This window comes from Nocardia sp. NPDC003963, assembly GCF_053605105.1.
Window position 1 is genome coordinate 57672 of sequence record NZ_JBSGIP010000007.1, and the last position, 56540, is coordinate 114211.

Annotated in this window: 53 protein-coding genes, 1 pseudogene and 1 CRISPR repeat array (2 of these 55 cut by a window edge); of the genes and pseudogenes, 23 read left to right on the plus strand and 31 right to left on the minus strand. The window is 66.9% G+C overall.

Annotated elements, in window-relative coordinates:
- Together ACWEWT_RS15915 and ACWEWT_RS15920 are read right to left on the minus strand one after the other, a co-directional pair.
- Positions 1 to 1965: the 5' portion of an SDR family NAD(P)-dependent oxidoreductase gene (locus ACWEWT_RS15915; protein ID WP_452559564.1), read on the minus strand. Its footprint begins 5415 nt before the window's first position; only the first 1965 of its 7380 coding nucleotides appear in the window; its start codon is at positions 1963 to 1965; the stop codon falls past the left edge of the window.
- Entirely contained in the window at positions 1962 to 2903 is a 942-nt protein-coding gene (locus tag ACWEWT_RS15920) for a prenyltransferase/squalene oxidase repeat-containing protein (RefSeq protein WP_452559565.1), read from the minus strand. The genes ACWEWT_RS15915 and ACWEWT_RS15920 overlap by 4 nt, the downstream gene beginning before the upstream one ends.
- Before the next feature lie 398 nt (positions 2904 to 3301).
- Here ACWEWT_RS15920 and ACWEWT_RS15925 point away from each other — a divergent pair, with 398 nt between their 5' ends.
- The 3 genes from ACWEWT_RS15925 (at position 3302) to ACWEWT_RS15935 (ending at position 7394) form a co-directional block, all read left to right on the plus strand.
- On the plus strand, positions 3302 to 4942 hold the full coding sequence (locus ACWEWT_RS15925) for a class I adenylate-forming enzyme family protein (protein WP_452559567.1): 1641 nt from the start codon (positions 3302 to 3304) through the stop codon (positions 4940 to 4942).
- The gene (locus ACWEWT_RS15930; RefSeq protein WP_452559569.1) at positions 4939 to 6234 is read left to right on the plus strand and encodes a cytochrome P450; all 1296 of its coding nucleotides are present in this window, start codon (positions 4939 to 4941) and stop codon (positions 6232 to 6234) included. Before ACWEWT_RS15925 ends, ACWEWT_RS15930 begins: the two co-directional genes overlap by 4 nt.
- 74 nt (positions 6235 to 6308) lie before the next feature.
- Positions 6309 to 7394 carry a hypothetical protein gene (locus ACWEWT_RS15935; protein ID WP_452559571.1) on the plus strand — a complete coding sequence of 362 codons (1086 nt, stop codon included), beginning with the start codon at positions 6309 to 6311 and terminating at the stop codon, positions 7392 to 7394.
- A gap of 136 nt (positions 7395 to 7530) precedes the next feature.
- On the opposite strand, the gene ACWEWT_RS15940 is transcribed toward ACWEWT_RS15935, so the two are convergent.
- The 12 genes from ACWEWT_RS15940 to ACWEWT_RS15995 form a co-directional block, all read right to left on the minus strand.
- A complete protein-coding gene (locus ACWEWT_RS15940; protein ID WP_452559573.1) occupies positions 7531 to 9102 on the minus strand; it encodes an alpha/beta hydrolase in 1572 nt (523 codons plus the stop codon).
- A 199-nt stretch (positions 9103 to 9301) separates the two neighbouring features.
- A complete protein-coding gene (locus ACWEWT_RS15945; RefSeq protein ID WP_452559575.1) occupies positions 9302 to 10771 on the minus strand; it encodes a PH domain-containing protein in 1470 nt (489 codons plus the stop codon).
- Positions 10764 to 11225, minus strand: a complete 462-nt coding sequence (locus ACWEWT_RS15950; protein ID WP_452559576.1) for a PH domain-containing protein — start codon at positions 11223 to 11225, stop codon at positions 10764 to 10766. The genes ACWEWT_RS15945 and ACWEWT_RS15950 overlap by 8 nt, the downstream gene beginning before the upstream one ends.
- Positions 11222 to 11773: a hypothetical protein gene (locus ACWEWT_RS15955; protein WP_452559578.1), complete on the minus strand. Its 552-nt coding sequence runs from the start codon at positions 11771 to 11773 to the stop codon at positions 11222 to 11224. The genes ACWEWT_RS15950 and ACWEWT_RS15955 overlap by 4 nt, the downstream gene beginning before the upstream one ends.
- A 10-nt stretch (positions 11774 to 11783) precedes the next feature.
- Positions 11784 to 12356: a hypothetical protein gene (locus ACWEWT_RS15960; RefSeq protein WP_452559580.1), complete on the minus strand. Its 573-nt coding sequence runs from the start codon at positions 12354 to 12356 to the stop codon at positions 11784 to 11786.
- A 5-nt stretch (positions 12357 to 12361) separates the two neighbouring features.
- The gene (locus tag ACWEWT_RS15965; protein ID WP_452559582.1) at positions 12362 to 12925 is read right to left on the minus strand and encodes a hypothetical protein; all 564 of its coding nucleotides are present in this window, start codon (positions 12923 to 12925) and stop codon (positions 12362 to 12364) included.
- On the minus strand, positions 12922 to 14115 hold the full coding sequence (locus ACWEWT_RS15970; RefSeq protein ID WP_452559584.1) for a hypothetical protein: 1194 nt from the start codon (positions 14113 to 14115) through the stop codon (positions 12922 to 12924). Before ACWEWT_RS15970 ends, ACWEWT_RS15965 begins: the two co-directional genes overlap by 4 nt.
- Complete coding sequence (locus tag ACWEWT_RS15975; protein WP_452559586.1) at positions 14115 to 15113, minus strand: T3SS effector HopA1 family protein; 999 nt, start codon at positions 15111 to 15113, stop codon at positions 14115 to 14117. The genes ACWEWT_RS15970 and ACWEWT_RS15975 overlap by 1 nt, the downstream gene beginning before the upstream one ends.
- A complete protein-coding gene (locus tag ACWEWT_RS15980) occupies positions 15110 to 16216 on the minus strand; it encodes a phosphotransferase (RefSeq protein ID WP_452559588.1) in 1107 nt (368 codons plus the stop codon). The genes ACWEWT_RS15975 and ACWEWT_RS15980 overlap by 4 nt, the downstream gene beginning before the upstream one ends.
- Positions 16195 to 17031, minus strand: coding sequence for a hypothetical protein (locus ACWEWT_RS15985; RefSeq protein ID WP_452559590.1), 837 nt, complete (start codon positions 17029 to 17031; stop codon positions 16195 to 16197). Before ACWEWT_RS15985 ends, ACWEWT_RS15980 begins: the two co-directional genes overlap by 22 nt.
- Positions 17028 to 17573 (minus strand): flavoprotein, encoded by a 546-nt coding sequence (locus ACWEWT_RS15990; RefSeq protein ID WP_452559591.1) that lies wholly within the window; start codon positions 17571 to 17573, stop codon positions 17028 to 17030. The genes ACWEWT_RS15985 and ACWEWT_RS15990 overlap by 4 nt, the downstream gene beginning before the upstream one ends.
- 55 nt (positions 17574 to 17628) lie before the next feature.
- A complete protein-coding gene (locus ACWEWT_RS15995) occupies positions 17629 to 17841 on the minus strand; it encodes a hypothetical protein (RefSeq protein ID WP_452559593.1) in 213 nt (70 codons plus the stop codon).
- A gap of 269 nt (positions 17842 to 18110) precedes the next feature.
- Between ACWEWT_RS15995 and ACWEWT_RS16000 the strand changes: the two genes are divergently transcribed.
- The 4 genes from ACWEWT_RS16000 to ACWEWT_RS16015 all read left to right on the plus strand — a co-directional run bounded on the left by ACWEWT_RS16000 (position 18111) and on the right by ACWEWT_RS16015 (position 22741).
- Entirely contained in the window at positions 18111 to 18539 is a 429-nt protein-coding gene (locus tag ACWEWT_RS16000) for a hypothetical protein (protein WP_452559595.1), read from the plus strand.
- Positions 18540 to 18793: 254 nt separating this feature from the next.
- The gene (gene abc-f, locus ACWEWT_RS16005) at positions 18794 to 20434 is read left to right on the plus strand and encodes a ribosomal protection-like ABC-F family protein (protein WP_452559597.1); all 1641 of its coding nucleotides are present in this window, start codon (positions 18794 to 18796) and stop codon (positions 20432 to 20434) included.
- Between the two features lie 211 nt (positions 20435 to 20645).
- Complete coding sequence (locus tag ACWEWT_RS16010) at positions 20646 to 22112, plus strand: hypothetical protein (RefSeq protein ID WP_452559599.1); 1467 nt, start codon at positions 20646 to 20648, stop codon at positions 22110 to 22112.
- A 38-nt stretch (positions 22113 to 22150) separates the two neighbouring features.
- Positions 22151 to 22741, plus strand: coding sequence for a TetR/AcrR family transcriptional regulator (locus tag ACWEWT_RS16015; protein ID WP_452559600.1), 591 nt, complete (start codon positions 22151 to 22153; stop codon positions 22739 to 22741).
- An 8-nt stretch (positions 22742 to 22749) separates the two neighbouring features.
- Here the strand turns inward: ACWEWT_RS16015 and yidC are convergent, their stop codons facing one another.
- From yidC to ACWEWT_RS16035, 4 genes are all read right to left on the minus strand, one after another.
- Entirely contained in the window at positions 22750 to 23706 is a 957-nt protein-coding gene (gene yidC, locus ACWEWT_RS16020) for a membrane protein insertase YidC (RefSeq protein ID WP_452559602.1), read from the minus strand.
- 115 nt (positions 23707 to 23821) lie between these two features.
- The gene (locus ACWEWT_RS16025) at positions 23822 to 24145 is read right to left on the minus strand and encodes a DUF6412 domain-containing protein (RefSeq protein WP_452559604.1); all 324 of its coding nucleotides are present in this window, start codon (positions 24143 to 24145) and stop codon (positions 23822 to 23824) included.
- A 77-nt stretch (positions 24146 to 24222) separates the two neighbouring features.
- Positions 24223 to 25059 carry a Vgb family protein gene (locus ACWEWT_RS16030; RefSeq protein WP_452559606.1) on the minus strand — a complete coding sequence of 279 codons (837 nt, stop codon included), beginning with the start codon at positions 25057 to 25059 and terminating at the stop codon, positions 24223 to 24225.
- A 99-nt stretch (positions 25060 to 25158) separates the two neighbouring features.
- The gene (locus ACWEWT_RS16035; protein ID WP_452559607.1) at positions 25159 to 25638 is read right to left on the minus strand and encodes a Dps family protein; all 480 of its coding nucleotides are present in this window, start codon (positions 25636 to 25638) and stop codon (positions 25159 to 25161) included.
- Between the two features lie 182 nt (positions 25639 to 25820).
- Here ACWEWT_RS16035 and ACWEWT_RS16040 point away from each other — a divergent pair, with 182 nt between their 5' ends.
- Positions 25821 to 26411, plus strand: a complete 591-nt coding sequence (locus ACWEWT_RS16040; protein ID WP_452559609.1) for a type 1 glutamine amidotransferase domain-containing protein — start codon at positions 25821 to 25823, stop codon at positions 26409 to 26411.
- Between the two features lie 150 nt (positions 26412 to 26561).
- Here the strand turns inward: ACWEWT_RS16040 and ACWEWT_RS16045 are convergent, their stop codons facing one another.
- The 3 genes from ACWEWT_RS16045 to ACWEWT_RS16055 form a co-directional block, all read right to left on the minus strand.
- Positions 26562 to 27776, minus strand: a complete 1215-nt coding sequence (locus tag ACWEWT_RS16045; RefSeq protein ID WP_452559611.1) for an SfnB family sulfur acquisition oxidoreductase — start codon at positions 27774 to 27776, stop codon at positions 26562 to 26564.
- Positions 27773 to 28891 (minus strand): dimethylsulfone monooxygenase SfnG, encoded by a 1119-nt coding sequence (sfnG, locus tag ACWEWT_RS16050; RefSeq protein ID WP_452559612.1) that lies wholly within the window; start codon positions 28889 to 28891, stop codon positions 27773 to 27775. The genes ACWEWT_RS16045 and sfnG overlap by 4 nt, the downstream gene beginning before the upstream one ends.
- A gap of 307 nt (positions 28892 to 29198) precedes the next feature.
- Positions 29199 to 30575, minus strand: coding sequence for a styrene monooxygenase/indole monooxygenase family protein (locus ACWEWT_RS16055; protein ID WP_452559614.1), 1377 nt, complete (start codon positions 30573 to 30575; stop codon positions 29199 to 29201).
- 149 nt (positions 30576 to 30724) lie between these two features.
- On the opposite strand from ACWEWT_RS16055, the gene ACWEWT_RS16060 reads away from it, so the two are divergent.
- Positions 30725 to 31210: a GAF domain-containing protein gene (locus ACWEWT_RS16060; RefSeq protein WP_452559616.1), complete on the plus strand. Its 486-nt coding sequence runs from the start codon at positions 30725 to 30727 to the stop codon at positions 31208 to 31210.
- 36 nt (positions 31211 to 31246) lie between these two features.
- Here ACWEWT_RS16060 and ACWEWT_RS16065 read toward each other — a convergent pair whose 3' ends face one another.
- The gene (locus tag ACWEWT_RS16065; RefSeq protein ID WP_452559618.1) at positions 31247 to 31597 is read right to left on the minus strand and encodes a LuxR C-terminal-related transcriptional regulator; all 351 of its coding nucleotides are present in this window, start codon (positions 31595 to 31597) and stop codon (positions 31247 to 31249) included.
- On the minus strand, positions 31594 to 32025 hold the full coding sequence (locus ACWEWT_RS16070; protein ID WP_452559619.1) for a VOC family protein: 432 nt from the start codon (positions 32023 to 32025) through the stop codon (positions 31594 to 31596). Before ACWEWT_RS16070 ends, ACWEWT_RS16065 begins: the two co-directional genes overlap by 4 nt.
- A 145-nt stretch (positions 32026 to 32170) precedes the next feature.
- On the opposite strand from ACWEWT_RS16070, the gene ACWEWT_RS16075 reads away from it, so the two are divergent.
- Entirely contained in the window at positions 32171 to 33145 is a 975-nt protein-coding gene (locus ACWEWT_RS16075; protein ID WP_452559621.1) for a GlxA family transcriptional regulator, read from the plus strand.
- A gap of 47 nt (positions 33146 to 33192) precedes the next feature.
- Here the strand turns inward: ACWEWT_RS16075 and ACWEWT_RS16080 are convergent, their stop codons facing one another.
- Positions 33193 to 34410: an acyl-CoA dehydrogenase family protein gene (locus ACWEWT_RS16080; RefSeq protein WP_452559623.1), complete on the minus strand. Its 1218-nt coding sequence runs from the start codon at positions 34408 to 34410 to the stop codon at positions 33193 to 33195.
- A 192-nt stretch (positions 34411 to 34602) separates the two neighbouring features.
- Between ACWEWT_RS16080 and ACWEWT_RS16085 the strand changes: the two genes are divergently transcribed.
- From ACWEWT_RS16085 to ACWEWT_RS16095, 3 genes and pseudogenes are all read left to right on the plus strand, one after another.
- Positions 34603 to 35748: an LLM class flavin-dependent oxidoreductase gene (locus ACWEWT_RS16085; RefSeq protein WP_452559624.1), complete on the plus strand. Its 1146-nt coding sequence runs from the start codon at positions 34603 to 34605 to the stop codon at positions 35746 to 35748.
- A gap of 171 nt (positions 35749 to 35919) precedes the next feature.
- A pseudogene (locus ACWEWT_RS16090) lies at positions 35920 to 36636 on the plus strand (class I SAM-dependent methyltransferase); the annotation flags it as partial.
- A gap of 193 nt (positions 36637 to 36829) precedes the next feature.
- On the plus strand, positions 36830 to 38818 hold the full coding sequence (locus ACWEWT_RS16095) for an alpha/beta fold hydrolase (RefSeq protein WP_452559625.1): 1989 nt from the start codon (positions 36830 to 36832) through the stop codon (positions 38816 to 38818).
- Between the two features lie 96 nt (positions 38819 to 38914).
- Here the strand turns inward: ACWEWT_RS16095 and ACWEWT_RS16100 are convergent, their stop codons facing one another.
- The 5 genes from ACWEWT_RS16100 to ACWEWT_RS16120 all read right to left on the minus strand — a co-directional run bounded on the left by ACWEWT_RS16100 (position 38915) and on the right by ACWEWT_RS16120 (position 42597).
- A complete protein-coding gene (locus ACWEWT_RS16100) occupies positions 38915 to 39682 on the minus strand; it encodes a MerR family transcriptional regulator (protein ID WP_452559627.1) in 768 nt (255 codons plus the stop codon).
- Between the two features lie 109 nt (positions 39683 to 39791).
- On the minus strand, positions 39792 to 40253 hold the full coding sequence (locus ACWEWT_RS16105) for a nucleoside triphosphate hydrolase (RefSeq protein ID WP_452559629.1): 462 nt from the start codon (positions 40251 to 40253) through the stop codon (positions 39792 to 39794).
- Entirely contained in the window at positions 40250 to 40822 is a 573-nt protein-coding gene (locus ACWEWT_RS16110) for a hypothetical protein (RefSeq protein ID WP_452559631.1), read from the minus strand. The genes ACWEWT_RS16105 and ACWEWT_RS16110 overlap by 4 nt, the downstream gene beginning before the upstream one ends.
- An 88-nt stretch (positions 40823 to 40910) precedes the next feature.
- Positions 40911 to 42164 carry a helix-turn-helix domain-containing protein gene (locus tag ACWEWT_RS16115; protein ID WP_452559633.1) on the minus strand — a complete coding sequence of 418 codons (1254 nt, stop codon included), beginning with the start codon at positions 42162 to 42164 and terminating at the stop codon, positions 40911 to 40913.
- 10 nt (positions 42165 to 42174) lie between these two features.
- Positions 42175 to 42597 (minus strand): NUDIX hydrolase, encoded by a 423-nt coding sequence (locus ACWEWT_RS16120; protein WP_280421956.1) that lies wholly within the window; start codon positions 42595 to 42597, stop codon positions 42175 to 42177.
- A 98-nt stretch (positions 42598 to 42695) separates the two neighbouring features.
- On the opposite strand from ACWEWT_RS16120, the gene ACWEWT_RS16125 reads away from it, so the two are divergent.
- The 4 genes from ACWEWT_RS16125 to ACWEWT_RS16140 all read left to right on the plus strand — a co-directional run bounded on the left by ACWEWT_RS16125 (position 42696) and on the right by ACWEWT_RS16140 (position 46111).
- The gene (locus ACWEWT_RS16125; protein WP_452559635.1) at positions 42696 to 43439 is read left to right on the plus strand and encodes a TauD/TfdA family dioxygenase; all 744 of its coding nucleotides are present in this window, start codon (positions 42696 to 42698) and stop codon (positions 43437 to 43439) included.
- Positions 43436 to 43594: a hypothetical protein gene (locus ACWEWT_RS16130; RefSeq protein WP_452559636.1), complete on the plus strand. Its 159-nt coding sequence runs from the start codon at positions 43436 to 43438 to the stop codon at positions 43592 to 43594. The genes ACWEWT_RS16125 and ACWEWT_RS16130 overlap by 4 nt, the downstream gene beginning before the upstream one ends.
- Before the next feature lie 349 nt (positions 43595 to 43943).
- Positions 43944 to 44465, plus strand: a complete 522-nt coding sequence (locus ACWEWT_RS16135) for an SAM-dependent methyltransferase (RefSeq protein WP_452559637.1) — start codon at positions 43944 to 43946, stop codon at positions 44463 to 44465.
- 410 nt (positions 44466 to 44875) lie between these two features.
- On the plus strand, positions 44876 to 46111 hold the full coding sequence (locus tag ACWEWT_RS16140) for a hypothetical protein (RefSeq protein ID WP_452559639.1): 1236 nt from the start codon (positions 44876 to 44878) through the stop codon (positions 46109 to 46111).
- Here ACWEWT_RS16140 and ACWEWT_RS16145 read toward each other — a convergent pair.
- Positions 46108 to 47010, minus strand: coding sequence for a phosphotransferase enzyme family protein (locus ACWEWT_RS16145; protein WP_452559640.1), 903 nt, complete (start codon positions 47008 to 47010; stop codon positions 46108 to 46110). The two genes, ACWEWT_RS16140 and ACWEWT_RS16145, sit on opposite strands and share 4 nt — an antisense overlap.
- A 287-nt stretch (positions 47011 to 47297) precedes the next feature.
- On the opposite strand from ACWEWT_RS16145, the gene ACWEWT_RS16150 reads away from it, so the two are divergent.
- The 6 genes from ACWEWT_RS16150 to ACWEWT_RS16175 all read left to right on the plus strand — a co-directional run bounded on the left by ACWEWT_RS16150 (position 47298) and on the right by ACWEWT_RS16175 (position 55977).
- On the plus strand, positions 47298 to 48119 hold the full coding sequence (locus tag ACWEWT_RS16150; protein WP_452559642.1) for an SAM-dependent methyltransferase: 822 nt from the start codon (positions 47298 to 47300) through the stop codon (positions 48117 to 48119).
- 82 nt (positions 48120 to 48201) lie between these two features.
- Positions 48202 to 49806, plus strand: coding sequence for an FAD-dependent monooxygenase (locus tag ACWEWT_RS16155; protein WP_452559644.1), 1605 nt, complete (start codon positions 48202 to 48204; stop codon positions 49804 to 49806).
- 112 nt (positions 49807 to 49918) lie between these two features.
- The gene (locus tag ACWEWT_RS16160) at positions 49919 to 51214 is read left to right on the plus strand and encodes a cytochrome P450 (protein ID WP_452559645.1); all 1296 of its coding nucleotides are present in this window, start codon (positions 49919 to 49921) and stop codon (positions 51212 to 51214) included.
- A gap of 1152 nt (positions 51215 to 52366) precedes the next feature.
- Positions 52367 to 52957: a hypothetical protein gene (locus ACWEWT_RS16165; RefSeq protein ID WP_452559647.1), complete on the plus strand. Its 591-nt coding sequence runs from the start codon at positions 52367 to 52369 to the stop codon at positions 52955 to 52957.
- 16 nt (positions 52958 to 52973) lie between these two features.
- On the plus strand, positions 52974 to 53855 hold the full coding sequence (locus ACWEWT_RS16170; protein WP_452559649.1) for a hypothetical protein: 882 nt from the start codon (positions 52974 to 52976) through the stop codon (positions 53853 to 53855).
- A 111-nt stretch (positions 53856 to 53966) separates the two neighbouring features.
- Positions 53967 to 54299: a CRISPR direct-repeat array (repeat unit 28 nt; unit sequence GGATCATCCCCGCGTGCGCGGGGAGCAC).
- Between the two features lie 421 nt (positions 54300 to 54720).
- Complete coding sequence (locus ACWEWT_RS16175) at positions 54721 to 55977, plus strand: glutaminase (RefSeq protein ID WP_452559651.1); 1257 nt, start codon at positions 54721 to 54723, stop codon at positions 55975 to 55977.
- Between the two features lie 87 nt (positions 55978 to 56064).
- On the opposite strand, the gene ACWEWT_RS16180 is transcribed toward ACWEWT_RS16175, so the two are convergent.
- A protein-coding gene (locus ACWEWT_RS16180) for a suppressor of fused domain protein (RefSeq protein ID WP_452559653.1) crosses the window boundary here: on the minus strand, positions 56065 to 56540 show its 3' portion. Its footprint extends 115 nt past the window's final position; the window shows 476 of its 591 coding nt (coding positions 116–591); the start codon falls outside the window, past its right edge — the gene reads right to left on this strand; its stop codon occupies positions 56065 to 56067.

Sequence of the window (56540 nt, forward strand, 5' to 3'; positions counted from 1 at the left end):
CTCGTCCTGGATCCGGGCCCGGTGGCAGATCACCTTCAGTGCCTCGGACAGGCCGAGCGCGCCCGAGACATGCGCGGCGGCGATCTCACCCATACTGTGCCCGACCACCGCGTCCGGTTCGATACCCCGGGACCGCCAGAGTTCGACCAGCGCCACCTGGAGCGCGAACATGGTCGGTTGCAGGTAGCGGGTCTCCCCGATCCGCGACGATTCCTCGTCGGCGGTGAGGGCTTCGTGGATGGACCAGTCGATGTACTGCCGGGCGACCCGGTCGCATTCCAGGATCTTGTCCCGGTACACCGGGGAGGTCCGCAACAGCGTGCGTCCCATGGCGTACCACTGCGGACCCTGCCCGTTGAAGACGAACGCGATCTTCCCGCTGCCGCCACGGCGGACCTGTCCGGTGACCACTTCGTCCGCGCGCAGTTTCGCCACTGCCTCCGCTGCGTCGGCGGCGACGACCGCGCGACGGAACTCGTGGTGCCCGCGCCGCAACGCGGTGGCCGCGCTGTGGGCGACCAGATCGGCCCCGGGCCGTTCGAGGAATGCCGCGTGTCGTTCGGTCAGCAGGTCGAGCGCCGCCGCACTGCGGGCGCTGAAGGTGAGCACGGCCGGGCCGGATTCCGGTCCGATCGGCTCGGCGGTCAGCCCGGTCTCCGCGGTCGCCTCGCCCAGTACGACATTCGCGTTGGTGCCACCGAATCCGAACGAGTTCACACTGGCATAGGCCACGGAATGTCCGGCTGGCCACGGCTGTCCGCTGGCAGCCACCGCGATGGGCAGTGTCTCGAAATCGATATCCGGGTTGCCGTCGCGGAAGTGCAGGCTCGCGGGCACCCGCCTGTTCCGTACGCAGAGCACCGCCTTGATCAGTCCGGCGATCCCCGCGGCCGCTTCGAGATGCCCGATATTGGTCTTGATGGAGCCGAGCAGCGCGGCCCGGCCTTGTTCCCGTCCGTCGCCCAGGACCCGACCGAGTGCGTTCGCCTCGATCGGATCACCCACCGGTGTGCCGGTTCCGTGCGCCTCGACGTAGCCGATATCCGCGGCCGCGACCCCCGCCGCCGCCAGTGCGGCCCGGAAGTTGGCCTCCTGCGATTCCCCGCTGGGGACCGTGATGCCCTGGGTGCGGCCGTCCTGGTTGACCGCGCTGCCGTGGACCAGCGCGTAGATCCGGTCACCGTCGGCACGGGCGGCGCTCAGCGGTTTCAGCAGTACCAGCCCGACCCCCTCGCCGCGCACGTAGCCGTTGGCCGAGGCATCGAACGCCCGGGACCGGCCGTCGGGTGAGAGCATCGCGGCCTGGCTGAGCGCGATCCCGAACTGCGGCGTCAGCATGAGGTTCACCCCGCCGGCCAGAGCGAGTTCGCTCTCCCCCCGGCGCAGGCTCTCCACGGCCAGGTGCACGGCCACCAGCGAGGACGAGCACGCTGTATCGATGGTCATACTCGGCCCGCGCAGATCGAAGGTATAGGAGAGCCGATTGGAGACGATGCTCATGAAGGTGCCGGTGGCCGAATGCGGCCCCAGCCCTTCCACTTCGCTCGGTGCCGATTGCAGCGCGCCGTAGTCCTGGCTGCACGCACCGATGAACACACCGGTCCGGCTGCCGGCGCAGGCGCCCGGCACCGTGCCCGCGTCCTCGAAGGTCTCCCAGGCGACCTCCAGCAGCTGCCGCTGCTGCGGATCCATCTGCTCGGCGATACGCCCCGAGATACCGAAGAACGCCGCGTCGAAGGTGTCCACCTGGTCCAGGTAGCCACCGCGCCGGGCACTGATCCGGCCCGGTTGCTGCGGTTTCGGCGAATAGAACCGGTCGACGTCCCAGCGTTCCGCCGGGGTCGGGGTGATCGCGTCCACGCCCTGTTCGAGCAGTTCCCACAGGTCCGCGGGACCGGATACGCCGCCCGGAAGCCGGCATCCGATCCCGATGACGGCCACCGGCTCACTGTCGCTGTAGTTCATTGCTGCTCCAGATATTTGAAGGCGGCGAGCACCTGTGCCGTGGTGTAGACGTCCTGGGTCGCCCGGAAGGCGCTGTAACTCTCGGTTTCCGGGTAGGGGTAGCGCCCGCCGTACCAGGACCCGTCCGTGCGCCGCCGGTCCAGCAGCCAGTCCACCGCGCGCCGTACGGGCGGTTCGCCGATATCCATCCCGGTGTGGGCGAGGGCCATCAGGGCGAGCGCGGTCTGTAGTTCGGGTACCGACGGCTCACCGCGGAATCCGGCGACCTCGGAGAACCAACTGCCGTCCGGGCGCTGCTGTTCCAGTACGAAATCGCGGGCGCGTGCCGCGGCGGCGTAGTTGCCGAATTGCACGAGGGCGGCAACCGCGGGGCGCATCAGGTAGTAGTGCGTGCAGTAGTAGTACCAGTTGATTCCGAAATGACCTTCGCGGTCCTGCTTTCCGGCGAGAAAGTCGAGAGCTTCGTCGAGATGGATCGGATCGACACCGGCCTCGTCCAGCGCGCACAGGGCAAATCCGGTTACCGAGGGCTCCAATTGAAATGCTCTGGGGATATGACTGTGCACTTCTTCCCAGGGGCCGTCCGCGCGCTGTCTGCTGCGCAGGAATTCCGCTTTGCGCCCGGCCCTCTCGTCGAATCCGAGGAGGGCGAGCGACGAGATGTACTCGCTACTGGTCTCCGTGCAGTACTCGGCGGGACCGATCTCCGTCGCGCCCCAGCTGAGCATGCCGGTCGGCTTCTCCCGTTCCACGAGGAAAGCGAGTATCCGCTCCGTCACCGGACCGAAATCCGCAGGTAGCTCCTTCTGCCACAGTGCTATCGCCTTCAGCGCGTTGACGGAGTCCCACTCCTGGAACACCACGATCGAGGGATCCTCGGCGATCGATCCGTCCGGTTGCTGGGCCGCGCGGAAGTACTCGCAGGCCTCGCCGACCACTCGGCCGACCGACAGTGCACGTTTTTCGAAATGATCGGAAAGCACGGCCGACTAACGCGGAGTGTTTTCCGGGAAATTACAGCAGCCAGAAGTATTCCGATCGTTCACATTTCACTCCGCGTACCGCCGGGGACAATCGCACGGCGAACAGAACGCCGACACAGGCGAAGCTAACACAACGCAATCACCCGCGCGATCCCCACATATGGGAAGCGGGAACTTGCGCAAATACGCGAAATCGGGCACAGGGTAATCCTTTTGCCGGGCGCCGGGATCTCCTTCGGCAAACCTTGCGAGCGATCTTCCCGGCTATCGAGCTACCGTTTGCGACACCGCAATCGGTGCGGTACGTTCCCGCCTGCCGGAGGGCGCTGTTCCGGTGGATTTGGAGTCACGAAATGAACCGTGGAGATCTCACGCCGCTTCGCTGGGTCGATGTCACGACACTGGGCGATCTACTGGAACGGCGGGCCCACGAACATCCCGAACGCATCGCCCTCGCCTTCCCGGATATCGAAGTCGGCTACGCGCAATTGGCGGATCGGGCCGATCTGCTGGCCCGCGGACTGCTCGCCGCCGGGGTGGCACCCGGCGAAACGGTCGGCATCCTGCTGCCGAACTGCCCCGATTCCATCGCCGCGCTCTTCGCGGTGACCCGGATCGGCGCCCTCCCGGTGCCGATCAACAGCCGGTTCAAAGAACACGAACTCGCCCAGGTGGTGAACCACTCGCGAATGCGACTGCTGTTCGTCCATTCCACCACCCCGGTTCCGCACGCCGTCCGGCAACAGGCCGCACGACTGCGCGAGGTGATCCAGCTCGGCCCGGGCGATACCCCCGCGGGCGTACGCCCCGAATCCGAATTCCTACGGGCCGCGGCCGGGATCGACCCCGGACTGTCCCGGGACCGGAGCCGCTACGTCCGCGTCCGCGATACCGCGGTCGTCATGTACACATCCGGCACCTCCGCCAGCCCCAAAGGCGCCATGATCAGCCACGAGGCGCTGATCCGGTTCGCGACGGGCGCCGCCCACAGCCGGCTCGGGCTCGACGCGGACGACCGCGTCTGGACACCGCTGCCCCTGTTCCACATCGGGGCGGTGGCCTTCGCCGTCGCCAGCATCTACGCGGGTTGCACCTACTGTCATGTCGGGTTCTTCCGCCCCGATACCGCGCTGGAGCAGCTCGAGACCCAACGCGCCACGGTCGCACTGCCCGGGTTCGAGACGGTCTGGCTGCCCGTGCTGAACCATCCCGATTTCGCCACCCGGGACCTTTCGGCGTTACGCCTGGTGATGACCGTCGGCGTCCCGGAACGCGTCCGCGATATGGCCGACCGCCTGCCGCACGCGGTCCAGGTCTCGTGTTTCGGGATGACCGAGGCCTCCTCGTTCCTCTCCCTGAGTGAGCAGACCGATACGCGGGAGCAGCGGACCACCACCGGTGGCCGGCCGTTGCCCGGAATGGAATGCCGGGTGGTCGATCCCGAGACCGGGCTCGACCTGGCACCCGGCACCGAGGGTGAACTGCTCTTCCGCGGAACCAACTGTTTCGACGGCTACCTGCACGATCCGGAACTCACCGCACGATGTTTCGACGAGCAGGGCTGGTTCCACACCGGAGATGTCGCGGTCATGGACGACGAGGGCCGGGTGACGTTCGTGAGCCGCCTCAAGGACATGCTGAAGGTGGGCGGCGAGAACGTCTCCGCGGTCGAAGTGGAGGATTTCCTGCTCCGGCATCCCGCGGTACACATCGTGCAGGTGGTCGCGGCGCCGGATTCCTATTATGTCGAGGTCCCGGCGGCTTTCATCGAACTCGTCCCGGGCGCGGTCGTTACCGAACAGGAGATCATCGACTACTGTCTCGGCGCCATCGCGACCTATCGCGCGCCGCGCTACGTGCGGTTCGTCGACGAATGGCCGATGTCCGGCACCAAGATCAAGAAATACGTCCTGCGGGAACGTATCCGCGACGAACTGGCCGAACGCGGAATCGACCGCGCCCCGAAGCTACGGGCGCCGCAGGATGCCCGATGAGCGGCGAACTACGCACCGTCGCCCGGCTGTACCGGAACTCACTGCGCCTGCGCACCTCCACCGCGCTGGGCGATCCGGTGGCCTCGATACTCGACCTGCCCCGCGGCGCGGACGGCCATACCCACTACGAGCGGATCCGGGCGCGCGGGGATCTGGTCCGCGGGCGCAGCGGTTTGTGCATGACCGCCTCGCACGCCGTATCCAACGAAGTACTGCGTGACAACCGGTTCCGGGTGGCGCCCACGTCCGCGGTCCGGCTGAGATTACGTCCGCTGCCCGGCCAGCGGACGGATTTCCTGGTCCACCCGCTCGACGATTCCCTCGCCTCGGCCAATCCGCCGGAGCACACCCGGCTCCGCAAACTCGTCGCACCGCTGTTCGGTGCCGCCCAGATGCGCGCCCGCCGCGACTTCGTCGAGGAGCTGGTCGAGCGGCAACTCGATGCACTCGACACGACCGAACCGGTGGATCTGATCGACACCTTCGCGCTGCGGATCCCGAGTCTGGTGATCGCCGAACTGCTGGGTCTTCCGGCCACCGATCACGATCATTTCGCGCGCTGGGGAATCGAATTCGGCGCGACGGTGGACGGGGCGCGCGGCGCGCGCGAACGTCGGCGCACCCAGATACTGCTGGCCGAACTCACCGACTATTTCGCGGCGGCCGTGGCCGCCCGCCGCGCCGAACCCGGCCCCGATCTGATCACGGCGCTCACCGCCGCGGTCGACGAGGGCGCGATGACCGAAGCCGGCCTGGTGTCCACCTGCCAGGCACTGCTGATCGGCGGTTTCGTCACCACCGCAAATATCATCGGTAATGCGATGATCGCACTGTCGGCGAGTCCCGATCAGCACGAGATGTTCGCCGCCGAGCCCGATCTGGCCGCCGCCGTGGTCGAGGAGACGCTGCGCTGGGAGGCACCGGCCCAGTACAGCGTGCGGGTGGTGGGCGAGCCGCTCGAACTGGCCGGTCGAGAGCTGACCAAGGGCACCCCCGTGGTCGCGCTGCTGGCCGCCGCCAACCGGGATCCGGCGGTGTTCACCGATCCCGGCCGGTTCGATATCGCCCGGCCGAACGCCCGCGACCATCTCTCGTTCGCGGCCGGCGCCCACTATTGCCTGGGGGCGGGGCTGGCCCGGATGGAAGGCGAGATCGCACTGCGCGGGCTGTTCCGCCGCTTCCCCCGGATACATGCCGTGGGTGAACCCGCGTACTGCCCGTCACGGGTCATCCGCGGACCCCAGCGCCTGCTGGTACGAACCAGCGACCGAGCCCGTTCGCTGCCCGGCTGACCGAGCCCACCGCCGACCCTTTCCGAATCCGACCCCGGCCCGCCTCCGGCGACCGGGCCCGCCCGAGGTGAATCATGCGCGACCCCGCCCCATCCGTACCCGCGCACCGACGTACCACTTCCGCGCGACGCGCACTGCTGTTGTCGGTGGCCCTGCTCGCGACGCTCACCGCCGGCGCCGGACCCGCCGCCGCGGCGTACGACAAACCCGGTTCGTGCCAGGAGGTGTCGATACCGGTATCGGTCACCGAGGGCGCACCGGCGGACAACACCGTCGCCGCGACCTTCTGCACCCCGCGGCAGTGGGCCGACGGCCCCCGGCAGGCGGACGTGCTGGTGGCGGGCGCGACCTACAACCGCGAGTACTGGGACTCCGCGTACGAACCGGAAACCTATTCCTACGTCGACGACACGCTGGCCGCCGGCCGCGCGACCTTCGGTTTCGACCGGCTCGGTACGGGGGCCAGTTCACGCCCCGCCAGCAGTGCGCTGACCGTGTCCAGCGACGCCTTCGTCCTGCACCAGCTGATCGGCTGGGTGCACGACCGGGGGTACACCGAAGTCAATGCCGTCGGGCATTCGCTCGGCTCGGCCACCCTCACCCACGAGGCGTCCCGCTGGCACGATCTGGAGCGGGTGATCCTCACCGGTGTGATCCATCTGCCGGGGGTCGGACTGAATTCGACCGGCTTCTTCACCAGCCTCTACCCGGCGGCGCTCGATCCGATCGCGGCGGGGCGGCAGACCGACTCCGGTTATCTGACGACTCTGCCGGGCCGCCGGGGTGCCGCCTTCTACAACCCGCGTACCGCCGACCCCGCGGTGATCGCGCACGACGAACGCACGAAGGACCTGACCACCGTCGGTGAGGTCGCCGAGTCGTCGACCACACTGTTGAGTCCCGCAGCAGGGAACGTGAGCCGGGGCATCACCGCCCGGGTTCTGGTGGTGATGGGTGCGGAGGACGATATCTTCTGCAATTTCACGGTCAGCTGCCGCGACGCCGGCGCCGTCGCCGCCAACGAAGCTCCCTACTACAGCGATGCCGCCGATTTCGACACGCTCGTCGCCCCGGGGGTCGCTCATAACCTCACCCTGCACCCCAGTGCACCGCAGACCTTCGCGGCGATGAACCATTGGATCACCACCGGCGACGTCTGACCCACTGCGGAATACCGCTCTCAGGCGGGATGTCCCGGTGTCATGGTGGCGACATGACGCAGCCGTAGCACCGCCGGGGCATCCGCCTGCGCGTCGCCGAGCCGAACCCGGCGGCAGGGCGAAGAGACCGGCAACGCTATTCGGGTGAGTGATAGTGATCGTCTCGCACACCCGTCCGGTCCGCTTCGGGATCGTCGTCGGGCCAGAACGGTCGCTCATCGATCTGTTCGGCCTCCATTCCCTCCGGTTCCAGACGGCCGGCGTTACCGGAGGTGATGAGGGCGGTGGAATACAGGGATTCGCTACCCGCGGCGAAATAGTGCAGATGAGCCTGTCCGCTGTAACCGATCGGCGAGGAGTACTGCTCGGTGTCCGGGGCTTCGGCTCTGATACGAGTCGCTCCGAAATCCGGGTCGAGAGGATCGGAGCCGCCCGACACGACATTCGAAATCGCCTGTCCTCCGTGCGCGTTCAGGTCATTGGATGCCGAGCCGACATACACGTTTCCACGATCGCCCAGGTGGAAATCGGACGCATCGCGCGCCTGGTCGGCGTTGATCGGACCGAGCAGCACGACATCGTCGGCCCGCAATCGACTCGCTGCCGCGGCGTCGGATACGACCATGGCGCCGGCGGAGTAGCCCACCGCGGTCAGGTGCGAACTCGGGCCCTGATGTGTCGCCCGTAGCCCGTCCACGTCCTCCGCCAGGAGATGCCCGCCTTTACGCACAGCGGTGGGGTCGCCGTCCAGCACCGCCTTCAATCCGTCTTCCGGGTCGTCGTAGCCCATCCAGGCGACGACCGCCGTGGGGTTGTCCGGGTCGGCCCTGTTCGACTGGGTGTACAGATTCAGTGCCTGGTGGCGTTGCACATCGAAATAGCCCTTGTCCGAAGCATCGCTGGCTCGAACGCTCTGGCTCGCTCCCGGCACGACCACAGCGGTGTTGGGTGCGGCGTCCGGATCGCCGATACTGATCGCGGCCCTTCCTTTTCCGCCGAAGGCGAGCGGCTGGTACGCGTAGAGATAGGTCTCGAACGGGGCGGATGGATACGTGCCGTCGTCGTCCTGGTTCGGGCCTTCGTATGCCAGCAGGCCGGCCCGGACGTTCTTCGCGTTGTGGTACCGGGTGATATCTTCGGCGCTCAGGCCGTACTTCTCCGGATCCTTGTCGATCGCCGCGGCCGATACGCCCGCTGCGGCGGCTATTCGTTCGACCCGCTGGATATCGGCTTCCAGAACGCGTTTGTTCGCTTCGCTGCGGACCGCTACCGGGATGCCGTTGAGGTTGCCGATCCGCTCGGGTTCGGTGTCCAGAAGCTTCTTCTGTTCGGCGGGAGAGAGCGAGTTCCACCACTGGTGGACCCGTTTCGCATCCTCGGCGGTGCCCTCGCGAGGAGGTACCTCGTACTCCTCTTTCTCATCGCCGTGCAGGACTACGAGCCCTGTCCCGGCCGCGGTGGCCACGGCACCGATCTTCAGCGCCGATCGGGTATCGATACGACGTAGCCGACCGGTCGCGGTCCGCAATTCTGTCCCGGTCGAGCGATATGTCGTCCGAGTCTTCTGTGCGGCCGTGTGGAGCGCGTTGTCGAGTGCGTGGCGTGCGCCCCGAAGCGACGCGGAAACCGAACCCGACATCTTCGACCCACCGCTGAACCGGGACCGGCTCAGCGACTGCGATTTCGTCGTCGATCGATCGTCGCTCATACGGGTGACAGCGGCAATCGTTTCCCATCGGACGTGTCGTTGTCGTCCACGCGGCAACTGTATCCGATTCTTGTACAAGGCTCTTGAACAGGCTCTCATCAGAAGGCGCCGCAGCGGCCCAGGGAGAAGACGGCGCACCCGAGGTCGACAGAGCATCGTCTGGTTCCGCGCGGGCGAGGCCGGTCCGCGCGGAACTCGCTCACCGGGAAACCGGCGCGGCGGCGATATCGACCGCCCTATCCGATACCCGGGCCGCCGCCCAGTCGGCCACCAGCACGTCCAGCGCGGTCCGCGCCACGAGCGGACCGTCGTACCAGAACCTCCCACCGCCGAAGTAGAGACGCAACGCGGCGAACCCGAGCCGGTCCTGCAACGCGTTGGCGCGGATCTCGATCAGCTCGACCCGGGAGAGGTCGAGCACATCGATCTGACGGGATATCGTCCTGCCGCGGATCGCCACCCCACCCGGTACCCGCTGTTGCCGGAACATGAACCTCTTGACGAACGCCACGCTCAGATAGGCGCCGGATACCGCTACCCAACCCCATACCGGCATCGAGACCCCGAATACCCACGACGCCGCCCCGGACAACGCCAGGAGCACCGCCGCCGTCCACAGATCCGCCAGCGCGGCCACCGCGAACCGCAGCCCGGAGGGCCGCGGGAAACGCCCCAGCGCCGAGGCCCGGGGCGCCAGCCATTCCGCCACGGCCAGGGCGCGCCGGGTGGGCACCAGCGGCAGCACCATCGACGCCTGCCCGTGCCGGGTGCCGCCGATACCGCTGACCACGGCGTCGACCCGGGTGAACCGGCCCGACAGCCAGAAGGGTGTCCGCCATTCCATTCCGAGGACCTGGGCCTCGGCGAAACGCACCTCCTTCAGCGCGTACATACCTCTGGTCGAGGAGAACTCCCCGTTCGTGAACTGCGCATGGAGTCGGTAGTACTGGGTGAACGCCGAGGCGACGCTCAGCCAGACGACTGTCACCAGGACGACCCCGATCAGCACCGACCAGTGGTATGCCGAGCCGGCCGAGCGCACCGTATCCGCGAGCAGCCGGCCGACCAGAGCGTCGCCGAACAGCTCGGTCGCGGTGAAATACGCGCCGATCAGCAGCGCGACGCCGGATACGTTGACCAGATCCACCATCGACCACCGACTGCGGTACCGGAAGGATCTGTCCGGGTGAGCGTTCTCAGCGCTCGTGGGCGCCGCGTTCTGCACCAGCTCGGACAGCCGTGCCGCCGCGTCCCGGTCCAGACCCACGAGCCGGACGGCACTGGGGGCGCCGCCGGAACCTCGTCCGCAGACATAGAGTTCGCACAGCCCGAAGATGCGTTGAACGACCGATATCTCGGTGCGCAGCGTCGTCACCGAGGCGAGATCGAGCGAAGCGCGCCGCCGCCGGAGCCCTCCGGTATGACACACCAGCGTCTCGTCCCGGACTGCCCAGCGCACGAAGACCCAACGCCAGGTGCACCAGATCCCGACCGCGAGACCGGGCAGCAGCGAGGTGAGCGCGCTCCCCTGGAGCACGCCGAAGACGAGCAGGCCGATCAGGATCGGCGAAGTCATCATCGCCCCGTGCAGGCACATCGCCCCCAGCGCCCGGACCGGTAGCCGCCCGAGTCCGGCGGTGGATTCGATCGTCGCCTCCCGCTCATCCATTCGGCACCCCCAGCAGGATCCCGCGCAGTGATTCTGCCTCGTCCGCCGAGAAGCCCGGTAGCGAGAGCGAACCCATCGACGATCCGGTGCGCACGGAGAGATGGGCCAGACCGAAGGACATCTCGATCGGTCCCTGTACGACCTCGACAGCCTGCACCTGCCGGATCGGCAGAATCTGGTGCTTCCGGAACAGCACACCGCTGACGTACTGCACGGTGTGGGGATCGTGGAACCAGAGGATGGACGCGAGCCGGCGTTCGAGATACAGCAGCCCGCCGGCGAAGAATCCGATACCCAGCGCCACGATCCAGAGGAAGGCCACTGGCCCCGAGAAGAGCAGGCAACTCACCACCACGGTCGCCGGGATCCACAGCAGGACACCGGTCGCGAAGAGCCGGATCCGCCAGATGTCGTAGACCTTCCCGTCGATACGGGACCACGTCGAGGACTTCATTCGTTTTCCATTTCGGTGTGGGCGATGTGAAAAGCGGATCCGACGTACAGTTCGCGGATCACCGCCGTCACTTCGTCGGCCCGCGCGGACTCGATCGCATTCCGGAACTCGTCCAGCACATGCACACTGCCGAAACCGGCCAGGAACCCGCACACCGCGTCGACGTACTCGGACATGCCCGATACGCTCAGCTCCAGTAGTCCCAGCGCGCTGTCCTTCGCCCGTCTCAACTCGGCCGCGCCGAAATCGGATCGGCCGGTTTCGTCGATGGCCCGGGCCGTGCGGCGGGCGATATCCGCCGGATCCCGGGGCACCGTGGAGTCGTACTCGATCAGCATGATGTTCCGGTCGCCGACCGTTTCCGTCGACGTGACACAGCGGGTGGCGTCGAGCCCCGCGTCGTGCAGATGCTGTTCCAGCCGTGACCCGCTGGGGTTGTTCATCAGTAGCGCGGCGACCCGGCTGATCACGAATCTCGCGTCCGCGCGGCCGTACAGGGGGCGCGCCGCCAGCACCACACACGGCCGGGCCGCCTCGTTCAGCGCCATAACGGTTCACTCATCCCGGCAGCACCGATCCCACCGCACCCATCAGAATCGTGGTCAACGACAGCGCGGAGGTGCCGAAGGCGGCGGCGAGCACGTAACCGATGAGGAGGTCCTCGGCGGTCGGTACCGGCGGCTCCACCGTCTTGTTCAGGATCTTCACGGTTTTGGGCAGCGCCCAGGTGACTTCGATCGTGCCGTCGGTACGCGCGGACAGCTCGCCGAACTCCTTCTCGATCTCGTGCGGCTTTCCGTCCAGGAAATAGCACGACTCGATATCGTTGGGCCGCATACTCAGGAACCGGCCGTCGGTCTCGACCACGACGCGGTACGTCCGCTTGAGCAGCCGGCCGGAGCCGAGGGTCAGGCCCAGTTCGCGTGCGCCCACCCGGAGCGAGAGCGATCCCGCGTCCCGGCTGCCGATCGGGACGTTCTTACGGGTGCGCGGCCCGGTCCGCTCGATCGTCGCCTTCGTGGCGTCGTCCGATTCGAACCAGGTCGACACCGAGTTCTCGGTTCGCTCGACGACGAGATCGCCGAAGAGCCCCGTGTCGACGACTACTTGTTCCTTGTTGGAAGTGGTCACGTTTCCTACTCCTTGATATCTCCACCGATTACGACGAATTGCGTGATGCGACTGTGTGTCCGCGGGCCCGGGGCAGAGGCCGGAAAGGTGCCCGAATCGAGAGCCTGGGCGATGACCGCGCGCCGGGTCCGGGCATAGCCGTCCGCGGCACCGGGAATGTCCAGCGCACAGCGGATTTCACCCGGGTCTGCCGATTCCGGCGCGGTGCCGGTGCGGCTCCGGTCACCGGCGGCGCCGAAACCGCGCACCCGATCGAAAACCCGCGCGGCCGCATCGAGTACCGATCCGGTGCTGTCCGGGATACAGGTGGCGCTCACGATCAACAGTTCGCCGTCGCACGATGTGGACAGCGACGCGCCGCGGGCGCCGGAGGAGGCCGTCCAGTCACCGGGCGGCGAGAAGTCCGCGATCATCGCCACCGCCGCGTCGTACGCGGTATCGGCGCATATCGGCGGCCATTCCCCGACGGCCACCACGAATCTGGCTTCGAGCAGCGGATTGCCGGGCGCACGCACGACTACGACGGGAATATCCGGCGGCAGTGCCAGCTCACGGATACCCGGACTCACGACGACCCCCCATCGGCGGCCAACCGGACCGGATCGACCGTGAGCAGGCTAGCAATGATCGCCGACAGACGAACACACAACGCCTCGTTCTCGGCGGTGGTCCGGGCCCGGAAGGACAGGTGCGGATGACCACCCAGACCGAGCGCCTTCGCTCGATTGTGCAGAACTGTGCGCTGATTGACCGATTGGGCGGCCCGCGCGTGGTGGAGGCGACGGAACCGGTCCACCGCGGCCAGGAGTTCGTGGTCGCCGTCGCGAACCGCCCGGTCGAGCCGTTCACGCACCGCCGTCAGCAGTTCCCGCACGCGATCGCGGTGATCGGCCGGCGCGGCCGGGCGCTCGAAACGCGTGGCGATGAGCAGATATTCATCGCCACGCGAAGTGAACATCTCACCGAACTGGCCGATCCGGAGCTCGGCTCGCCACGGTTCGCGATGACGCCGCGGATCGCGACAGGCCGTGGTGCGCAGCAGTATCGCCAGATCATCGAGATCCGCCAGGTCCAGCGGGTCGGTGTAGTGAATACGCCAGCCGGCGAATGCCGTCCGATCCAGGAAGGGCGCGGGCCCGGGTGTGGGCGCCGAGCCGACCGTCAGCGAGCCACCACCGGTCCGTGCCGGTCCGGGCGGATTCCCGGGGCACCACATCGCTGGATCCCCGGAGGACGAGATATGCATCCGGGGACTTTCGCCCCAGGTCGAAGCCACCGCGTCGGTCAGGGTCGCCATAGTCCAGCCGCGGATCGTCTCCCGGTCCCCGTACCCCCAGTCGGTTCCGGTGCCGTACGCCGACAACCGCCGGGGCAACTCCCGATCGACGGCGACCGCGGTGTGCTGGGATTCGGCCATCACGATCTCGTCCACGATCACCGCTGTCTCGGCGGCCAGCTCGCGGTCGGTCCAGGGCGCTCGCTCGAGGATATCGGGAAGTGCGGCGCGATCGCTGTCGAGAAAGAGCAGGAATTCGGTCTGGAACTGCAGGGTCTTGGCAGTCGACATGGTCAGGGCAGCACCCAGGGACCGCTGGAACGAGGCCATCGTCCAGTGCTCCCGGATATGCGCGAAGCCCGCACCGTACGCAGCATCGTCGCGTGCCCCGCCCTCGACGATCACCGAGAGGACCGGCCTGCTCCGGGCCGCCCGTCGCGCCGAATCCGCGAAATCCAGGACGAGGATCTCTGCCCCGGGCATCACAGCCGGACCTGCGGCAGATTGCGCGAGAAGTCCGCGGGATCCACCGCGAATGCCGCCGCCGAAGCGTCGAGCGCGGTCTCCAGTTCACGGCCGTCCCGGATATGTTCCAGCACAGCGCCGGCGATCATCAGGCAGCGGTGCTGCCCGAAACTCATCGCACTCCGGCGCGGGTCGGGATCCACCGGTTCGTCGGCGAGCGAGATACCCCGGCTCACCGACCTCGTGAGCATGGATTTCTCGGTTAACGCGCCTGCGAAATCGGCTGCCACCCCGATCAATCCGCCGAGGAGCGAATCCGGCGTCTCGTCCAGGTACAGCACGATGGCGTCGCTGCGCGGGTAGTTCGGCGCGTCCGAGAAGACCTTGGCCTCGAAGTCGATACCCGCATCGTCGAGCACTCCGACGGTGCGGATGAACAGGTCCCGGGCAGCCGACGGATCCCCGAGGGCGAGGTAGATGCGGCGCTTCTTGAGACCGCTTCCGTCGGGGCCGGCCAGCGACCCACGACCGTAGATGTAGAAGAATCCCGGCGAAACCGAACTCGAATAGTGCGCGACCCGCGTTTCGATCTCGGAGCCGATCCAGTCCGATATTTTCTGCCGGGGCGTCCGGACCAGCAGTCCGCGGTAGTCGTAGACGACCGTCGCACCGTTATCGGCCACCACTGGTCTGCGCACTCCGAACTCCCGGTCGCCGAACCGCTCGACGAGGGCGGTGGTCATCGGCGAGCAGTGGGTGGGCTTGTCCGCGAGCACGGCGGCGAGCATCGGGTCCGCCGGCTCTCCGGCGACCCGGCGGCCGGGTCTGGCGTGCAGTGCCTCGTACAACACGGCCGCCAGGCGCTGTGTCACCAGGTCCACCGGACCGGCGATCTCGGCACCGTCGAATCTCAGCGCCACGGATTCGGCGCCGTTCGACACCGGAGTCAGACGCTCGGCCAGTACAGCGGCCAGACCGGTGCTGTTGCCGGTGGGGGCGAGGCCGGAGGAAATCACGACAGCACCTCACCGAGTTCGAATTCGTCGACGAAGATCGCCGGATCGGTGAGCAGGGCCCGACCGATACCGGCCAGCGCCCGGGACGCGGGTGTCAGGAACAGCATCCCCTCCGCTGTGGTCAGCAACCGATCGAACTGGTGCCAGCCCGCGTATCGCGCTATCTCACCCAGTACTTCACCGGTGAACCCATCGCGGCCCCAAACCGACCCGCACGATTCCCGATAACCGGCGCAGAGCGCGGCGGTACGGTCCTTCGCCTGTTCCAGGCCGGTCCGGATACGGTCCGACCGGCGAGCCGGCGCGGCGGCATCCCGATCACAGAGCGCGGCGATCACCGATGTGTTGATCACGTCTCCGATCAGCGAACCCAGATCCCGGGACAACCTGCCGATACCGAACTCCTCCCAGTCGATCAGCCAGCAGGCGCCGTCCGGCTCCACCAGCACCTGGTCCAGCCGCAGATCGCCGTGGACGGTGCCCAGTGGTGCCGCGGACTCCTGACCGGCCAGCAGGTCCAGCGCGGCCCGATACACCTCGGCATCGGTGTGGACGAGGCGAAAAGCGGACAGCTGTGCGGCGGACAGTGCCGGAAGTACGGCTTCCGCCACCGCCTCCACACCGAAACTCGACGGCATGGGATCCACCGGGGGCACACCGGAAGTGCCTGCCGCGCCGAGCGAATGGAGCGCGCCGACCGCGGCACCCATCCGGTGGAACATTCCGGTACTCGAGCTCGCCTCGATAATGCGCTGCTGTGCGGTGACCGACTGCGGGATCACGTCGTACACCTGGACACTGCCGTCCGCCGATACGGCGCGCAGACCGGGTGTGGAGATGCGGTCGTACAGCGGACTCGAACGCAGCAGCTCATGGAATATTTTCGTACGCGCGGGCCCGGCGGCGGCCTCGTACTTGACGAATACCGGCCCGCCGGAGGATCCGGTGGCGAGCCAGTTGGTATTGCGCCCGCCCAATTGGACCGCATTCGAGATATCGCCGATCCCCGACCGGTGCAGCAATTCCCGCACCATCGGGAAATCGTCCGGATCGGCAGCCTTGTAGACCAGGGCAGCGCCGGTCAATTGATGAGTAGTGTCCATTTCACTCCCCCGAGTAGGGTGATTATCGAGCCGGGTAGATCTTCGACGTTCTCGACGAACGAGTCGATATAGTCGAGCGCGTGCAGCACTCGCCGATGTTCGGCGAATACATCGATCAACCGGCCGTCCAGCCGGCTCGTGTGCCGGGAAATAATTTCCAGCGCCTCCGCGCACCGGGAAGCTATCGGAAAAGAATCGAGTTGTGCTATCTCCTGGATTTCTCCGCGGAGATATCCCCAATCCATCTCCGGAAGGCCCGCCGCACCGTCTTCGCCGAGGAGAACCGTCACCCCGTCCGACGCGATGTAGACATCGGCGAGCGACGGAGCTCCGTGCAGCAGGCCCGATCGATGCCCCACCGGGTACCACGCTCGCGGATCTCGTCCGTAGTCGTCCGGGATCTCGCGTCGTACCGCGGCACCCAGATCTCCCGGATGATTCCGTATGTGCGCGATCCGGTTCCCGAGGCGCCGGATCCACCGCGGCCCCGGCATGGCTCCGAGGACCGATGTGCCGACGGCAAGCCCGTGGACCGCGGTCAAGGCATCGCATATCTGTCCGACGGCCGACCGAACCGGGCTCGGATCGCTGATATCCAACGCCGATACCGCCGTACCCGGCAGGTCGTACTCGTAGGCGCCCCGGTTCACCGCCGGTACCACGGCGCCGGAGACGGCCGCGGTACGCCAGAATTCGAGCGAATCCGGGCCGGCACCGTCGCCACGCACCCGGACGAGCCGCGATCGGTCGCCCTCGCGGGTCCGGACCGACACCAGATTGTTGCTGCACGATACCGATTCGAGCGTCTCGTTCATCCGGAAACCTCGCGCTCCATCCGGCCGAGTACATCGATGACATCGGTGAACGCGGCGGGCGCGCCGTCGGAATCCTGCCGCAGGACGCGACTCGGCGCCGAGGTGGTGGGCAGGACGACGATCCGCTCCTGACCGGCGAGACGATCCCGCGCCCCGGTGAAGGCGACCGAGCCGACCCCGCCGGGCGGCAGCGCCGGCGCGATGATCATCCTCGCCGGTGAACACTGCGCGGCCAGCAGGAACGGCGTATCGGCCGTCCCCAGCGAAAATCTCGTGACGAAGTTGAGGGTGGCCGGATAGACCACGATGACCTCCGGCCATCGGCTCAACTCCACATGCTCGCCATGACTCAATTCATCCCAGTCGTCGGTCAGGACCGTCCGTATGCCGGCGCCACATGCGAGTGGTGTGACGAATCGACGGGCAGAACGCGACAGGACAACACGTACCTCGTCCCTCGGCCGCATCGAGTCGAGTGCGTGCAGAACGAGCGGAGTGGTCGCCGCCGTCACCGCACCGGAAACATAGAGAAGAATGTTCATGACGAACAGCGGTGAGGCGTATCGACAATCCGATACGCCACCCCCCTACCCCTTTCTAGCAAACGGTCTTGATGGTCTTTCCGACATTCGGGGTACCACCGGCCAGCCCGATCGCGCACTGCTGCGAGGACTTCTGCGCGATGAGCGTCGCGCGCAGCAGAACCACGGTCAGCGCGGGCGTCGAAGCCGGTGCGGCGGAGTTTGCGATATCGGCGGCCGAGAGTTCCTCGTCCGTGGTGTAGCGGCGGTATTCGGTCGACAGAGACATCTGAATTCCCTTGATAGTTCGATCATTCGAATGACAACAACATCCGTGGTTGTCGATAGGTTTGACAGCACGCGAGTCGAATCGGTTCCCGGAAATCTTTGTGATGCGCATCACATGTCACACAGATTCGAGTCACGGTCCCGCGAGCACCCCGCGCCGGGCCCTGCGAAAATCGGTAACCATTGCCACCCACATGGCGTAATAGCTAATATCGATCAGTCCGACCCGGGGCGGGGATACGACAACTCGACAGAACGGGTTCGTCTTCCATGAGGCCATCAGCGCGTTTCCGGCGCGTCGGCCCCCGACTTCTCGGCGCGACCGTCGGGGCCGCCGCTCTCTTCTTCGCCGCCGCTCCCGCGGTCGCACTCCCCTGGACCCAGGCGACCCCGGTCGCCGATGGGCCGAATCCACAGGTCGAGCTGCACAGCTACTGTGCGGAGCCGGGCGAGGTCGGGCACCTCGCCGACGGCACCACCGTCTACTGCTCGGCCATTCAGGACTCCGACGGATTCGCGTGGTCGTACTACTCCGAACCCCTGCCGATGGATCCCAACGATCGCAATTACACCTGCGACAGTGCCGGCTGCGCCTATGCGGACGGATCCACCGTGCCCGAAGAGCAACGCTGCGGAATCCAGTGCGGCGAACCGCCGACCAGCGGCGATACCGAGAATTATTTCGCTGCGCGCCCCTGACGTCGACGGTCCCGGCCGACCGGCCACCCGGAAGGCCGGGACCGGCACAACCGGCCGGCTGCTATCGTGAGGAGGGCACCTTCGACCACAGAGAGATCGACCATGGTTGGTGAACTCGATATCTCCGGAGCCACCCGGCTCTGACGGCCACCAGTAGGGCGCGTACGGCGCCGCTGTAGTGGCCGCTTCGTCGTTCACTTTTCCTTCTTCGGGGCAGCGCTACGCGCCCGAACGACAATCGAGGTCTCTCCTACATGTCCGAAACATTCGTCGTCTGTTCGAACCTCTCCTTCTCCTGGCCGGACGACACCCCCGTATTCGACGACTTGTCCTTCAGCGTGCCCGCCGGACGCACCGGCCTGGTCGCGCCCAACGGCGCGGGCAAGAGCACATTGCTGAGGCTGATCGCGGGTGACCTGTCCCCCCGGACCGGCACCGTATCCGTCGACGGCGTACTCGGCTACCTCCCGCAGACCCTGCCGCTGACCGGCGAGATGACGGTCGCCGAAACACTGGGTATCGCACCGATCCTGGCCGCACTGGACGCCGTGGAATCCGGCGACACCGCCGAAGAGCATTTCACGACCATCGGCACGGACTGGGATATCGAGGAACGCACCCGCGCCCAGCTGGAACGCCTCGGCCTGGGCGAGCTGCCGCTGAACCGGCGGTTGCGCACCCTCAGCGGCGGTCAGGTGGTATCGCTGGGGCTGGCGGCCCAGCTGCTGCGGCAACCCGATGTCCTGCTGCTGGACGAACCGACCAACAACCTCGATCTCGCGGCCCGGCACCGGCTCTACGACCTGCTCGCCGACTGGAAGGGTTGTCTGCTGCTGGTGAGCCACGACCGGGCTCTACTGGACCGGATGGACCGGATCGCCGAACTGCATTCCGGTGAGATCCGCTTCTACGGAGGCAGTTTCACCGAGTACGAGGACGCGGTGCGCGCCGAACGCGAGGTCGCGCAGAAGAACATCCGCAATGCCGAACAGGAGGTCAAGCGGGAGAAGCGCGAACTCCAGCAGGCCCGGGAGCGGGCCGCGAAGCGGGCGAGCAACGCGGCCCGGAACCTGGGCAATGCCGGCCTGCCCAAGATCTTCGCCGGGACCATGAAGCGCAATGCCCAGGAATCGGCCGGGCGGGCGAACGAAACCCACGCCGCCCGGGTCGATGCCGCGAAGAACCGGCTCGACCAGGCCGAGCGCGCCCTCCGGCCCGAGCAGCGGATCGCCCTACAGCTACCGGATACCGATGTCCCGGCCGGGCGCACCGTGTTCGCCGGTGAACAGATCCGCTATCGCTTCGGCGAGAAGGAGATCTTCGCCGGGGACGGCGCGGATCTGACGATCCGCGGGCCCGAGCGGATCGCTCTGACCGGACCCAACGGCGCGGGTAAATCCACCCTGTTGCGGATCGTCCACGGCGATCTGGCGCCGGACAGCGGTTCGGGGACGCGCGCCGAGGGCCGGGTCGCGTACCTGTCCCAGCGATTGGATCTGCTCGACCTCGACCGCACCGTCGCCGAGAACCTGGCCGCGTTCGCCCCGAACCTGCCCACCCCGCAACGGCTGAACCTGCTGGCGCGCTTCCTGTTCCGCGGTTCCCGGGTGGACCTACCGGTCGGCGCGCTCTCCGGCGGCGAACGACTGCGCGCCACCCTGGCCTGCGTCCTGTTCGCCGAGCCGGCGCCGCAGCTGCTGCTCCTGGACGAGCCGACCAACAATCTCGACCTGGTCAGTGTCGGGCAGCTGGAGAGTGCGCTCGACGCCTATCGGGGGGCATTCGTGGTGGTCAGCCATGACGAGCGATTCCTGGCCGAGATCGGGGTGCAGCGCTGGCTGCAACTGTCCGACGGCCGGCTGCGCGACGCCGCGGGGCCGGTCGGCGAGCGCTGAATCGAACCGCGATCCGACCGCCCCCGGTTCGATCCGGGTCGGGGCACAGCCCGCCCCGGCCCGGCCGGGATCGCTCCCGCACTATCGCACGATCCCGGCGACTCCGGTCCGGCGAGCAGGCCGGGCCGAGGTCCACCTCCATTAAGATACGTTTGCGTAGCTACTATTTCGTAGCTACTTTGGTGGAGTCACTTCCCCGAGAGAGGCCACCATGACCGACGCACTGCCCGTCACCGTCGACTGGACGACACCGACGATCACCTCCCGCACCACCCTGACCACTCACCTCTGGACCGCACCGCCACTCCAGCGCAACTCCCCCGTCCACGATCGAGCCTTTGCCGCACTCCGCGATCTCGAAGCCCGATACGCGCGCTTCCTGCCCTGGTGGTCCTCACCGAAACTGTCCGTCCCGGAACTCGATCCGCCCACCGCCGAGCGCACCTCCTGGGATTTCCGCCGGCTCGACGAATTCGTGGACGATTTCTTCGCGGCCGCCGAGGGCCGGCCGGTGGTCGCGAACTTCGCCACCATCCCCACCTGGATGTTCGAAACTCCGGAGCCGTACGTCCTGCAGGACGATCCCTCGGCCATCCACTGGGACTACGAACAGGGCACCGAATTCCGCGACCCCGGTCTCACCGAGGTGGCCGAGCATTTCGAACGGATCGGCCGGTGGTACATCGACGGCGGATTCACCGACCAGTTCGGGGTCCGGCACGAATCCGGTCGCGATAACCGGTTCGCCTTCTGGGAGGTGCTGTGCGAACCCGATGTGGGACACAAGCTCTCACCGCAGGTCTACACCCGGCTCTACGATGCCGTGGTCGCGCGGTTGCGCCCGCTGGATCCGGAGATGAAGTTCATCGGGCTGTCGCTGAGCCTGGTCGATTTCGATCCCGAATACTTCTGGCACTTCCTCGACCCGGCCAATCACGCGGACGGCCGCCCCGTGGACGCTTTCTCGTACCACTTCTACGCGTGCCCCGATATTCTGAACCCGATCGGGCTGCCGGGGAATCTCCCCTCCGAGAGCTGGCACGGCGTGCTCTTCTCCCAGGTGGACGGGTTCCTGCGCCAGGTGCAGCTGATCGAATCGATCAAACAGCGTCTCTCGCCGGGGACCGAGACCCATATCAACGAGATCGGCACGTTCACCCCTGATGTGATGAATCCGGAACCCGATGCACCGGCGGAGTACTGGGCGCTGAGCGCGGCGGTGGTGACCTATCTCTGGTCGCAGCTGATCGAACTCGGTATCGAGGTCGTCGGAGTCGCCGAGTTCCTCGGCTATCCCGGGATGGTCCACGGAGTATCGCTACTGGACTGGGAGACGGGCGAACCCAATGCTCGTTACCGGGCGCTGGAGCTGCTGCTCGCCAATTTCGGCCCGGGCGATACGGTCTATCGGGCCGGCGCGGCCCCCACCCTGGCTTCGCCGGACAACCGGATCCACAGCCATGCCTTCGCCGGCCCGGACGGACAGCGGCGGATCCTGCTCGTCAACAAGTACCCCGAGCCCGTGCGCGTACGTTTCGCCGACCCGGTCGCGAACATCCACACGGTCGACACCTCGACCGGCGCCGATCCGGCCGTCACCCGGCCGGTCGAGGACGGTGAGGTCGAACTCGGGCCCTTCGCCACCGCGGTCGCGATCGTGGAGCCGGCCGCCGACTAGTCTGCACAGGTCAGTCCCGCGCGATACCGGAGGGTCGTATGCCCGGAACACGTGGCCGCCGCAGTGATGCCGAAGTGGTGGCGGCCGTGCACACCGCCGTGGTCGAGGAGGTCATCGGCGTCGGGATGGGCAAACTCACGATGGACGGGATCGCGCAGCGCGCCGGTATCGCGAAAACCTCGCTGTACCGGCGCTGGGACAGCCCGCAGGCGATTCTGCTGGACGCCTTGGGAGCGGAGTTCCCGCAGGAGAGCCCGACCGCGGCGCCCACCGGTGATCTCCGCGGCGATCTGATCGCGGCGCTGCGGCTCATGGTGACCTGGATGGCCACCCCCACCGCGCGCGCCACCGGTGCGATCCTCGCCGAGCGCGAACGCTATCCGGACCTGGCCCGGGCCATCTACACCCGGGTATTCGAACCCAAGGGCGGGCGGTTCACCGGCACCGTACTGCGGCACTACGCGACAACCGGCGATATCGACCCGGCCCGGCTCACGCCCGTGGTCCTCGATATCGGCGAGGCGCTGGTCCTGAAGTTCTCCTTCGACTCCGGCGCGCTACCCGATGAGCAGACTCTCGCCGATATCGTCGATCAGGCGATCCTGCCCGCGGTGGGCGGGCGCGGCTGATCGCCGGTTCAGCGGGCGCGGTTCCGGCGGCGACCGGATTTCGGCCGGGACGCCGGGTCCGCGCCCGGCTGTGGCATATCCGGCTGCGACGTATCCGGTGCCGGCGGTGCGGTGGTATCGGCTCCCGGTCGCGACTCCCGGTCCATCCGGGCGAACACCAGATGCTGCTGACCGTAGGTCCACAGGTTGTTCGCGACCCAGTAGAGCAGGATCGCGATCATCAGCAGCGGACCGCCCACCAGCGCGCCGAGCGGGAACACCCACAGCATCAACTTGTTCATGAACGCCAGTTGCGGATTCGCCGCGGCCGCGGGATCCTGCCGCGCCACCGACGCCCGCGCATTGAAATGGGTGGCCAGACTCGCCACCACCATCAGCGGGATCGCCACAATCGCGATACCGGCCGTGGTCGGCACGGACCCGTGCGCGGCGAAGGATTCCAGGACGCTCTCGGGGCTGACGACAGCCGCGGAGATGGGCGCGCCGAAGAGCCGGGCACCGAGAAAGGACTGCACATCGGCGACGTCGAAGAAATAGTTCGGGGTGGTGGCGTTGGCTTCCGGGGTCATGCCGAGCTTGCCGAACCCCGTTCCGGTGCGGTTGAACGATTGCAGTACGTGATAGAGGCCCAGGAACACCGGTAACTGCACCAGTGCGGGCAGGCAGCCCATCAGCGGATTGAAACCGTGTTCCTGCTGCAATTTCTGCATCGCCGCCGCCTGGGCGGCGCGATCACCGGCGTGTTCCTTACGGAGCTCGTCCAGCCGCGGCCGCAACTCCTGCATCCGCCGGGCGGTGCGGATCTGTTCGATCGCGGGTTTGAGCAGGAGCAGCCGGATGGTGAAAACCAGGAACACCACGGCCAGCGCCCAGGCGAAGCCGCTGTCGGGACCCAGTACGGCCCCGAAGACCGTATGCCACACCCAGAGGATCGCGGATACGGGGTAATAGATGAAATCGAGCACGAGAGCACCTCTTCGCTGCACCGCGCGCAGGACCGCGGCGGATGCGGATCACGCGCCGACCACACTGGTCAGCGCTGCAGGACGGATCGACCGGGGCCGACGTGACGCCGAAGCGTCACGCGGCAGCCGGGACCTGTCCGGGTGCTCGGGGCAGACGGGGTCGGCCGGGGGTATCCGGTGCGCTCTGCCTGCGGAACGCACCGCGTAGCCGCCGCTCGTCGTGCGCGGGGCCGGTGGCGGACCGGGCCGGGCGCCGGACCCCGGAACGCAGACCGTGCTCGGCGAGGCCGAGCAGCACGGCGACCGCGACCGCGGCGCCGACGACGGCGGTCGGGCCGTCGCTCAGGACCGAAACGGTCATGGCGAGGGTCAGGACAGCGACCCACATGAGCTGAACGAGGTTCACTCCACGTGCGACAACCGACCAGATCCGGGCCATGCTCCGCAGCATACCGAGCGATCCGCCGGATCCGGCGGCACGCCGCATCGGCGAATCCGGCGGCACGCCGCCGTTGATCAGACCGCGATACGTTCGAGGCTGCCCGATTCCATCGCCACCCACAGCGCACCGTCCGGCCCGACCGTCACCCCGTGCGGTTCGGACCCGGGCAGTTCGGTCTCGGTGATCGCGCCGCCGGTGGTCATCCGGCCGAGCCGGGTCGTCGCCCATTCGGTGAACCAGAGCGCACCGTCGGGACCCGTGACGATGGCATGCGGTTTGCACTCCCGGTCCGGGAGCGGGAACTCGACGACAGTGCCGTCGAGACCGATCCGCCCGATCTGCCCGGCGCCGATCTCCACGAACCACAGCGCGTCGTCGGGTCCGGCGGTGATACCCACCGGCATCGCCGCCGCGGTCGGGAGCGGATACACGGCCGTGCCGCCGCTACCGGGATCGATCCGGCCTATCGCATTGCCCTGGTTGAGGGTGTACCAGAGCGCGCCGTCGGGCCCGGTGGTGATCATCGACGGCATACCGGCCACGGCGAACCGGGTCACCTCTCCGTCCACGGTGAGCCTGCCGATTTTGTCGGCCTGTAGCTCGGTGAACCACAGGGCACCGTCGGGCCCGGTGGTGACGCCGTACGGTGATCGTGCCGGGAACCAGGTCGCATCACCTTCCCCGGTGATGCGGCCGATCCGGTCCCCGCGGAACTCGGTGAACCACATGGCCCGGTCGGGCCCCGGCACGATCACCGTCGGCTGTCCGCCGGAGGGCTCGAGTGGGAATATCCGGACCTCACCGTCCGCGGACCTGCCGACAGCGCCCTCGGTCGCCATGGTGAACCACAGCGCGCCGTCGGCGCCGGTGCTCAGTCCGTACGGCGATCCGGAAACCCGAACCACTCCCACACCTCCTCGTAACCCGGCCCGATCACGGCGTCACCGGCCCGCGCGGTCGCGCCGGCTCGACAGTGTGCCCGCCGAACCGCGCGAGCGCGGGACGACGTATCAGGCGGAGGAGAGCTGAGCCTGCCACATCCAGTGCAACTGTTCGAGTCGGGCCGCGATTTCGATGAACAGATCCTGCGTCACCGGATCCGCTTTCTCGGTGGCCTCGATCCGCTCACGCAGGCGGCCGACAACAATTCCGAGGTTCTTCACTATCGCGTCGATGACATCGGTGTCCTGCTGCCAGCCGTCGGGAAACGCCAGACCACCCGCCTCCTTGGCGACGGTCGCGGCCCGGCCGTCCGGGCTGACACCGATAGCGGTCGCGCGTTCGGCGGCGTCGTCGGTGAAATCGCGGGCCGCGGTCACCAGTTCGTCCAGCGCGAGGTGGACGGAGCGGAAATTACGGCCGAGGACGTTCCAGTGGGCCTGCTTGGCGATCAGCGACAGATCGATGAGGTCGATAACCGTGGCACGCAGCGCCTCACCCGCGATGTGCTGCTGTTCCGGGTCGAGGGTGCTCTTGATGGGGACGTTCATCGTCGAATGCCTTTCTTCTCGTTCGCCGGACAGAGCGCGACTACCCGGTCGACCGCGGTCGAATCAGCGACCGACCCGGGATGTGCGCGATACCACTCGCGGCCGGCGGCCCCGACGTTTCGCCGCCACGGGCCCGGGTAGGCCGCGGTACAGACCGGAATCCGCGACAGAAGGAGCACGTTATGGCGCAGCAGCACGATCTGACCGGACGGCGCATCGCGGTTCTCGCGACCGACGGCGTAGAACAGGTGGAATTGGTCGAGCCCAGGTCGGCGGTCGAGGATGCCGGTGCGAGCACCGCACTGATCTCTCTGCAATCCGGGCGTATCCAGGCCATGAACCACGATGTGGAGAAGGGTGACACCTTCGCGGTGGATCGGGTCGTCGGCGAATGCAGCCCCGGCGAATTCGACGCGCTGCTCTTACCGGGCGGCACCACCAACCCCGACAAACTACGCCAGGACGAATCGGCCGTGGCCTTCGTCCGGGACTTCTTCGCCACCGGTAAACCGGTCGGTGTGATCTGCCACGGCCCGTGGACCCTGGTGGAAGCGGATGTGGTGCGCGGCCGCACGCTCACTTCCTATCCCAGCGTGCGGACCGATATCCGCAATGCCGGGGGCACCGTGGTCGACGAGGAAGTAGTCAACGATCGCGGGCTGGTGTCCAGCCGCAACCCCGGCGACCTGCCCGCCTTCTGCGCGAAGATCGTCGAGGAGTTCGCCGAGGGGAAACATCCGGTGCGTCCGGAGGGTGCGACGGCGACCCGCTGACCGATCGGCACAGCCCGCCGGACGATCGCGCGGTAGTGCCGCCGCCGCTCCCTACCCCGACCGGACGCTCGCCGGTGACCGACCCACATTCGGCCACCGGCGGACCACCCGGCGAGGGAGCACTTCCCGCCGGGACGGCCGTCGTCCGGGTCAGATCACTCCGTGCAACGGCGGTGGACTGCCGTGCAGCAGGGTTCGCCCGATGTGCTGGTATTTCCACCGGACCGGGTCGTGCAGGGTGTGCGTGCGGGCATTGCGCCAGAAATGGTGCAGGTTGAGATCGTCGGCGGCACTACGCGTCCCGCCGACCTCGAACAGTGCGCCGGCCACCTCGGTAGCGCCACGATCGGCCAGGATCTTGGCGGTGGCGACGGCGATCGAGGCGTCGGCGACCTTTTCCGGCGCCCCGAGTGCGGCGTCCACCGCCGCACCGGCGACCACCAGGGCGGCCTCGGCCGCGGAGACCGTGACGGCCAGTTCACCGAAACGCTGGACGAGCAGCGGATCGTCGATCGCCCGGCCCACCTGCGCCTCGAACCACGGCCGGCTCCTGTCCCGGGCGAATCCGGCGGCGGCGGTGAGCGCGCCGCGGGCGATCCCGGCGTCGATCGCGGCGTGCAGCAACTGCGCGGAGGCTCCGTAGGCGGTGGGTTCGTCCACGGCGGCGGTGCGGGCGACGAGCTGATCGCGTTCGACCACGACACTGTCGAACGACACCGTCCCGCTACCGGTGGTGCGCTGGCCGAATCCGTTCCAGTCGTCCACGATCCGGACCCCCGGGGTATCGGCCGGGAGAAACGCGACGTACTGCCCGGACGGTAGTCCGGACACCCCGTCGGGGTCGTCCAGTCGCGTGAGTACGGCCAGGAAGTCGGCGAACAGTGAACCGGTGCAGTAGTACTTGACCCCGTCGATCCGGAACCGCTGCCCGCCCGCGAGCGGCCGGACCGTGGTGGCGATCTCGGCCACCGTCGCACCGCCGCGCTCGGACTGCGCGTTCGCGATCTGCGCGCCGTCCAGTACCCCGGTCAGATAGCGGTGCCGCTGTTCGGCGGAACCGGCCAGTTTCAACAGGTTCACGTAGACGAAATGGCTGTGCGGAATCTGCGCGATATTCGGATCCGCGATCGCCAGTATCCGTACCACCTCGGCGACCGCACTGGGCGGGAGTTCAGCACCCCCGTGAGTCGCGGGCACCGTAACGGCGAGCAGACCGCTGGCCGCCAGTGTGCGTACCTCGGCGAAGGGCAGTAGGCGCTCCCGGTCCCGGTGGGCGGCGTCCACCGCGAATTCGGCCGCGAGTTCCGCGGCGACCGTACGGGCCTGCTGCGCCGAGGTGATGCGCGCGGCCCCGACGGTGGTCATCGCCCCGCCACCGCGGCGGGTGCTCGCGCGGCCTCCAGTTCGCGGACCAGCGGCAGCACCTTGGCACCGAAGTATTCGATCTCCTCCTGGAAGTGCAGGAAACCGCCCAGGACGAGGTCCACGCCGAGTTCCCGGTAGGCGACGATCCGCTCGGCGACCTGCTCGGGGGTACCGACCAGCTTGGTCCGGAAACCGTCGTTGTACTGGACCAGATCCTCGAAACTCGAATCCGCCCACATACCTTTGCCGTCGCGGGTGGCGGCACCGGCCTGCTGCACCGCGTCCCGGAAGCCCTCGACCGCGGGCTTGTTCGCTTTGTCGATGATCTCGCGCAGGGTGTCGTGGGCTTCGCGTTCGGTATCGCGGGCGATGATGAACCCGTTCAGCCCGAATTTCACTTCGCGGTCGTGGGCACGGGCGACCGAGCGCAGATCGTCGAGTTGTTCGGTGACGCCGTCGAAATCTTTGCCGTTGGAGAAGTACCAGTCGGCGAAACGTCCGCCGTTGCGGCGGGCCGCGCTGGAGTTACCGCCCTGGAACAGTTCGGGATTCGGCCGTTCGGGGGTGTTGAGCGGTTTGGGCTTGAGGGTGAAATCGCGGATGCGGTAGAAATCGCCGCCGTAGTTCACCGCGTCCTCGGTCCAGATCTTGCGGATCACCTCCAGGAATTCCGCGCTGCGCCGGTACCGTTCGTCGTGTTCGAGCCAGGGCTCACCGAGCGCGGTGAACTCCCCGGCGAACCAGCCGGACACCACATTGATGGCGAACCGGCCGCCGGACAGATGGTCGGCGGTGGCACCGAATTTGGCGAGCACGGCAGGATGCCACAGACCGGGATGTACGGCCGCGATCACCTTCAGCCGTTCCGTGGCACCGAGCAGCGCCAGGCTGAACGAGGTGGATTCGTGCTGGAACTCCGCACCGTAGGACGCGGTGTAGCGAACCTGGGAGAGCGCGTAGTCGAATCCGTTGCGTTCCGCGGTCTGCGCGAGTTTCTTGTTGTATTCGAAATCCCAGCCGGTGCGCTGTTCGATCTCGCTGGTCACCAGCCCGCCGCTGACATTGGGCACCCAGTAGGCGAACCGGATCCGATCAGTGGTCTTCTCAGTACTCATGAGGCCTCCCTAGAGCTGGTTGGATACGGCCCGCGGAGGCCGCAGCGAAGGCGGAGGTATCGCACTGCTCGCCGTGGGCATCTGTCGTCCGGAAGCCGAGTACGGCCTGCACCCGGCGCGAGACCAGTTCACCAGCGAGGTCGGCGGTGGTACGAGGTTTTGAATCTGTGGGATCGCATCCCGCCGGGGCAGCAGGCACCGACCGCGACCCACACCCGAGTACCGGCGACCCGGTTCCGGTACTCGGGCTCGCGGCCGGCGGCCCGGCGACCGCTGGGTCGCCGAGTCGCCGGGGTACCGGTGCCGGTCAGGCGGTGGCCGCGGCGGTTCCGTTGTACTGCGACCTGCTGAAACGTCCGGCGGGCCGGAATCGGCCCAGCACCGTGGCCGCATCCTCCCCGGTGACCTGCGCGATGAGGTCGTGCGCGTCCGCCACCGAGTTCACCGAACGGGCCGCCTGCGGGCGGTGCAGTGTGCCCACGAGCGCCGAGGCGAAGCGCGGATCGGCCGCCGCCGCGCTGAAGAACTGACCGCCGATCTCGGCGAACTCGGGATCGCTGAGGAACAGCCGGGTGACCTTGGCGGCATCCTCGGCCCGCGCGTCCAGGAACGCCTCGTACTGCGCGGTGATCCAGGCATCGTCGAACACGCCCTCGTGCGCCGCGGCCGCGGTGACCAGGCGCTGCGCCTGGACCAGCCCGCTCTGCGCGCCCTGCCCGGCGATCGGGTCGTAGGCCACGGCGGTATCCCCGAGCGCCGCCACCGGGTGACCACCCGCGGTATGCCCGACACCGCGCCGGAACAGCGGCCGCACCGCGCCCTTGAGCCACGAGTGCGGATCGTCGGCGAGCACCTTCGTGGCGAGTACCTCCGGCAGGTCCCAGTCGAGATAGTCGCGGTAGAGCTCGGTCACGATCCGGTGCGCCGATTCCGCCGAATCGGCGGCCGCGAACCGCTTCTCCCATTCGCCACCCGGCCGCGCCCAGCCGAGGAACGCCCAGGTCGGGCCCGCGTCCTTGTGCAGATACGGCCCCCACCAGGCTTCGCCCTCTTCGGCGACGATGGAGAACCCGCTGCGGCCGCCGCCGGCGGGGCTGCGGTGCGCGAAAACCGACTCGTCGTGCGGCAGCCCGGTCACCGTCACGGTGAGCAGACTGCGCTGCGGCGCGTCGTAGACGGTACGCGTCTCGTCGATTTCGAACAGCCGGGAGAGGCCACCGCGGCCGGTGGCGACCAGGGTGAGATCGTGCTCGGCGGCGATCGGGTCGAGCCGTTCGGGTGTCACCGGATCCACGACGAAACGGCCGCCGCGCTCGAGGAAGGTGGTGAGCCGTTCGTCGGCCTTGAGCCGGGTATCGACGGCGAGGCCGTGGAAACCGTCGAAGGCGCCGTCGAAGGCGATCAGCTCCTCACCACCACCGGCGACCCGGACGGTGAGCCCGCTGTGCAGCGGTGCGCGATCGAGATAGGTGGGCAGGCCGAGCGCTTCCTCGGCGGCCTGGGCCTCGCCGAAGATGAGCGCGGTTCCGGTGGCGGGCACCTTGTCGCGCAGGTCGCGCTGATCCTTGTCGCTGTAGAGGGTGACGGTGAATCCGGCGTCGAGCAGGCCGAGCGCCGCGGTGACGCCGGTCTGCCCCGCACCGATCACGGCGGCCTTACGGTGGGACGTGTGCTGTGTTGTCATAGCGCCATGGTCACGATCGGAGCCGCCGGGCTGCACCTTTACACTCACCGCGAGTTGATGCCGAACAGCACCGCACCGCAGCTGTTTTCGTGACACCATCGACGGTTTCCGCCGAACCGGGACCGGTCTGTCGGCTCTACCATCCGTACATGACGTTCGACCTCGTCCCGCTGACCGGCGACCGCGCCGAAGGCTACCGGCAACTCGCCGCCCGGGCGGCCGCGCTGCTCGACGGCGAATCCGACCGGACCGCGAACGCCGCCAATCTGAGTGCCCTGATCTACCACAGTCTCGCGGAGGTGAACTGGGCCGGTTTCTACTTCTACGACGGCCGCGAACTCGTCGTCGGCCCCTTCCAGGGCAAACCGGCCTGCGTGCGGATCGCGCTGGGGGCGGGTGTGTGCGGTGCCGCGGCACACACCCGCCGGACCCAGCTGGTTCCCGATGTGCACGCCTTCCCCGGGCATATCGCCTGCGACGCGGACAGTCGTTCGGAGATCGTGGTACCGCTGGTCCACGGCGGCGACCTGCTCGGCGTCCTCGATCTCGACAGTCCGCGGCCCGGCCGGTTCGACGAGACCGACCGGCAGGGGCTCGAATCGGTCGCCGAGGTCTTCCTGAGATCGCTGGCCTGAACCCGCCCGGCCCGGCGTACTCGCACCGGGCCGGTCTCAGACCCGGGCGCGGTGGTGTCGGGTGCGCCGGGGTGCTTTCCGCCGGGCTTCCCGGCGCACCTGAGCGACCAGCTCTTCGGGGACGAATTCCGCGATTCGGCGCCGCGAGGTGATCACCAGTTTGCGCAGTACGGCCGCCAGCTGCGCTTCGACGGTGCGCACCGATGTACCCCGGCGGGCCGCGATAGCGGCACTGGTCCACCCCGCGGCGGCGAGGATCGCGATCGTACGCTCGGCACCGGACAGATCGCTCCACGGATCACGGACGGCGGTGGGCGCCGGGGTGATCGCGCGCCGGTTGTGGGTGCCGAGCGCCTCCGGACGGGGATCGCGCAGCGCCGGCCTCACAGCGGCGCTGTCAGTTCGAGGTGGATCCCGTCGGGGTCGTCGAACGACATGATCGCGATACCGAACTGCTCCATATCGATGATCTCGCCGTGGACGACACCCGCGCGGTCCAATCGCTCGGCGGCGGTGAACAGATCCTGTTTGGAATCCACCGAGAAACTCAGATGGTCCAGGCCGACCCGCTCCGCATCGAACACCTCACCGGCCGACGCGACCGGTCGCAGACCCAGCAGCATCGCGCCCGCCCGGAATACGCATCCGCCGTAGAGCCGGTACGGATCGGTGCGGACCTCCGGGTCGTCCGGGTGGCCCGGTGATTGCGCGGCGACCTCGAATCCCAGCACATCACGGTAGAAATCGCGCGACCGTTCGATATCGGTCACCGTCAGGCGGATGTGGTGGGGGCCGTGTGTAGCGAGGACGGGCATATGCACTCCGGGAGGTGTGGTGCTGGGCGTCGATGCGGGAACAACCGACCGGTCGGACCGGTGCGGTGTTTCCACCGCGTGAGCCTATGGCCGAACCGACCCGGCCAGGAGTGTCGGAGGCGACATCTTTCGTACTATTCCCGACATGAACGTGACCATCTTCGTGGTGGACGGAGTCGCCGATTTCGGCTTCACCGCCCTCCTCGAAACCTTCGCCACCGCGAACGCCCTGCGCGAGACCCTGGGCGCGCCGCCGGAGCCGTGGCAGGTCCGGGTCGCCTCGCTGGGCACCACGATCAGGACCGGTCACGGGCATACCGTGCCCACCGTGGCACTGGACGAACTCCCGGACGATCCCGGACTACTGCTGGTGCCCGCGGTGAACGTACTCGGAGCCGAAGCACTGATCCGGTTGGTCTCGGCACCCGAATACGACGGCGTTCTCGAACGGATCAGAGGGGCCCACGCGGCCGGTGCGCCGCTGGGCGCCGCGTGTACGGGGACCTTCCTGCTGGCCGAGGCGGGCGTTCTGAACGGGACCCGGGCGACCACCAGCTGGTGGCTGGGCCCCAGCTTCCGCCGGCGCTATCCCCGGGTCCAGCTGGACGAGAGCGCGACACTGTGCCGCGGCGAACGAGTGACCACCGCCGGTGCTGTGCTGTCCCATCTGGTCCTGGCGCTGTCGTTCGTACACGCGCAGAGCCCCGCGCTCGCCGAACTCACCGGACGGTACATGGCCGCCGGAAACCGCAGGACGCAGGCCGATTTCGCCGTTCCCGAGATCGTCGCCGCCGGTGATTCGCTGACCGCCGCCTTCGAACGCTGGGTCCGCGACCATATCGGAGAAGGCTTCCGGATATCGCGCGCGGCAGCCGAACTGGGCGTCACCGAACGGAGCCTGCAACGGGCGACCCAGGCCGAACTCGGCAGATCACCGCGTGATTTCGTGGACGATATCCGGCTGGAACGGGCCGCGCAGCTGCTGCGCACCACCACGCAGACCGTCGATACGGTGGCCGCGCGGGTCGGCTATCTCAACGGCGGCACCCTGCGCAATCTGGTCCGGCGGCGGCGCGGGATGTCCATCGCGGAATTCCGCGCCACCGGCCCGGTGTGGTGACCGTATCGGTCCGAAATGGTGGGCGCGCCGGCAGATCTGCCGGGTCATCACACCGCACCTTCGGCGGGCCGGCGCTCGCCCGCGCTCCACGCGAACGGCAGCTGGGTGCCGTTGAGCAGGTGATCCCCGATGGCGCGCGCCTTCTGGATCGCCGGGTTGTGTACCGAGATGGTGCGCGCGTTGCGCCAGTGCCGGTCCAGCCGCAGACCCTCCGAGGTGATGGACGCCCCGCCCACCTCGAACAGCTGGGTCGTGGCCGCGAGCACGGTATCGATCACACCGAGTTGTGCCTGCGCCGCGGCCAGTTCGGCGTCGATCAGGCCCTGCTCCTCGGTGGCTCCGGCGGCGAGTACTTCGTCGAGTACATCGGCGACGGCCAGCACACTGGCGCGGGCACCGAACGCGGCAGCCGACAATCGGCCGATCACCTGCTGCACCAGCGGATCGTGCCGGGGCAGATCGGCCACCGAATGCGTGTAGCCACGACGGCGCGCGGCCACCCACGCACGGGTATCGCGTTCGGCGCGCTGCGCGATTCCGGCCAGTACCGCGAGCTGGAACAACTGCAGATAAGAGGTCGAATAGGTTGCGCCCGCGTCACCGTAGCCGGGGCCCAGGATCCGGTCCGGCGGCACCGCGACTCCGGCGAATTCGGTGGTCCCGCTGGCCGTCAGCCGCTGGCCGAAACCGTCCCAGTCGTCGTGCTGACGCACCCCCTCGGCGTCGGCGTCCACCAGCACACTGACCCGCTCGCCGTCGCGGTCGGCGGCGACCAGGATGTGGTCGGCGTACAACGAACCGGTGCTGTAGTACTTCGTCCCGTCGAGCACCCAGCCCTCCCCGGACTGCGTCAGCCGGGTCTGATACCGGCCCACTGCCCCGACACCGGGTTCGGTGATCGCATTGCCGACGAGCGTCCCCTCGGAGATCTTGCGCAACCACTGTTCCCGCGCCGGTCCGGCCGCGGCGAGCAGCTGGTCCTCCACGAATACGAAATGCACCCGCAGCGCCTGCGGCAGATTCGATTCCGCGGCGGCCAGTTCGATCAGCTGCCGGAAGAGCTGCCGCACACTCGCGCCGTACCCGCCGTATTCGACGGGTACCCGGAGCGCGCCGAACCGCGCCGCGCGCAATCGGCGCACTTCGTCGTGGGCGAGCCGGCGGTCGATCTCGCGTTCGACCGCGCTCGCCGCGATTTCGGCGTAGATCGGCGCGAACACCGCGTCCAGATCGGTATCGGAGACAGGTCGTGCGGTGGAAGTCATCTGCCCACGATCACCGACGCCGCGGAGCCGCTCACCGGTTACACGCAGCCGGATCGAAACACCGGGGAGAAAAATTCCCGCCGATTCCAACCGGTGACACCGCGCGCGGAACCGGTCAGGATCACAGATCGGCCCGGCGAGGAGCTCGGCCACCGCACTGTCCGCTCCAGAGCCCCTCGAAGGAGAATTCCGGTGAGTCTGTCGTTCCACTGGTTCCTACCCACCTACGGCGATTCGCGCGGCCTGATGGCCGGCGGTCACGGCACCGCGATGTCCGGCGACCGCCCCGCCTCCCTGCGCTACCTGAACCAGATCGCGGGCGCGGCCGAGGAGAACGGCTTCGAGGCGGTACTCACCCCCACCGGCGCCTGGTGCGAGGACGCCTGGCTGGCCACCGCCATGCTGGTGGAGACCACCGAAACCCTGAAGTTCCTGGTCGCGTTCCGGCCCGGACTGGTCAGCCCCACCCTGGCCGCCCAGATGGCCGGCACCTACCAGCGGCACTCCCGCGGCCGGCTGCTGCTGAACGTCGTCACCGGCGGCGAACAACACGAACAGCAGGCCTTCGGCGATTTCCTGGACAAGGAACAGCGCTACGAACGCACCGGCGAATTCCTGCACATCGTGCGGGAACTGTGGGAATCACGCGAACCCATCAGCTTCGACGGTAAACACCTCCAGGTGCGCAACGCACTGCTCAACAACCACCCCGACCCGGTGCCGCCGGTCTTCTTCGGCGGTTCCTCGGCGGCCGCGGGCCCGATCGCCGCGCAATACGCCGACACCTACCTCACCTGGGGCGAACCGCTGGTGGCGGTCGGTAAGAAACTGGAATGGATCCGCGGCCTGGCCGCCGAACGCCGCCGCACCCTGGACTACGGCATCCGGCTGCACGTGATCACCCGCGACACCTCCGAAGCCGCCTGGGCCGAGGCCGACCGGCTGCTCCAGGGCATCGATCCGGCCGATATCGAACGGGTGCAATCGAATCTGGCGCGCAGCGAATCCGAGGGCCAGCGGCGCATGCTCGAACTGCACGGCGGCCGCACCGACCGTCTGGAGATCGCCCCCAACCTGTGGGCCGGCGTCGGCCTGGTCCGCGGCGGCGCGGGCACCGCGCTGGTCGGATCGCACGAAGAGGTCGCCGAACGACTGATCGAGTACTCGCGGCTCGGTATCGGCCACTTCATCCTGTCGGGCTATCCGCACGTCGAGGAGGCGTACTGGTTCGGTGAGGGCGTCCTGCCGATCCTGGAGAAGAAGGGCCTGTGGCGCCGACCGGTCGACCGGCCCGTCGCGGCCACCGGAACACCGTTCGCCACCGCCTCCACCAGCTGATTCGCCGCCGCACCCACCCGCCCGACGTAGCCCACCGTTTTCCGCGGAACCGGGCTACCGTGAGCGGGTGGGCGAGACGGTAGAACTGGGCGAGCTCCAAGAGACCCTGTTGATTCCGCTGTACGGCCGCGCGCAGGACGCCGGACGACGCGACAGCATCCTGCGCGACACCAGAGCCATCGAACTGGTCGCGGCGATCGACTACGACTTCGCGAAATTCCGCGGACCGTCCTGGCCGGTTCGGTGTTGCGCGCCTCGATATTCGACGAATACGTCCGCGGTTTCCTCACCGGACATCCCGACGGCACGGTGGTCGATCTGGGCTGCGGTCTGTCCACCCGGTTCGACCGGCTCGACAACGGAAAGCTCCGCTGGTTCGACCTCGACCTGCCCGACACCATCGCGCTGCGCCGGAGATTCTTCGCCGACGGCGACCGGTACACGATGGTCGAGGGGTCGATACTCGAGGACAGCTGGTTCGAGCAGGTCCGGGAGCGCGGCGGCCCGGTGTTCCTGCTGAGCGAGGCTGTGCTGCTGTATTTCCCGGGCGAGACCGTGCGCGGCACCCTCGAAGGCATTGCGCGAGCGTTCCCGGGCAGCGGACTGGCCCTCGATACCGGCGGCAAGACGATGATGAACAGCCAGGACCGCAATCCGGTCTTCCGCGCCCTGTCCGCCCGCATGAAATGGATCTGCGACGACCCGGGTTCGCTCGAGGACTGCGGTCTGCGCCTGCAGGAATCGCGCACCTTCGCCGCACCTCAGCCGACGGTCGCCCAGCGGTGGCCGGCGCGTTATCGCGTGGGGATGAAAGTACTGCGCGCGGTGATGTCGTCGCCGATCGATACCTACAAGCTGAACCTCTTCGAAACAACGCGAGCCACGTGACCCGAACCCGCCGGTAACCGCGACCCTGTCATCGGCATCCCGGCACGGCCCACCCCGCCCGGGAACGATCCGACCGGACCCCAACCGTATCGGCGACGAGTCGCCGTGACGCGGATCATCCGGACTTGCCTATGCCGCTGCGGCAGGGTGTGGACTCGGGGTGTCCGCACCCCGCCGACCACAAGGATCCGTCATGGCCGTCGCGTCGAAGTTGATCGCTGTCGAAGAGTTCTTCGGCCCGCCCATCCGTAGCCGAGCCCTGCTGTCCCCGGACGGCACGAAGGTCGCCTACCTCGCCCCGTGGCACGAGCGGCTGAACGTGTTCGTCCGTGATCTGGACTCGGACTGGGACACCCCCGACCACGCAGCCGATGCCGGCAATCCGGCCGTCCGGCGCATCACCGCCGAGACCCGGCGCAACATCGACAACTTCTGCTGGACCACCGACGGCCGCTACCTGCTGTTCCAGCAGGACACCGACGGCGACGAGAACTGGCACCTGCATCGCGCCGACCCGGCCCGACCCGACGAGCCCACGATGGACCTGACTCCTTTCGAGGGCGTGCGACTGGTCGGTGCGCAACTACTGCCGGACCGGCCCGGTACGGCTTTCGTACAGCTCAATATGCGCCGCCCCGACCTGATCGACCTGTTCGAACTCGACCTGGTGACCGGCCGCCTGAGCACGGCCGCGGAGAATCCCGGCGATATCCTCTCCTGGCTGCGGACCCCCGACCGGTTGCTGGTGTTCACCATGGAGGAGGGCGGTGACCATGTGCTGTCGGAGTGGGCTCGGGGACAGCGGCACCCGATCGCGCGGTTCCCGGGCACCGATACCCTGTTCGGGGTTCTCCCGGCCGCGCTCACACCGGACGGGAACGGACTGTGGATCGGTTCGTCGCGCGGGTCGGATCGCACCCGGCTGGTCCGGCTCGACCTGACGACCGGCGAGCAGTTCGGCGTGGACAGTCACCCGGTGTTCGACCTGGACACCCCGCGCCCGGAGGCCGATCCGCGCTTCCCGTCCGCGCTGATCCTGCACCCGAGCACCGGGGAACTACTCGGCGCCCGCTACCTCGGCGCCCGTCAGGAGATCCACGCGCTCGACCCGCATTTCGCGACGGTACTGCCGCGGCTGGCCGAGCTGTCCGACGGCGACCCGGCCCATATGTCCTGCGACGCCACAGCACAGCGCTGGGTGGTGGATTTCACCCACGACCGCGACCCCGGCGTCACCTGGTACTACGACCACACAACGGGACAGGCGCGGCTCCTGTTCCGGCCGTTCCCGCACCTCGACCCGGACCGGCTGGCTCCGGTCACCCCGCTCACCGTCACCGCCCGCGACGGCCTGACACTGCCCTGCCATCTCACCCTGCCGGTCGGGGTCGAACCCCGCCACCTGCCGACTGTTCTGCTCGTGCACGGCGGACCGTGGTACCGCGACAGCTGGGGCTACGACCCGGAGGTGCAGCTCCTGGCCAACCGCGGGTACGCGGTGCTGCAGGTCGATTTCCGCGGCTCCACCGGTTACGGCAAGGCTCATACCCGGGCCGCCGTCGGCCAGTTCGCCGGACGTATGCACGACGACCTGATCGACGCCCTCGACTGGGCGATCGCGCAGGACTACACCGACCCGGACCGAGTCGCCATCTACGGCTGCTCCTACGGCGGCTACGCCGCCCTCGTCGGCGCCGCGTTCACCCCGGACCGGTTCGCCGCCGCGATCAGCTACACCGGGATGTCGGACCTCGTCGACCTGGTGCGGTCGGTCGTCCCGTTCGCCCGCCGGGCCGTCGAGAACAGCTATCTCCGCTACATCGGCGATCCGGACGACCCCCGTCAGCACGCCGATATGCTCGCCCGCTCACCCATCGAACGGGTCGACGACATCAATGCACCGATACTGCTGATCCACGGCGCCAACGATGTCCGCGTCGCCCGCCGCCACTCCGACCGCGTCGCGGAAGCGCTGCGTTCCCGCGGCGCCGACGTCGAATACCTGCTGAACGAGACCGAGGGCCACTGGTTCGTCAACCCGGACAGCAATATCGAGCTGTACAGCACGCTCGAACGGTTCCTGGCCCGGCACCTGGGCGGACGGTCGTCGACCGTGTCCGGAGCGGGACGGACGGGACACGGTCGGCCGATACCGGCGAATACCGATGCGGTTCATCGGTGAATCCGGGGTCGGTGGGCGAGGCGGTGAACGGTTCGCATCCGTGAGAATCGTGTCGCGGATGCGAACCTCGGAGACCGGGCATACCTGCCGAACCTGCTAGCTGCGTGCCTCGTTCGCGGCCGTGATGAACTCGATCTGCGCCGGTGACGGTCCGCAGAACTCACTCTCGATCCGCTCGGCCTCACCGGCCTGCATCCGGTAGAGACTGTCGCGCAGACCCTCGTCACCACCGTGGAACCCTTCCAAGAGCTCCATCCACCGCGCCGCCAACTGCCGCGCCTCGGGCGCGGCCGGGTCCATCCCCGCCGCGATCGCCGCGTCGACCTCGGGGATGAGCACACCCCACGCTGCCTCTACTTGCCGGATGTGTTCCGCACCGAGCGCCTCCCGGCGCTGCGCGAGCTGCGTCAGCTGTCCGCCGGTGAAGTACTCCTTGAATGTGTCGTCGACCATGACGGTCCTCCTGATCAATTCCAGGAAGCGATCCGTGGATGTGTCCGGCCCGCTCTCCGCCGTAGCGGTCGCCAGCGCCTCGACCAGGGCATGGAGTTCCCGGGTCGCGGCCAGTTGCGCGGCCAGATAGTCACGATGAGCGGATAGCACCTGCGTCAGCACCACTGTGCCGTGGAGCAGGTCGGCGATCCGGTCCAGCCCCAGGCCCAGTTGGCGGAGAGCCAGCACCTGGTACAGACGCTCGACATCGCCGGCGGTGTACAGCCGGTGACCGGTGCTGGTCCGCCCCGCGGGTCGCACCAGCCCGATACGGTCGTAATGATGCAGCGTCCGCACCGTCAGTCCGGCCTCGGCCGCGAGATCGCCGACCTTCCATACGCGCCCGGTTCCGTGCTGGTCCATCCGTTTCATCCCACTTCCACCGACGCACCGTGCGCCGGTACCGCCGACGGTAGAACCTGACCCTACGTCGGGTTCAAGCCCGAACGCGTTCCCCGGGCCCCGGCACGGAAAGAAGCATTCACTGGGACTTCTCGACGAGATAACTGCCGCTCCGCTCGCGCAGATGTACGTCGGCCCGGGAGCGGGTGCCGGCGATCGACCGGGCGTTGGGCAGATCGCTGCGGGCTATCTTGTGCTCGGTCTCGGCGGCGGATCTGCCGCCGTCCAGGTGCCGGTATCGCAGACGCGGCTCGATCACGGCGTCCGCGGCATCGAGGTACCACACGGTATCGAGGTACCTGCGGACCTCGCGCCAGCCGGGCCGGTCGAGCAGCAGGTAGTTCCCCTCCACCACCGCGATCCGCTGGGTGGTGAACACGACGCCTCCGGGTACCGGGTCGTCCAGTTCCCGATCGAAGGTCGGCCAGGGAACGGGACTGCCCGACCGCGACTCGCGCAGTATCGCCAGCCGGGAGACGAAGCCCGCCACGTCGAAGGTGTCGGGCTCGCCTTTTCGAGGTAGGTCGCCTCTGGCTGTCAACGCAGGGAGCACTCGCGTTCACGGTCGGAGTCTTCCCGGTGGCGTTCGCGTTCCCGGGCTGCATCGGTCTTGTGTTGAGCATCTGAGAGAGCCCGGCTGCGTTCACCGTTGACGTAGGCCAGAACGCCGGCGCTCAGCGCGCCCGCCCCGGCGAGGAAGGTTGCGAGCGGCTGCGAGAAGCCGGCAGGAACTCCGAACAGTAGGGCAGCCCCGAACCCGCCGATACCGCCCCCGGCTCCGGCGAGCGCGAGACCGAACCAGTGCGACCGGCTCAGCATGGCCACCAGATCGCGAGCGACGCTGCGGTGTACAGCCCCGATTTCCGGCGCGCCCACTTCTATCTCCCCATTGGCCACGCGAAAACGGTATGCGACTGAGCGGAGCTGTGCAGAGCTATCGCAGGCCGGAACCATCGGCCGCCATCCCGCCATCCCGCCATCCCGCCATGCCGCGTCCAACTCGACATGGAACTCATACCGATCCCGAACTACGAACCGCCACTCGACGGCGACGAGACAAACGCCCAAGAGAGCGACGAGCAGTGGGCGGCGTGGTTCGGCGAACGCCATGCCCCTCCCTCTGTGGTGTTTGAGAAGACATAGATGCGGGATTACTGCGCCTGACTGGGTGCCTCCGCCCGACCGCGAAACCACACGTCTAGGCCGACAATGTCGCACGTATCCGTTGCAGCGCGGCGTTCCCTTCCCGTGCGAGATCGTGCATGCCGCCCTGTACCGCGGCCCGGATAGTTCGTTGTATCTGGTGCGGTAGCCGATGGCGCTCGGCCGCGGCAATCGCCTCAGTGAACGCGGAGACCGCGGTGTCGGCGTCGCCTAAAGCGATCAGTACTTCGCCGGTGGTCACGCGTTCGATGATGTGCCATTGAGGCGCGGCCGGGGCGCCGGCGGTGTCATGTAGGCGCTGCCCCGCTTCGACCGTCCGACCAGTTCCGAGTAGTCCACGCAGCCGGATCTCGCGGAGCGTGAAGGGTTGGAACAACAGCCCGCTACCCGGATATGTGTCGAGTAGCCCCTGGTAGGTGTTGAGTGCATCGTCGAACCGTTGGGCGTCGCCGAGCTCGCCGAGAGCTCGGCACAGGAACGCGAGCGTACCGCCCTGGGCGGCTGGATCGCGGGACAGCTCGAGCGACTGCTCCAACCGTTCGACCGCGGTGTCGAGGTGGCCGGCCTTGCGTAGTTCGTTGCCCTGCATACGGAGGGTGTGTGCGTGGAATGCGTCGTCGTCGAGGTGCTCGGCGATCTCGACTGCTTGCCCGGTCCACCGCGCGGCGGACGCGAGACGTTCCTCGGGGAGGACGGTCCCGAGAGATACACCGAGTGCTGCTCGGGCCTGCGCAAGCAGGATCAGACTGTCACGCTCCATATGCCCTTCGGCGGCGCGAGCCTCGAGCCGGGCCACCAACGGCCAAAGTTCGTTCACTGCCTCGACGGCGTGCCCGGATTGCCGGGCGATCTCGGCCAGTCGCACTGTGCTGTCGCCGAACTGGAGCATCGCCCGATACTCGGCGTCGTCGGTTCCCGTGACGCCGAGAATGTGCGGGGGCAGCCCGAGCCGGGAGGCGATATGCCGGCGGGTGATGACATCGGATATCGCGCGTCGGCCGGTCTCGATCATCGAAACGTACGACTTGTCGTAGCCCAGGTGTTCAGCGAGGGCGACCTGGTTCAATCCATTGAGGCGCCGATATACGCGAAGGATGGTCGGCAGGTCGCGGGTAGCTATCGCGGTGGTTGCTTCCGGGCTGGCCCACAGCCACACCGCGGCGACGGTCGGCGCGGCCCGGACCGCGGGTTGCGTCGGGGTGGTGTTGGCGGCGCAGGTGGGGCATACGGCGTCGGCGGCGAATCGACTGATCGTGACCCCGCATGCCTGGCATCTGAGCCCGTCCACCGCAGTCCCCTTACACGCTCTCGGCGGCCCTCAGCTGCGCGAACCACGTCATGATCGACCGTTTGTAGTTCTCGGGCATGTTCAGTCCGGCGATCTCGTCTTCGGCGAACAGCCCGACCTCTTTGTGTTCGTGGGATAGCACGGGTTCAGCGTCGGTGTCGGGGTAACAGCCGTACGTGACGATGAAAACGTGTTTCTCGGCGGCGTTGATGTAGTAAATCCACGAGTCGAGGATCGGCCCTGTGGTCACAGGCCACTGTGTTTCCTCGGTGATCTCGCGGGCGACGCAGCCCTCGGGAGTTTCGTCGGGCTCGATTCTGCCGCCCGGCAATTCCCATTCCTCGCGTTCGTTCTTCAACAGCAGCACTCGGCCGTCGCGAACAACAACGCCCTTGATCGAAATCGAGTACATGTGCGGAACGTAGCCGGTCATGCCCGGAACGCTAGCAGCGTGAGCCGCGCCCGGCCGGATGATCGGCGGTGACAATTTGTCAGTAGACCCGTGTCGGGGATGAGGGGGACGGTTACCGCATGTTGGTTGACTTGCAGCAGAATTGGGCGGCGAGCGTGGCGGCCGGTCTCGTGTCCGACGGAATCGCCAGGTTCGACCGTGTCAGTTCCCGGGCGCAATTCGTCACGCTCGCCGCGTCGCTTGGCCGGCTCGTTTCGCACCGGGACAGCGACAGCGACGGCATCACCACGTTGCAGAACCGCGGCGGGATCGCCCGGCGTATGGGGTTCGGAGGATTCGGCGCCGGCGCGCTGGCCCCGCACACCGACCGTTCCGGAGTGATCGACCCGCCGGTACTCCTGCTCGTCGTGTGCGAGCGCCGCGCTGCGTCGGGTGGGGAATGCATTGCCATCGACGGCCAACGCGTCTATACCGATCTCGCGGCCACCGCGCCGGAGGCGGTCGAGGTGTTATCGCAGCCGCGCACCGCGTTATTCGGCGGCGCGGCCGGATACCTCGGTTCGGTGTTCGAGCACGCCAGCGGTGGCCGGGTCCGGGTCCGGTATCGGCGGGATGGACTCGCCCAGTACTCGCCACAGGTGACCCGCTGGTTACCGCAACTGGAGGAAGTGATCGACCGCCACACGGTGCGGTTCAGTCTGGATCCTGGCGAGGGGTACGTCCTGCACAACCACTGGTGGCTGCATGGCCGGAGCGCGTTCACCGGCGACCGGGTCATGTATCGGCTGAACCTGAACCCGCATCCCGAGTTCGGGATCCTGTCGGGATTCTCTTCGGACGCGGTGCCGGTGGTGGCGCGATGACCGATGACGCTCTGCGGATCGCGGAACTGTGCCTGCAGGGGTTGCGTTCTTCCGATGCGCCGGCGGTCGAGGTGTCCACTGTGCAGCAGGAGGTCGACCGCGTGATTGCGCGGTGGCGAGCCGAGCACGGCCGTGAGGTGCATCATGCCTGCTGACCTCGCAATGCTCGCCCGCATCGCACGGAAACTACATGTGGACACCGAGCAGATAGCCCGACTACGCCACGGATTCGCAGCCACCATCGACGCTCTGTGGCGGGCTCCAGCGGAGGAGGTTCGTCGTGCCTGCTGACATGGCATCCGGGCTCACCGGGCTCGTCCACTGGTACGAAGACCACCCGCCGAAGGTCGCGGATTACCTGCGGCTCCTCAGCACCGCTGCCACGGACGGCGCGATTTCCGATCACTTGCGAGCCGACCTCGCGGCCCGGACACCAATTGAAGGTGTGGCTGCTCTCCGCGCCCGTCTCGCGCAGGCCAGCGACTCACTCACCCGGGGCGGCCGATGACACGTAGCGAACCGGCGCTCGTGACCGGAGTCCGCGACCCTGTCGGGGTCGATACCAGCTGGGCCAGCATCGCCCGCGTCTACGACTACAGCCTTGGCGGCAAGGACAACTACGAGGTCGATCGCACTGTTTTCGAGCAGGTCCGACGCATCGCACCGCGACTGAGCGATGTTTCCAGGATGAATCGACGCTGGCTGCATCGAGTGGTCCGCTACCTGGTCGGCCAGGTCGGGATCGATCAGTTCCTGGATGTCGGCGCCGGGCTCCCGACCGCGCTCAATACCCACGAAGTCGCGCAGTTGGAAAACCGCACAGCCCGGGTTGTCTATATCGATAACGACCCTCTATGCGCTGCACACGGCCGAGTAATGCTGGCCCAGAATACCTTTACCCATTTCGTGTGCGGCGACCTACTCGAGAACCGGTCATCCATAGGCCGAACAACAGCAGCTCCGCGCACTGCTCACAATACGACCTCCTACGGCGTGTATAAGAGGTGCCGAAACCCGAAGCGGTGAGGCCAAACCTGCCAGTAGCTGGTGGTTTTGTCCTCAGGGCTCGGCCCCGATCGGTGCCCCTGGCCACGGGTTTCGAGATCGGTCGGAGTGAGCAGCGCGCGCTACGCTTGTCATATCCGCTCGGTCGCAGAGAGATTCGGCCAGACGCGAGAAGCGTGCACAGCGCACCATAGACGGAGATCCTCAGTATGAGTGGAGAATTCGGGAATGTTCGCTGGTCGAGGGTTCCGTGGTGGAGATCGTGGCGCGTCGACCTCGGACGGGATCGCGTTCTGGAGGGGCGATGAAGTGTAGGCGGCGTAGTGGTATTCGGTGAGGAAATCAGGCGCGCGCGACGACAACGAGGTTGGTCGTACAGCCGATTGATACGTGCGCTCACAGAGGAGGCGGAACACCAGGGTCTCCGCATCATGAGCGAGGCGAGCCTGAAGACGGCGTTGTCGCGGTGGGAGAACAATCGCAACGTGCCCGACCGGGTATACCGCAGGCTGCTGGTAGCAGTGCTCGGCCTGCCCGATGCCGAGGACATCGCTGTCCGAACGAGTACCTACGAGCAGGACATCGAGCGCGCCATTGATCTCTTGGAGGTGCTGACCGGGTGGGAGCACGAGGATCGATCCGTATTCTCTCCGGCCACCGCGCTCGTCGACAGTGATCGGGTGATCTCGGGGTACCTGTTCGCGCGCTCATACTCGGTGGACGACATTCGGCTTCGGACCATGTCGTATGCCACCGAGCCGGAGTCGATCGCAGGCCGAATACGTGCGACGGCCTCGGGGATGATGACTGCCGATTTCGAGCAGGGCGGTGGCCACGTCAGACCCGTGCTGATCGAGTACTTTCGTCACTCTGTTGTTCCGGAGCTGCGTGTCCACCGGCCGGATGGTCAACGCCGTGCCGTATTCGGAGCTGCGGCCGAGGTGGCGCAGTTGCTCGGATGGTCGGCATATGACGCGGGGCGGCAGGCGGTCGCCACGCGGTACTTCACGCTCGGCCTCCGGCTGGCGGATGAAGCCTGTGACCAGCTGATGGGAGCGCGGCTGCTGGCCAATTTGTCCCACCAGTACAACGCGCTCGGCAAATACCATCAGGCATTGACCGTTTCGCGTGCTGCACAGGCGGCGCTCCGTGGTCGCGGTACGAATCGGGTCGAGACCATGTGCGTCATGATGGAAGTTCGCGCGTTGGCGAACATGCGCGACGAGCGGGGGGCGGCACTTGCCATCAGCCACGCAGAGAGTTTGTTCGACCGCAGCGCCGATGACGAGCCTGCCTGGATCAGCTATTACGATGCCGCTGAGTTCTCCGGCGACCTTGCGCACGCGTTCCGCGATCTCGGGGCTGTGAAGAGAAGCCGCGAGTTCGCAGGCACCGCGTTGACACCCGCGACACCACGGCGAACCCGGGCGTTCATACAAATTGTCGATGCGGAAGCAGCATTGAAAGCCGGCGACATCGAGGAAGCCGCGCATCTCGCCACAGCGGCGCTGTGCGGTGTTGGCGCTTTGCAGTCTCAACGATACCTCCAATACCTCGACAGTTTCTCAGCCAAGGTCCCGGACCTGGACCATCCTGCAATGGCAGAGTTCGCATCCGCACTGCGCCATCGGAATTTATCTGTGGACAGTGGATCGAGTCGAACCTAGAAGCCGCTCCAGAATTCTGTTAATCCGTAACGCAGCGTCTGTATCCGCTTGCGATACTCGTTGGCGACTCTTTCGTTGTGGCCGACATTCTGTGCCAACCACGCAACCATCCGCAGCTGCGTGGTCGAGCAGATGTCGGGGAAGCCGTCCCAGCTGGTGAGGTCGTAGCCGTAGGAGTCCGCAAACCGAGCGTAGGCGTCTGCGGGAAGCATCCCCATGGCCGCCTCTGTAGCAGTCTTCGCCAGATCCCATTCATGATGAGCGATATTCACTGCCTCGAAATCGAGGAGAGTGCCCGTACCCTCCGGCGAGATGATCACGTTCTTGATGTGCACATCGCCGTGATTCACACCGACCGAAAGTTTGTAGTTCAATTCGTTCAGCTTCGCCGCTAGGTGTTCCTTGATCTGTGCAAGGAACACCTTGTCCTGATCGGGAATCGGCGCCTTGTCAATCCGATCGCTAACCCGAGCCAACGGGTCGAGCTGTGGAATATCTATTCCTTTGGGAACTGCGAGCCGGTGAAAATTACGAAGGAGATCGCCGAGGATCGAGGCCTCGGCACCGATTAGTTCGCGGCCGGGTATGTAGCGCCAGAATGTCACCGGGTATCCGTCACAACAAATAGGCTGCGCGCATCCGATGTCGAACAGTTGCGCCGCGGGCACATTTTCCTCGGCCAACCAGGTGGCCACCGCTACCTCTTTGGCGGCATCAGCCAAGTAGCTGCTGTCGCGTCCGATGCGAATGACGACCCCCGCATCGGGGACGTGATACAGAAGGTTCTGGCCCAAGCGGAGGAACTGGACATCGACGTCGGATAGTCCAGCCTGTTGGCACGCAGCGCGGGCGACCGCTTCCAGATTCTCCGGGATGAAGGCCTTCAAGCGGTCGGACACGACTTCCAGGCTAGCTGCCACGCCTCTTGGGTCCGAGCACAGTCTGCATGTGGGCCTACCCCGACCGGATGCTAACAGTTGCCAACTTCCGGAATCCCCGCGTAATGGGTTCTATCGATGCATGTCCTACGACATCGGGCCTACCGGTGAACTCGACGCGCCGGATCGTTGCGCAGGGTCGGCGACGCGTGTCTTGCCGGTGCCGCACTCACGACAGCAACGCAGCGACAGCGAACGGCGAGGAGGAGCCGATGCGGTCCCACTTACCCACCGGTAGTTGCTCGCCGGTGGGCGCCGATACGACTCGCCCCAGTATCGCCCGCGTCTACGACTACAGCTTGGGCGGCAAGGACAACTACGAGGTCGACCGCGCTGCTTTCGAGCAGGTCCGGCGCATCGCGCCGCGGCTGGGCGATGTTTCCCGGATGAATCGACGCTGGCTGCATCGAGTGGTCCGTTACCTGACCGGCCAATCCGGGATCGATCAGTTCCTGGATATCGGCGCCGGGCTCCCGACGGTACTCAATACCCACGAAGTCTCGCAGTTGGAAGACCGGACCGCCCGTGTCGTCTATGTCGATAATGACCCGCTGTGCGCTGCGCACGGCCGAGTAATGCTGGCCCAGAATGCCTTTACCCATTTCGTGTGCGGCGACCTTCTCGAGAGGGGCACGGTCCTGGCGAACAGGGAAGTGCTCCGTTATCTCGAGCCGGATCGGCCGATTGGTCTGATCGTGTGCGGGCTGCTGCACCACCTGGGCGATGGACTCGATCCAACCCGGGTTATGCGCGATTACATCGAGCGGCTTCCGGGTGGCTCGTATGTGGCAATCAGTCATTTCTGGGATCCCGCCGAAGAAGACCCGGAGCTTCATCATCTCGCGGCACGATTGCAGCGAGCATTCATCGAGGGAGGCTTGGGGTCGGGCTGGTATCGGACTCGTGAGCAGATCAGCGCCTACTTCAGTGGGCTGGAATTACTGGAGCCGGGTTTGGTGCACCTGGATGACTGGTGGCCTTCCGGACCGGCGCTGCAGGCACGGCCACCGGAGGCCTTGATGCTGGGCGGGGTCGCGTACAAGCCCGGTCCTCTGCTGTCTCTGCGGTAGCCGCAGACCACCTATCGCGCGCATGTCGCAGGGGGACCTGCGTTCCCACCCTGATCTCGATCAATTCGGAGGGCGTTCAGCCATGTCTATATTGCCCGCTTCTCATCTCGGTGTTCTGATCGTCGGCGCCGGGCCGACCGGTCTGACTCTCGGTATCGAGTTATTGCGCCGAGGCGTGGATTGCCGTGTCATCGATAAACTTTCCGCGCCGGCGACGACATCGCGTTCGTTCACTGTCCACGCCCGCACCCTCGAGCTGCTGGAGCTGTCCGGGATGGTCGACGAGTTCCAGGATCGGGGGTTGCGCGGGGAATGGATGGACTACCACTTCACGGGCGCCGAGGAGAAAGTGCGGCTGGACTTCACCGGCCTCGACAGCCGCTACCCCTATTACCGGACGATCAGCCAACGCGACACCGAGGAAATCCTGCGCCGCCACTTCACCGGATTGGGTGGGGTCATCGACTGGCACACCGAACTGGTGTCGGTCACCGTCCACCGGGATGGCGAAGTGACCGCGACGGTGCGGGACACGGTCACCGGCGACACGGAGACGATGTGGCCGGATTGGCTCATCGGCTGCGACGGTGTGCACAGCACCGTCGCCGACCACTTGGGTGCCGAAGTCAGCCGTGCCGAGTACGTGGACACAGCGATGCGGATGATGGACGTGCCGTTGCAGGGATCTCCGGTCGAAGTGGGCGGTGTCGACTACCGGATCGCGCTCGACCACATGCTGTTGAGCACCGCGCTGCCGGGTGGCCTGTGGCGGGTCCTGATCAGCGAGAAAGGCGACAGCCGCGACGCCGATACCTCCGTGGAGGCGTTCCGGAAGGTTCTGGATGCGCATTTCGAGGGTGCGGTCGAAATAGGAGTGCCGGAGTGGACGTCGGCGTTCCGGACGCGACGGCGGATCACCTCGCGGTATCGCAACGGCCGGATCCTGGTGTGCGGGGACGCCGGCCACGAACGCTCACCGGCCGGTGGACAGGGCAAGAACACCTCGATGCAGGATGCGTTCAACCTCGGCTGGAAACTGGCTGCGGTGGTCAAGGGTGAAGCCGCCGAATCGCTGCTCGATACCTATGAGGCGGAGCGGCGACCGATCGCCGAGCAGGTGATCGCGGGCACCCATGAACTGCATTCGGTGCTGATGAACCACGGCATCCCGATCGCCGAGCGCCTGGCCATCGCCCGCGAACCCGGATTCACCGAACGCGCGGTGGCCCGGGTATCCGGGCTCGTCTACAGCTATGCGCCCACCGTGGACATGCAAGCACCGCCCGGTCAGCGACTCGACGGCCCGGCCTGCGGCGACCGCGCTCCCGATATCGAAATCACGCCACGCCTGCGGTTGTACGAGCTGTTTCGACACCCCGCACACACGCTGCTGGTCATCCACCGCGAACCTCAGACGGCCCCGAACATCTCGGACTTGATCACGCGCGCACAACAGATATTCGGAAACCGGATCGAACCGGTGGTCATCACACCGCCGGGCCACCACGCGCCTACTCCGGCCGGTGCCATCACCGCGGACAGCCGCCGGGTCCATGACCGCTACGGCGCACCCGGCGGCGACAGTCTGTGTCTGATCCGGCCCGACGGCTATATCAGCCAGCGCTGCCGGTTGCGTGAGCAGAACGCTTTGCTCGCCTCTTTCTCGAACGATCTCGGCCTGATCTGACACGAGCTCGACCGCATCGAGCCTGCGAACACGTTGATGCAGGTTCGTCATTCATCGCACCCGGGTAGCGGAACCGCGCCCGGGTCCCCACGCATATCCGGAAGAAGCCGTCATGTCCTCGTCTCCTCCGTCATCGATTTCGTTCCCAGGTACCCGACCGGCCGGTCGCTGCCCGATCACCAGTAGCCCACCCGCAGAAGCCGGTCCGCGAGTGCCACTGCACACCCCAGCCTTTGCGGCGGATCCGCACAGTGCTTACCGCGCCATGCGCGAACAGTTCGGCGACCTCGCACCCATCGAACTCGCCCCCGGAGTACCGGCCACACTGGTGCTCGGATACCGGACCGCGCTGCGGATCCTGCACGACAGCGACCATTTCCCCACCGACCCGCGCCCCTGGCAGCACACCGTCCCCGCCGACTCGCCTGTGCTGCCGATGATGCGCTGGTACCCGGCGGCCCGCTACAGCACCGGCTACGACCATGCTCGCTACCGCCGGGCCTCCAAGGCCGCCATCGACGGCGTCGACGGCCACGCCATGCACTCCACAGTTGAAAAGCTCTCCGCACCACTGATCAGCGCTTTCTGCCGAAACGGCACCGCGGACCTGGTCACCGACTACGCCCGCCCACTCGTCGTCGCCGTCCTCAACCAGATCATGGGCTGCCCACCCCAAATAGCACAGCGGATCACCGCCGGAATGGCCGCCCGCTTCGACACCGCCGCCACCACCGAGGACATGGCCCAATTGCGAATCGCGCTGGCGGAACTCGTCGCGCTCAAGCGCGCGCACCCCGGCAACGACGCCACCACCCGTCTGCTCACCCACCCCCACCAGCTCGACGACACCGAAATACTTGCTCAACTCATGAGCTTCTACGGAGCAGGCGGCGAAGCCCAGCCCAACCTGATCACCAACACCATCCTGCTCATGCTCACCGACGACCGCTTCGGTGGCGGCCTGATCAGCGGCAGCCTCTCCACCCGCGACGCACTCGACGAGGTGCTGTTCAACGACCCACCGATGGCCAACTTCTGCACCACCTACCCGCGGACCCCGGTACTGATCGGCGAAACCTGGCTACCGGCACACCAACCCGTACTCATCAGCCTCGCCGCCGCCAACACCGACCCCGGAATCGTCGGTGAAGACACCACCGGCAACCGCTCTCACCTGGCCTGGAGCTCCGGACGACACGCATGCCCGGCCCGGACCGTCGCCTACCTGATCGCCCAAGATGCAATCGACCAACTCTTGGACGTGTTGCCCGACATGCGACTCGCAGTCGCCCCCACCGATCTGATGTGGCGACCTGGCCCCTTCCACCGGGCCCTGAGCTCGCTCCCGGTCACCTTTCCGCTGTCAGCCGTCGATCTCTCCGAACGCAGCTCGGTGCGCTGGAAATGATCATGACTTCGCTGGCCATCCATCAGCTCGCGACGCTCCACCAGGCAAGTACTCAGTCTCGGGATTTCGTTCCGATCGCCGCACCAACACCCTCGACTACCGAATGCGAGCCACATACCCCGACCGACTATGCCGCCGAACCAGCTTTTCGACCTGCGGACGAGACGACAGGGACGCGGACCGCGCACAACCACCACTATCGAGCTGCCGCCCATATCTCGCCACCCTGAATTACCTGGACGATAGCTACGAATAGCGCACTCTTGCTCATCCCCGGGTGCGCGGGGAGCGCACCGACTCGGCGGTATCGACCCCGAATGTCTTGGGATCATCCCCGCGTGCGCGGGGAGCGCTTCAAGGCGGCTATCGCGGCGGTCAAGGACTGGGGATCATCCCCGCGTGCGCGGGGAGCGCACTTCCTGATCAGGCAGTTTCCGAGCAGTACCCCCGGTTTTCATTCACTTTCCGCTCTCTCCGGTTCGCTCGGTTGTTCTTCCGTGAGCCGAAGCGAACGGCAGATCTGATGCATGCCGCCACAATACGACTTCTCATGACAAATGAACGCACCGATACCGGTGGAGCCCGATACCGTTCATTGGTGAATGTGTTGCGCGGGAGATTTTCCCGCGCACAACGTGCCGCCCCTGCTTAAGCCGGAAGGACTGAGCCGCCGAGCCCGGTACTTCATCGAAGCACACGAGATGCGTCTTCCTTGCCGGGATATCCGCCCCTATAGGGACGTATCGCTCGAGCACGGGATGCCCGCTGCGGAGATCGACCGGGCTGTGGCATTCCAGTTCCCGAGGGCTCGGCCTCGGACGCACGGCACGTTCCAGCCGACGACTGCCGCGTATCCATGGCCTACGGATTCATGATCGGGCCTCGACACACGGCGCAAACCCGGAAGTTGATGGACCGCGCAGTGATCCTTGGTTTCCGTCGGCGCCCTGGCTGGAAAATTGCGCCGAAGTGCAGCCGTCGAACCCCGATCGTTGCCGAGATGCTTCAGGATATGGCGACCGGGAGCGCCGATTTGACGGATGCATCTGTCCGTCCCTCGGCTCCTCTGATAGCGATAAATTGTCCGAACCGGTGGGTACGCTGCAATGGGTTCGAATCGGGTTGGTGGACACGAGGGGAAGGAATCGACCAGTGATCGACGAGATCGACAAGGCGGCACAGGACGATCCGGAGTGGGTGGTGTGGTCGAGCCCCGAACGCGTCTCGAGGGTGATCGACTGGCTGTTCACCGAGGCGCTGCCGAGGGTGCCCGCCGACTGGAGGACCCAGACCGGCTCGGCCGAGCCCATAGGCCCGATGCCCGTGGGGGTGGACCGCTACAGCGACGAGATGGCGCTGCACTGGGTCGATGACGCCTTCGACTACTTCTTCCCGGACGAAGACGAGCTGTTCGAGGCGGACAAAATCGAGCTCGTGAATGCCTTCGTGGCCTACATCGGCGAGTACTTCGTCAGGCATTGCGGCGGCCGCTGGATCAACAACCCGGACATGGGCAGGGTGCTGTCGGCCGAGCCCGGTCGGCTCTACGAATTCGGCCCGATCATCCGCTACGACTGGACCGACGAGATCGACTATCCGGTCAACATGCTGTTCGACTCTCCAGGCGGGGACTTCAGACCCTCTGTCATATCCGAGTGGTATTCGAGAGCTGTCGATTACGCCGAAGCGCACGGGCTGGAACACGAAGGTCTAGAGCTGAAGCGGAAGCACGGCTTGGCCTGATCCGGAGTCCGGGGGGATGTCCGGCGAAGAGGAAGAGCGTCGCCGTCGCTATGCCGAGCAGCAGCGTCGAGAGCAACGTGAACGTTCCGCGCTGGGGCGTAAGTCGAACGACAAGGGTCGCTGGTTTCACTACGGGATCGCCGAGATGCGAGGCGAGACACCCGACAAGGGTTGGCGACACGAGGTACCCCAACAGCTACCGTCGGGCGAGGAGCGCCATCACGATAACTCCAGAGCCGTAAACGATTTCGAATTCCGGGAGTACAAGGGCGCCAAGCGGCTTCGCGGGGAGTTCACGCTGAAGCAGATCGACAAGGACCGCGAAGCCCTCACACTCGACAAGAAAGCCACCGGGGCCTGGGTTGTCATCGAAGGATCACCGGAGCCGGACATCCGCCGAGCCCTCGATGACATGGTGCGCGACTTCAAGGGCCGGTTCCGCGTCGAAGAGGTCACCCAGGAGCAGGCGAATAGAGCCGAAAAGATCGGACGGGATCTGGAGCGCAATCGCGACCAACTGGAATTGATCCCTTCCAAGGGTCTCCGGGCCCAGCAGAGGCTGCGGGAACTCCAGGAGAGGGCAGCTGAGAAGACGCGAACCCAAGCTGCTGCCCGGGAGGCCCAGGAGAAACAGGGGCGCGAGCGCCAGATAGCCAGGGAACAGCAACAACAACGCGAAGCCGTCGCGCGACTGGCCCAACGCGCCCAGGAGCAGCGAGAAGCCGCCGAGCGGGGAGAGAGACCCCCGATGGACGGCCGCGACGCCGCAGACATCCTGCGCATCAATCGGCCGCCTCCCGGGGTCGAGTCCCCCTTCCGCGAACCCCCACAGCCGACCCGGGGCGGGCGGGATGCTCCGGGGAGGGAGCGAGACCGGGGGCAAGAACGAGGCCGCTAGCCGATCTCCCCCGTGATCGCGGCCAGTGCTTCCTTCACGTCCCGACCGCCGAGCTGCGGCCACTTCTCGTTCAGCTGCTCTTCGATCGAGATGAGGCGCTTGTCCGTCTTGGGATCATCCCCGCGTGCGCGGGGTGCACCAACGATCCTCTGCTGGCCGCTACTCTCCGCGGGGATCATCCCCGCTTGCGCGGGGAGCACGATCGCCGCGTTCAGATCGATGGTCATCGGTTGGGATCATCCCCGCGTGCGCGGGGAGCACTCGACGAGCTCGCCGCGGGCGAGCCTCAGCCAGGGATCATCCCCGCGTGCGCGGGGAGCACGAACTGGTCGAAACCGGATGGATCTATCAAGAGGGATCATCCCCGCGTGCGCGGGGAGCACCCGGTGATCGGGTCAGCCACGGTCGGCTCGGTAGGATCATCCCCGCGTGCGCGGGGAGCACACTTCCTGATCAGGTACTTTCCACGCGAAATCCCTCATTTTCATTCACTTTTCGCACTCCCATCGCGACTTCGATCGACCAACCGTGCCATAGACCCTCAGGAGAGGGACAGCACCGTAGTGCACCAGGGTACGACTCGGTTCCCTGTCCAACGACGCGATCGAACGGCGCCGGGATTACCCAGCGCGTGGCCACCTCTCAGTCCACCGACCGCAGCCACGATGACCCTGCCAGTAGTCGCCCGAGCAGTGCTGAATCCGCGACGAGGCGCACCGCGCCGATATCCACTGCTCCGCCGCTAGGCTGAACCGCGCGATCGATCGCATTTTCGGTTGGGACGATCCCGAATACCGATAGCCGTCGGATCACAAGCTTTACCCGACCGGCCGCCACGGCCGTATTCCCCGGAAAGGTGGACACCGTGCACTCCCCCATTGCCGACTATCTGCAGGAAGTGCTCGACACCGTCCGCGCCGACACCGGCGGGGAGGTCGCCGGCTACATACCCGAACTCGCCGCCGCGGACCCGGAGGTGCTCGGTATAGCGGTGTGCACGGTCGACGGGCGGGTCTATACCGCCGGCGACGCCGATATCGAATTCTCCATCCAGTCCATCTCCAAACCGTTCGCTTATGCGGCGGCCCTGGCCGATCGCGGCTTCGATACCGTCCGCGCGACGGTCGGCGTCGAACCGTCGGGTGAGGCATTCAACGAGTTGTCGCTGGAGGCCGAATCGCGGCGGCCCAAGAATCCGATGATCAATGCCGGCGCGATCGCCACCCATCAGCTCCTGGCCGGCCCGCACGCGACTGTCGCGGAACGGTTCGAGCGGGCTCGGAGTTTCTTCTCGACGCTGGCCGACCGTGACCTCGAACTGGACGAACGTGTCTGTGCCTCCGAGCTGGCGACCGCGGACCGCAACCTCTCGATCGCGCATATGCTGCGTAATTACGGGATCATCGACGACGACCCGCACGAGGTCGTCGAGGGCTATACCCGGCAGTGCTCGATCAAGGTGACCGTGCGGGATCTCGCCACGATGGGCGCGGCACTGGTCAACGGAGGTGTGCATCCGCAGACCGGTGCGCAGGTCGTCGCGCCGGCCGTCGCGCGCGAGACACTGGCGGTGATGGCCGCTGCCGGTATGTACGATTCGGCCGGCGAATGGTTCACCCGAGTGGGGATCCCCGCCAAGAGCGGGGTGGCCGGCGGTCTGCTGGGCGCGCTGCCCGGTCAGTGCGGGATCGGGGTCGTCTCGCCCCGCCTCGACCCGCACGGCAACAGTGTGCGGGGAATCAAGGCCTTCCATCGGCTCTCCGACGATATGGGTATGCATCTGATGGAGTCGGAACCGCACGGCTCCACGGTGCTGCGTTCCACCACGGTCCGGGACGGCGAAACCTGGTACGCGCTACAGGGCGCCGTGCAGTTCATCGGCGCCGAATCAGTACTGGCCGCCTTCCAGAACGACACCACCACCGGCACTGTCGTCCTCGATCTGAGCCGAGTGGACCGGATCACCGATGTCGGCCGCCGGATGTTGCTGGAGGGACTGCGCCGTTTCGGACTCGACGGCCGGGACGTGGCGCTCGTCGACCCCGAAGGCAAGCTTCCGAATCCCGATCTGGGGGACGGGACATTCCCCGTTCTCCGGACAGCAACGCCCCGCAGCCGGTAGGCGTACTCGAAGTACACCGGCCGCAACGCTCGGAACGGATGAATGCGGGCAGCAGGCCGAATCCGGACACGGCCGCGATCTACCTGATCAGTCAGAGGTCCGGTCGGATACGACGGAGGGACGGCGGGGATCGAACACGTCCGGCTGAGCGGATACGAACAGCTCCTCCAAGGCGTCTGCTCCGCGCGCCCGGACGTATTCCATCTCGGCGTCACTGATCGGGACACCCTGGACCCACGCCACGGTCTTCCCGGTCAGAGTCCGGGACGCGAAATCGGAGTCCTCCCACAGAAAAGGATCGACGAACATCAAATGGGGGACGGTGGTGTCGGGCACATGTGCCCCCACGATGCCGGGAAAGACCCGCCCCGGCTCGGCGAGCCAACCGCTGTTGACCACGCAGAACGCCGCTGTCGACAGCACAGCCGCAAATACCGGCAGCGGACTGACGGCGAGGATCTCGACCCCCAGCGGCGGCCGGGCACGACCCGGAATCGGGTGATCGGAGAGCCCCACGGTGCACAACGAGATCAACCCCGGTGCTGGTCGATCGTCACTACTGA

Excerpts from the sequence above, each read along its gene's own strand:
- ACWEWT_RS15925 (WP_452559567.1), top strand. The coding sequence starts at position 3,302 with ATGAACCGTGGAGATCTCACGCCGCTTCGCTGGGTCGATGTCACGACA.
- ACWEWT_RS15930 (WP_452559569.1), top strand. The coding sequence starts at position 4,939 with ATGAGCGGCGAACTACGCACCGTCGCCCGGCTGTACCGGAACTCACTG.
- ACWEWT_RS15935 (WP_452559571.1), top strand. The coding sequence starts at position 6,309 with ATGCGCGACCCCGCCCCATCCGTACCCGCGCACCGACGTACCACTTCC.
- ACWEWT_RS15940 (WP_452559573.1), bottom strand. The coding sequence starts at position 9,102 with ATGAGCGACGATCGATCGACGACGAAATCGCAGTCGCTGAGCCGGTCC.
- ACWEWT_RS15945 (WP_452559575.1), bottom strand. The coding sequence starts at position 10,771 with ATGGATGAGCGGGAGGCGACGATCGAATCCACCGCCGGACTCGGGCGG.
- ACWEWT_RS15950 (WP_452559576.1), bottom strand. The coding sequence starts at position 11,225 with ATGAAGTCCTCGACGTGGTCCCGTATCGACGGGAAGGTCTACGACATC.
- ACWEWT_RS15955 (WP_452559578.1), bottom strand. The coding sequence starts at position 11,773 with ATGGCGCTGAACGAGGCGGCCCGGCCGTGTGTGGTGCTGGCGGCGCGC.
- ACWEWT_RS15970 (WP_452559584.1), bottom strand. The coding sequence starts at position 14,115 with ATGCCCGGGGCAGAGATCCTCGTCCTGGATTTCGCGGATTCGGCGCGA.
- ACWEWT_RS15980 (WP_452559588.1), bottom strand. The coding sequence starts at position 16,216 with ATGGACACTACTCATCAATTGACCGGCGCTGCCCTGGTCTACAAGGCT.
- ACWEWT_RS15985 (WP_452559590.1), bottom strand. The coding sequence starts at position 17,031 with ATGAACGAGACGCTCGAATCGGTATCGTGCAGCAACAATCTGGTGTCG.
- ACWEWT_RS15990 (WP_452559591.1), bottom strand. The coding sequence starts at position 17,573 with ATGAACATTCTTCTCTATGTTTCCGGTGCGGTGACGGCGGCGACCACT.
- ACWEWT_RS15995 (WP_452559593.1), bottom strand. The coding sequence starts at position 17,841 with ATGTCTCTGTCGACCGAATACCGCCGCTACACCACGGACGAGGAACTC.
- ACWEWT_RS16000 (WP_452559595.1), top strand. The coding sequence starts at position 18,111 with ATGAGGCCATCAGCGCGTTTCCGGCGCGTCGGCCCCCGACTTCTCGGC.
- abc-f (WP_452559597.1), top strand. The coding sequence starts at position 18,794 with ATGTCCGAAACATTCGTCGTCTGTTCGAACCTCTCCTTCTCCTGGCCG.
- ACWEWT_RS16010 (WP_452559599.1), top strand. The coding sequence starts at position 20,646 with ATGACCGACGCACTGCCCGTCACCGTCGACTGGACGACACCGACGATC.
- ACWEWT_RS16015 (WP_452559600.1), top strand. The coding sequence starts at position 22,151 with ATGCCCGGAACACGTGGCCGCCGCAGTGATGCCGAAGTGGTGGCGGCC.
- ACWEWT_RS16025 (WP_452559604.1), bottom strand. The coding sequence starts at position 24,145 with ATGGCCCGGATCTGGTCGGTTGTCGCACGTGGAGTGAACCTCGTTCAG.
- ACWEWT_RS16035 (WP_452559607.1), bottom strand. The coding sequence starts at position 25,638 with ATGAACGTCCCCATCAAGAGCACCCTCGACCCGGAACAGCAGCACATC.
- ACWEWT_RS16040 (WP_452559609.1), top strand. The coding sequence starts at position 25,821 with ATGGCGCAGCAGCACGATCTGACCGGACGGCGCATCGCGGTTCTCGCG.
- ACWEWT_RS16045 (WP_452559611.1), bottom strand. The coding sequence starts at position 27,776 with ATGACCACCGTCGGGGCCGCGCGCATCACCTCGGCGCAGCAGGCCCGT.
- sfnG (WP_452559612.1), bottom strand. The coding sequence starts at position 28,891 with ATGAGTACTGAGAAGACCACTGATCGGATCCGGTTCGCCTACTGGGTG.
- ACWEWT_RS16055 (WP_452559614.1), bottom strand. The coding sequence starts at position 30,575 with ATGACAACACAGCACACGTCCCACCGTAAGGCCGCCGTGATCGGTGCG.
- ACWEWT_RS16060 (WP_452559616.1), top strand. The coding sequence starts at position 30,725 with ATGACGTTCGACCTCGTCCCGCTGACCGGCGACCGCGCCGAAGGCTAC.
- ACWEWT_RS16070 (WP_452559619.1), bottom strand. The coding sequence starts at position 32,025 with ATGCCCGTCCTCGCTACACACGGCCCCCACCACATCCGCCTGACGGTG.
- ACWEWT_RS16075 (WP_452559621.1), top strand. The coding sequence starts at position 32,171 with ATGAACGTGACCATCTTCGTGGTGGACGGAGTCGCCGATTTCGGCTTC.
- ACWEWT_RS16080 (WP_452559623.1), bottom strand. The coding sequence starts at position 34,410 with ATGACTTCCACCGCACGACCTGTCTCCGATACCGATCTGGACGCGGTG.
- ACWEWT_RS16095 (WP_452559625.1), top strand. The coding sequence starts at position 36,830 with ATGGCCGTCGCGTCGAAGTTGATCGCTGTCGAAGAGTTCTTCGGCCCG.
- ACWEWT_RS16100 (WP_452559627.1), bottom strand. The coding sequence starts at position 39,682 with ATGAAACGGATGGACCAGCACGGAACCGGGCGCGTATGGAAGGTCGGC.
- ACWEWT_RS16110 (WP_452559631.1), bottom strand. The coding sequence starts at position 40,822 with ATGGCGTTCGCCGAACCACGCCGCCCACTGCTCGTCGCTCTCTTGGGC.
- ACWEWT_RS16120 (WP_280421956.1), bottom strand. The coding sequence starts at position 42,597 with ATGACCGGCTACGTTCCGCACATGTACTCGATTTCGATCAAGGGCGTT.
- ACWEWT_RS16125 (WP_452559635.1), top strand. The coding sequence starts at position 42,696 with ATGTTGGTTGACTTGCAGCAGAATTGGGCGGCGAGCGTGGCGGCCGGT.
- ACWEWT_RS16130 (WP_452559636.1), top strand. The coding sequence starts at position 43,436 with ATGACCGATGACGCTCTGCGGATCGCGGAACTGTGCCTGCAGGGGTTG.
- ACWEWT_RS16135 (WP_452559637.1), top strand. The coding sequence starts at position 43,944 with ATGACACGTAGCGAACCGGCGCTCGTGACCGGAGTCCGCGACCCTGTC.
- ACWEWT_RS16140 (WP_452559639.1), top strand. The coding sequence starts at position 44,876 with ATGAGCGAGGCGAGCCTGAAGACGGCGTTGTCGCGGTGGGAGAACAAT.
- ACWEWT_RS16155 (WP_452559644.1), top strand. The coding sequence starts at position 48,202 with ATGTCTATATTGCCCGCTTCTCATCTCGGTGTTCTGATCGTCGGCGCC.
- ACWEWT_RS16160 (WP_452559645.1), top strand. The coding sequence starts at position 49,919 with ATGTCCTCGTCTCCTCCGTCATCGATTTCGTTCCCAGGTACCCGACCG.
- ACWEWT_RS16170 (WP_452559649.1), top strand. The coding sequence starts at position 52,974 with ATGTCCGGCGAAGAGGAAGAGCGTCGCCGTCGCTATGCCGAGCAGCAG.